This is a genomic window from Xanthomonas sp. NCPPB 1826, assembly GCF_056725285.1.
This window is the reverse complement of sequence record NZ_CM161521.1, coordinates 685,212-742,092: the sequence shown is the minus strand read 5'-3', so window position 1 is coordinate 742,092 and position 56,881 is coordinate 685,212. Positions and strand designations below refer to the sequence as shown.

At 67.5% G+C, this 56,881-nt stretch carries 49 protein-coding genes (2 of these 49 only partly in view); 18 read left to right on the top strand and 31 right to left on the bottom strand.

Translation table 11 applies throughout. The features are described 5' to 3' along the window. The 9 genes from AC1PLA_RS03225 to mdcA form a co-directional block, all read right to left on the bottom strand. A protein-coding gene (locus AC1PLA_RS03225) for a GntR family transcriptional regulator (RefSeq protein ID WP_024937864.1) crosses the window boundary here: on the bottom strand, positions 1-181 show its 5' end (the start). Its footprint begins 539 nt before the window's first position; only the first 181 of its 720 coding nucleotides appear in the window; it begins with the start codon at positions 179-181; the stop codon falls past the left edge of the window. Between the two features lie 79 nt (positions 182-260). Further along, a complete protein-coding gene (locus AC1PLA_RS03220; protein ID WP_039523211.1) occupies positions 261-1,616 on the bottom strand; it encodes an SLC13 family permease in 1,356 nt (451 codons plus the stop codon). 87 nt (positions 1,617-1,703) lie between these two features. After that, positions 1,704-2,624 carry a malonate decarboxylase subunit epsilon gene (mdcH, locus tag AC1PLA_RS03215; RefSeq protein ID WP_481105585.1) on the bottom strand — a complete coding sequence of 307 codons (921 nt, stop codon included), beginning with the start codon at positions 2,622-2,624 and terminating at the stop codon, positions 1,704-1,706. Between the two features lie 178 nt (positions 2,625-2,802). Next, positions 2,803-3,615: a triphosphoribosyl-dephospho-CoA synthase MdcB gene (gene mdcB, locus AC1PLA_RS03210; protein ID WP_481106150.1), complete on the bottom strand. Its 813-nt coding sequence runs from the start codon at positions 3,613-3,615 to the stop codon at positions 2,803-2,805. Positions 3,616-3,977: 362 nt separating this feature from the next. Beyond that, positions 3,978-4,619, bottom strand: coding sequence for a malonate decarboxylase holo-[acyl-carrier-protein] synthase (gene mdcG / locus AC1PLA_RS03205; protein ID WP_481105584.1), 642 nt, complete (start codon positions 4,617-4,619; stop codon positions 3,978-3,980). A 2-nt stretch (positions 4,620-4,621) separates the two neighbouring features. After that, entirely contained in the window at positions 4,622-5,326 is a 705-nt protein-coding gene (gene mdcE, locus AC1PLA_RS03200; RefSeq protein WP_102255571.1) for a biotin-independent malonate decarboxylase subunit gamma, read from the bottom strand. Further along, positions 5,317-6,219 (bottom strand): biotin-independent malonate decarboxylase subunit beta, encoded by a 903-nt coding sequence (locus AC1PLA_RS03195; RefSeq protein ID WP_181143293.1) that lies wholly within the window; start codon positions 6,217-6,219, stop codon positions 5,317-5,319. Before AC1PLA_RS03195 ends, mdcE begins: the two co-directional genes overlap by 10 nt. 382 nt (positions 6,220-6,601) lie before the next feature. Further along, positions 6,602-6,919, bottom strand: coding sequence for a malonate decarboxylase acyl carrier protein (mdcC, locus tag AC1PLA_RS03190; protein ID WP_016902872.1), 318 nt, complete (start codon positions 6,917-6,919; stop codon positions 6,602-6,604). A 9-nt stretch (positions 6,920-6,928) separates the two neighbouring features. Next, entirely contained in the window at positions 6,929-8,575 is a 1,647-nt protein-coding gene (mdcA, locus tag AC1PLA_RS03185) for a malonate decarboxylase subunit alpha (protein ID WP_481105583.1), read from the bottom strand. Positions 8,576-8,768: 193 nt separating this feature from the next. Here mdcA and AC1PLA_RS03180 point away from each other — a divergent pair, with 193 nt between their 5' ends. Continuing rightward, entirely contained in the window at positions 8,769-9,311 is a 543-nt protein-coding gene (locus AC1PLA_RS03180) for a PadR family transcriptional regulator (RefSeq protein ID WP_046345573.1), read from the top strand. Positions 9,312-9,665: 354 nt separating this feature from the next. Next, positions 9,666-10,454: a siderophore-interacting protein gene (locus AC1PLA_RS03175; RefSeq protein ID WP_024937873.1), complete on the top strand. Its 789-nt coding sequence runs from the start codon at positions 9,666-9,668 to the stop codon at positions 10,452-10,454. A gap of 168 nt (positions 10,455-10,622) precedes the next feature. On the opposite strand, the gene AC1PLA_RS03170 is transcribed toward AC1PLA_RS03175, so the two are convergent. Beyond that, positions 10,623-11,354 (bottom strand): YceI family protein, encoded by a 732-nt coding sequence (locus tag AC1PLA_RS03170; RefSeq protein WP_481105582.1) that lies wholly within the window; start codon positions 11,352-11,354, stop codon positions 10,623-10,625. A gap of 229 nt (positions 11,355-11,583) precedes the next feature. Beyond that, positions 11,584-12,174 carry a malonic semialdehyde reductase gene (locus tag AC1PLA_RS03165; RefSeq protein WP_039523198.1) on the bottom strand — a complete coding sequence of 197 codons (591 nt, stop codon included), beginning with the start codon at positions 12,172-12,174 and terminating at the stop codon, positions 11,584-11,586. Between the two features lie 136 nt (positions 12,175-12,310). Between AC1PLA_RS03165 and AC1PLA_RS03160 the strand changes: the two genes are divergently transcribed. From AC1PLA_RS03160 to AC1PLA_RS03150, 3 genes are read left to right on the top strand one after another with little or no spacing between them, the layout of a single operon-like run. After that, positions 12,311-13,258 carry a mitochondrial fission ELM1 family protein gene (locus AC1PLA_RS03160; protein ID WP_481105581.1) on the top strand — a complete coding sequence of 316 codons (948 nt, stop codon included), beginning with the start codon at positions 12,311-12,313 and terminating at the stop codon, positions 13,256-13,258. Positions 13,259-13,308: 50 nt separating this feature from the next. Beyond that, positions 13,309-14,172: a DUF2145 domain-containing protein gene (locus AC1PLA_RS03155; protein WP_481105580.1), complete on the top strand. Its 864-nt coding sequence runs from the start codon at positions 13,309-13,311 to the stop codon at positions 14,170-14,172. Further along, positions 14,169-14,672: a hypothetical protein gene (locus AC1PLA_RS03150; RefSeq protein ID WP_349779730.1), complete on the top strand. Its 504-nt coding sequence runs from the start codon at positions 14,169-14,171 to the stop codon at positions 14,670-14,672. Before AC1PLA_RS03155 ends, AC1PLA_RS03150 begins: the two co-directional genes overlap by 4 nt. 43 nt (positions 14,673-14,715) lie before the next feature. Here the strand turns inward: AC1PLA_RS03150 and AC1PLA_RS03145 are convergent, their stop codons facing one another. Next, positions 14,716-14,988, bottom strand: coding sequence for a hypothetical protein (locus AC1PLA_RS03145; RefSeq protein ID WP_481105579.1), 273 nt, complete (start codon positions 14,986-14,988; stop codon positions 14,716-14,718). 194 nt (positions 14,989-15,182) lie between these two features. Between AC1PLA_RS03145 and AC1PLA_RS03140 the strand changes: the two genes are divergently transcribed. Continuing rightward, positions 15,183-15,740: a VUT family protein gene (locus tag AC1PLA_RS03140; RefSeq protein WP_024937878.1), complete on the top strand. Its 558-nt coding sequence runs from the start codon at positions 15,183-15,185 to the stop codon at positions 15,738-15,740. Between the two features lie 135 nt (positions 15,741-15,875). Here AC1PLA_RS03140 and glnE read toward each other — a convergent pair whose 3' ends face one another. The 9 genes from glnE to AC1PLA_RS03095 form a co-directional block, all read right to left on the bottom strand. After that, entirely contained in the window at positions 15,876-18,707 is a 2,832-nt protein-coding gene (glnE, locus tag AC1PLA_RS03135; protein ID WP_481105578.1) for a bifunctional [glutamate--ammonia ligase]-adenylyl-L-tyrosine phosphorylase/[glutamate--ammonia-ligase] adenylyltransferase, read from the bottom strand. Between the two features lie 993 nt (positions 18,708-19,700). Continuing rightward, positions 19,701-20,051 carry a DUF3325 domain-containing protein gene (locus AC1PLA_RS03130; RefSeq protein WP_481105577.1) on the bottom strand — a complete coding sequence of 117 codons (351 nt, stop codon included), beginning with the start codon at positions 20,049-20,051 and terminating at the stop codon, positions 19,701-19,703. Next, entirely contained in the window at positions 20,039-20,362 is a 324-nt protein-coding gene (locus AC1PLA_RS03125; RefSeq protein ID WP_481105576.1) for a hypothetical protein, read from the bottom strand. The genes AC1PLA_RS03130 and AC1PLA_RS03125 overlap by 13 nt, the downstream gene beginning before the upstream one ends. Further along, positions 20,359-21,957 carry a PepSY-associated TM helix domain-containing protein gene (locus tag AC1PLA_RS03120; RefSeq protein WP_481105575.1) on the bottom strand — a complete coding sequence of 533 codons (1,599 nt, stop codon included), beginning with the start codon at positions 21,955-21,957 and terminating at the stop codon, positions 20,359-20,361. The genes AC1PLA_RS03125 and AC1PLA_RS03120 overlap by 4 nt, the downstream gene beginning before the upstream one ends. A gap of 64 nt (positions 21,958-22,021) precedes the next feature. Next, positions 22,022-24,553, bottom strand: a complete 2,532-nt coding sequence (locus AC1PLA_RS03115; RefSeq protein ID WP_481105574.1) for a TonB-dependent siderophore receptor — start codon at positions 24,551-24,553, stop codon at positions 22,022-22,024. Positions 24,554-24,671: 118 nt separating this feature from the next. After that, positions 24,672-25,721 carry a FecR domain-containing protein gene (locus AC1PLA_RS03110; RefSeq protein WP_481105573.1) on the bottom strand — a complete coding sequence of 350 codons (1,050 nt, stop codon included), beginning with the start codon at positions 25,719-25,721 and terminating at the stop codon, positions 24,672-24,674. Between the two features lie 9 nt (positions 25,722-25,730). Beyond that, positions 25,731-26,240 carry a sigma-70 family RNA polymerase sigma factor gene (locus AC1PLA_RS03105; protein WP_016902856.1) on the bottom strand — a complete coding sequence of 170 codons (510 nt, stop codon included), beginning with the start codon at positions 26,238-26,240 and terminating at the stop codon, positions 25,731-25,733. 419 nt (positions 26,241-26,659) lie between these two features. Beyond that, positions 26,660-29,074 carry a hypothetical protein gene (locus AC1PLA_RS03100; RefSeq protein WP_349779734.1) on the bottom strand — a complete coding sequence of 805 codons (2,415 nt, stop codon included), beginning with the start codon at positions 29,072-29,074 and terminating at the stop codon, positions 26,660-26,662. 204 nt (positions 29,075-29,278) lie between these two features. Further along, entirely contained in the window at positions 29,279-31,456 is a 2,178-nt protein-coding gene (locus tag AC1PLA_RS03095; protein WP_349779735.1) for a translocation/assembly module TamB domain-containing protein, read from the bottom strand. 388 nt (positions 31,457-31,844) lie between these two features. On the opposite strand from AC1PLA_RS03095, the gene AC1PLA_RS03090 reads away from it, so the two are divergent. After that, positions 31,845-33,359 carry an acetyl-CoA hydrolase/transferase family protein gene (locus AC1PLA_RS03090; RefSeq protein WP_039523179.1) on the top strand — a complete coding sequence of 505 codons (1,515 nt, stop codon included), beginning with the start codon at positions 31,845-31,847 and terminating at the stop codon, positions 33,357-33,359. A 437-nt stretch (positions 33,360-33,796) separates the two neighbouring features. Here AC1PLA_RS03090 and AC1PLA_RS03085 read toward each other — a convergent pair whose 3' ends face one another. From AC1PLA_RS03085 to AC1PLA_RS03065, 5 genes are all read right to left on the bottom strand, one after another. Next, positions 33,797-34,870, bottom strand: coding sequence for a 3-deoxy-7-phosphoheptulonate synthase (locus AC1PLA_RS03085; protein ID WP_046345560.1), 1,074 nt, complete (start codon positions 34,868-34,870; stop codon positions 33,797-33,799). A 27-nt stretch (positions 34,871-34,897) separates the two neighbouring features. Next, positions 34,898-35,107 (bottom strand): hypothetical protein, encoded by a 210-nt coding sequence (locus AC1PLA_RS03080; RefSeq protein ID WP_126750501.1) that lies wholly within the window; start codon positions 35,105-35,107, stop codon positions 34,898-34,900. 224 nt (positions 35,108-35,331) lie between these two features. Further along, a complete protein-coding gene (locus AC1PLA_RS03075) occupies positions 35,332-38,223 on the bottom strand; it encodes a TonB-dependent receptor plug domain-containing protein (protein ID WP_481105572.1) in 2,892 nt (963 codons plus the stop codon). A gap of 629 nt (positions 38,224-38,852) precedes the next feature. Then, a complete protein-coding gene (gene groL, locus AC1PLA_RS03070; protein WP_011035771.1) occupies positions 38,853-40,493 on the bottom strand; it encodes a chaperonin GroEL in 1,641 nt (546 codons plus the stop codon). Positions 40,494-40,640: 147 nt separating this feature from the next. Further along, the gene (locus AC1PLA_RS03065) at positions 40,641-40,928 is read right to left on the bottom strand and encodes a co-chaperone GroES (RefSeq protein WP_003483210.1); all 288 of its coding nucleotides are present in this window, start codon (positions 40,926-40,928) and stop codon (positions 40,641-40,643) included. 430 nt (positions 40,929-41,358) lie between these two features. Between AC1PLA_RS03065 and AC1PLA_RS03060 the strand changes: the two genes are divergently transcribed. From AC1PLA_RS03060 to AC1PLA_RS03050, 3 genes are all read left to right on the top strand, one after another. Further along, positions 41,359-43,170: an endonuclease gene (locus tag AC1PLA_RS03060; RefSeq protein ID WP_104596858.1), complete on the top strand. Its 1,812-nt coding sequence runs from the start codon at positions 41,359-41,361 to the stop codon at positions 43,168-43,170. 228 nt (positions 43,171-43,398) lie between these two features. Next, complete coding sequence (gene cutA / locus AC1PLA_RS03055) at positions 43,399-43,731, top strand: divalent-cation tolerance protein CutA (RefSeq protein ID WP_024940554.1); 333 nt, start codon at positions 43,399-43,401, stop codon at positions 43,729-43,731. A 5-nt stretch (positions 43,732-43,736) separates the two neighbouring features. Next, positions 43,737-46,061: a protein-disulfide reductase DsbD family protein gene (locus AC1PLA_RS03050; RefSeq protein WP_481105571.1), complete on the top strand. Its 2,325-nt coding sequence runs from the start codon at positions 43,737-43,739 to the stop codon at positions 46,059-46,061. Positions 46,062-46,345: 284 nt separating this feature from the next. On the opposite strand, the gene AC1PLA_RS03045 is transcribed toward AC1PLA_RS03050, so the two are convergent. Continuing rightward, complete coding sequence (locus AC1PLA_RS03045; protein ID WP_481105570.1) at positions 46,346-46,579, bottom strand: hypothetical protein; 234 nt, start codon at positions 46,577-46,579, stop codon at positions 46,346-46,348. A gap of 725 nt (positions 46,580-47,304) precedes the next feature. On the opposite strand from AC1PLA_RS03045, the gene aroQ reads away from it, so the two are divergent. From aroQ to accC, 4 genes are all read left to right on the top strand, one after another. Beyond that, positions 47,305-47,751 (top strand): type II 3-dehydroquinate dehydratase, encoded by a 447-nt coding sequence (aroQ, locus tag AC1PLA_RS03040; RefSeq protein ID WP_481105569.1) that lies wholly within the window; start codon positions 47,305-47,307, stop codon positions 47,749-47,751. A gap of 97 nt (positions 47,752-47,848) precedes the next feature. Further along, positions 47,849-48,334, top strand: coding sequence for an acetyl-CoA carboxylase biotin carboxyl carrier protein (gene accB, locus AC1PLA_RS03035; protein ID WP_104570990.1), 486 nt, complete (start codon positions 47,849-47,851; stop codon positions 48,332-48,334). A 77-nt stretch (positions 48,335-48,411) separates the two neighbouring features. Beyond that, positions 48,412-48,789 (top strand): four helix bundle protein, encoded by a 378-nt coding sequence (locus AC1PLA_RS03030; RefSeq protein WP_481105568.1) that lies wholly within the window; start codon positions 48,412-48,414, stop codon positions 48,787-48,789. Continuing rightward, complete coding sequence (accC, locus tag AC1PLA_RS03025) at positions 48,779-50,146, top strand: acetyl-CoA carboxylase biotin carboxylase subunit (RefSeq protein WP_016903366.1); 1,368 nt, start codon at positions 48,779-48,781, stop codon at positions 50,144-50,146. The genes AC1PLA_RS03030 and accC overlap by 11 nt, the downstream gene beginning before the upstream one ends. A 269-nt stretch (positions 50,147-50,415) precedes the next feature. Here the strand turns inward: accC and AC1PLA_RS03020 are convergent, their stop codons facing one another. Both AC1PLA_RS03020 and AC1PLA_RS03015 read right to left on the bottom strand, forming a co-directional pair. After that, positions 50,416-50,778, bottom strand: coding sequence for a hypothetical protein (locus AC1PLA_RS03020; protein ID WP_039531218.1), 363 nt, complete (start codon positions 50,776-50,778; stop codon positions 50,416-50,418). Then, complete coding sequence (locus AC1PLA_RS03015) at positions 50,775-51,701, bottom strand: hypothetical protein (RefSeq protein WP_481105567.1); 927 nt, start codon at positions 51,699-51,701, stop codon at positions 50,775-50,777. Before AC1PLA_RS03015 ends, AC1PLA_RS03020 begins: the two co-directional genes overlap by 4 nt. A 367-nt stretch (positions 51,702-52,068) precedes the next feature. Here AC1PLA_RS03015 and prmA point away from each other — a divergent pair, with 367 nt between their 5' ends. Beyond that, on the top strand, positions 52,069-52,989 hold the full coding sequence (gene prmA, locus AC1PLA_RS03010) for a 50S ribosomal protein L11 methyltransferase (protein WP_166767820.1): 921 nt from the start codon (positions 52,069-52,071) through the stop codon (positions 52,987-52,989). 12 nt (positions 52,990-53,001) lie between these two features. Here prmA and AC1PLA_RS03005 read toward each other — a convergent pair whose 3' ends face one another. Next, on the bottom strand, positions 53,002-53,505 hold the full coding sequence (locus tag AC1PLA_RS03005) for a hypothetical protein (protein ID WP_047126175.1): 504 nt from the start codon (positions 53,503-53,505) through the stop codon (positions 53,002-53,004). 147 nt (positions 53,506-53,652) lie between these two features. Here AC1PLA_RS03005 and AC1PLA_RS03000 point away from each other — a divergent pair, with 147 nt between their 5' ends. From AC1PLA_RS03000 to fis, 3 genes are all read left to right on the top strand, one after another. Next, positions 53,653-54,030: a helix-turn-helix domain-containing protein gene (locus tag AC1PLA_RS03000; protein ID WP_016903361.1), complete on the top strand. Its 378-nt coding sequence runs from the start codon at positions 53,653-53,655 to the stop codon at positions 54,028-54,030. A 362-nt stretch (positions 54,031-54,392) separates the two neighbouring features. Continuing rightward, complete coding sequence (locus tag AC1PLA_RS02995) at positions 54,393-55,520, top strand: DUF3426 domain-containing protein (protein WP_166772703.1); 1,128 nt, start codon at positions 54,393-54,395, stop codon at positions 55,518-55,520. A 116-nt stretch (positions 55,521-55,636) separates the two neighbouring features. Next, positions 55,637-55,909: a DNA-binding transcriptional regulator Fis gene (gene fis, locus AC1PLA_RS02990; RefSeq protein ID WP_002804983.1), complete on the top strand. Its 273-nt coding sequence runs from the start codon at positions 55,637-55,639 to the stop codon at positions 55,907-55,909. Positions 55,910-56,232: 323 nt separating this feature from the next. Here the strand turns inward: fis and AC1PLA_RS02985 are convergent, their stop codons facing one another. Beyond that, a protein-coding gene (locus AC1PLA_RS02985) for a beta strand repeat-containing protein (RefSeq protein WP_481105566.1) crosses the window boundary here: on the bottom strand, positions 56,233-56,881 show its 3' portion. 3,650 nt of this gene lie beyond the right edge of the window; 649 of the gene's 4,299 nt are visible here — the last part of the coding sequence; its start codon lies off the right edge, out of view; its stop codon occupies positions 56,233-56,235.

Genomic DNA, 56,881 nt, shown 5'->3' with positions numbered 1-56,881 from the left:
GCTTGAGGCTCTCGCGCAGCGGGGTGCGGCTGATGCCGAGTTCCTCGGCCAGCGCCGGCTCGTCGATCCATTCGCCCGGCGGCAGCGCGTAGTCGTAGATCTTCTGGCGCAGGCGCTCGGCCACTTCCTCGTACAGCGGTACGCGCTTCTTGGCGTTGCGCGAATCAGGGGCGAGGGTCATGGCAGGCGGGTCGTCGATGCTGGCGTGGGGGCGCCCATTCTACCGGGGCGCCCCAATACCCTGCCGGACGCGGGCCGGATCACAGCCAGCCCGGCACCACGAACAGCAGCCAGGCCACCAGCGGCCCCAGCAACACCACCAGCCCGCTGTAGACCAGGAAGCGGCGGAACAGCGCGTCGCGTTCTTCCTTGGCGGCCGAGGCCACCACCAACGCACCATTGGTGGAGAACGGGCTGACATCGACGATGGTGGACGACACCGCCAGCGCGCAGATCACCCCGGCCGCACCGAGCTGGCCCTGCATCAGGAACGGCACCGCCAGCGGAATGGTGGCGCCCAGCACCGCCGCCGACGAGGCGAATGCGGAGACGATGCCGCCGACATAGCAGACCAGCAGCGCCCCCAGCAGCGGCATGCCGATATGCGACACGCCGGTGCCGATGTAGTCCACCGCGCCGGCTTTTTCCAGCACCGCCACATAGGTGACCACGCCGCTGATCAACAGCACCGTGGACCAGCTGATGCCGTCCACCGCGCCCTTCTGCGCGCTGGGCGAGATCAGCGCCAGCGCCACCGCCACGGTGATCGAGACCAGGCCGACGTTGAGGTTGTAGACCAGCGCGGCGACGCCCAGACCGAGCAGGCCGACCAGCGTGATCACCCGATCGCGCGTGATGGCGACCGCCTCCAGCGCCAGCGGATTGGTCGACAGGGTGCCGCCACCGGCGGCCACTAGCGAACCATGCCCTTCGATCGCGAACGGGCGCTTGGAGGCCTGGTCGTCGGCCACCGCCACATACTGCGCATCGGCCAGCGAGACCTCCTGCCGACGCATCAGCTTGAGCCCGCCGAAGGCGCAGAAGCAGATGATCGCCATCATCAGGTTGAAGCCCAGGCTGGTGAGGAACACCGCCATCTCGGTGACATCCAGCCCGGCCTTTTCCACTACCTTGTTGGTGATGCCGCCATACACGCTGATCGGCGAAAAGCCGCCGCCCTGCGCGCCATGGATCACCAGCAGGCCCATCATCAAGGGATTGATGCGGTACTGCTTGGCAAAGCGCAGCGCCACCGGGCCGATGATGGCTACCGCCGCCGGCCCGAGCGCACCGAAGGCGGTGAGCAGGCCGGTGATGACGAACATCACCCAGGGAATGGCGACGATGCGCCCGCGCACCGCACGCACCGCCCAGTGCACCAGCAGATCGATGGTGCCGTTCTTCTGCGCGATGGCGAACAGATAGGTGATGCCGACCAGGGTCAGGAACAGGTCGCCCGGAAAGCCGGCCAGCACCTCCTTGCCGTCCAGCCCCACCCACACGCCACCGATGATGAAGGCCAGCGCGAAGGCCACCGCGCCCATGTTGATGGGCAATGCGGTGGCGACGATGAACATGATCACCAAGCCAAGAATCGTTGCAATTTGCGGGGTCATGCGCCCTCCCAGACACCTGATACGCGTACAGCACGGATGGCCACCCGCCACCCAAGGGTCACGCCGTGTGCAGCACCTGCTCAATCGTCATGCCGCGCGCTCGCATGCGGCGTTGACCCACTCGACCACCCCGTGGGTGCTCTGAAATTCGTCGACCGATCGCGCTTCGCAGCCCGGCACGCGCTCGCGCGCCATGCGCGCCAATGCGCTGCCGGGTCCCAGTTCGAGAAACACCCGCGCGCCGCGTTCGGCAGCCTGCACCAGCACCTCGGACCAGCGCACGGTCTGGGCGATCTGTGCGGCCAGCGTGTCCACCACCAGGGCCTGCGTGGTGACGGCACGCGCATCGATGCCGGCCAGCACACGCAGCCTGGGCGCCTGCACGGCCGCATTGTTCAATTCGACGGCGAAGGCGTCGGTGGCCGCCCGCAACCACGGCGTATGCGCCGGCACGCTCACCGGCAATGGCGTGACGCGTGCGCCCTGCGCCTGCGCTGCATCGCCCAGTGCCTGCAGTGCAGACTGCGGGCCACCGAGCACGGCGTGGTCGTCGCCATTGACGATGGCGATGGCCGCGCCGTGCGTCTGGCACAGCGCCTCCAGCGTGCGCAGCGGCAGGCCGAGCACCGCCATCAAGCCGGCATGGTCCGGGCTGGCCGCGTCCATCAGGCGCGCGCGGGTGGCGGCCAGCTGCAAGCAGGTGGCGATCTCCATGCTGCCGGCAACCGCATGCGCGGCCAGCTCGCCGACGCTGTAGCCCAGCACCAACACCGGCGTGGGCAGCTGCGCACGCAGCACCTGCCAGTGCGCCAGCGTGCCGGCGCAGACCAGCGGCTGTGCGATGGCATTGGTGTAGCGGGAGTTGTCAGCGGCCAGCGTTTGCGCCGAGGCGCCAAGCAGCTCGCTCGCGGCAGCGATTACCTCGGCCGCGGCAGGCGCATCGGCAACCCGCGCGAACATCGCGGCGTGCTGCCCACCCTGGCCGGGACAGAGCACGGCCAGGCTCATGCGGTGGCCTGCTTGCAGAACATGCTGTGCCTTGTGCGAGCGTCGCCTTCATTCGCACTGTGGGCATTTTGTTCCGTGACCAGGACAAGCACGCCGTTCACTGAGACAGTGCGAAGGGCCGCGCCGCCACACGCCTGGATGGACGTTGCCTTCGCAGGTGCCAGTGGTCGACACAGGCTCATGCCGTCTCCTGACAGTGCAGGAACCAGGCACAGGCCAGCAGATCGGCACTGCCGCCCGGGCTCAAGCGGCGCTCAACAAATTGCGCGCCGATCGCGTGCAGGCACGCGCACCACTGCGGATGTGTGATGCCGCCATCGTCCAGAAACGCATGCGCCTGCACCTTTGCGTAAGCCAGCCCGTCTTGCCCGCCGCGGTGCAGCAGGTTGAGATCGTCGACCTCGGCAACCAGGTGCATCAAGGTCTGCGCCAGTGCGGCCTCGCGCGTGGCGCCGCTGCGCAGTGCGCTACGCAGAGACGGCAGTGCGATCTCGCGCAGCAATGGATACCCTGCTGCGGCCTGTTCGCGCACGCCACTGATCCGGAACGCCGCGCGCACGCGCTGGCCATTGCTGCATGGATCCAGCGGCGCGGCCCGCAGCGCATCGCGCCACTCTTTTACCGCGCTGCAGACTGCTTCGCCGGTAGGGACATGCCCATGCACGGCACGCAAGCGCGCCGCCTGCGCAGTGAGCAGGCCCAGGCTGAAGATCGCACCGCGGTGGGTGTTGATGCCGCCGGTGGCGCGCAGCATCGCCGCTTCGGCCGCGATGCCGAGCTGGCGCAATTGCTCGAACGGCGCGTTGTCGATACCGGCCTGTGCAATCGCGACGAAGTAGCCGCGCAGGGCGAACAGGCTGCGCAGGAATGTCGACGCGTCCATATCGGCATGGCTGCCGCTGTCGAACGGCGTGACCAGGCCGGGTTTGGGCGCGCAGCCAAGTTCTGCATGCAGGGCGGCGACCGCCAGCCGCCCCAGCCGATGCGCCAGCGCGCTGGCAGTGCCGGCTTCAGGATGCGATGCGTCTTGTCGGGCTGCACTGTCTTGCAGCTCGCCATGCGTGCGCGCAGTGCGCGATGGCGCATGCACGCGGTTCGAACCAGCGCCTTCGAGCGCGAGGCGCAGTAGCGGCTGCGGCGGTACGTCGTGCGGTGCTGCCGGCGCCGCTGCCGGTGTCGGGGCGAGCGTCGATTGGCGATCGGCACGAATCAGGCGCGTCGATTGGCTGACCGCATCAACCAGGGATGGTGCGATGCCCATTTCCTTGGCTCCTGTCACTGGCCGCTGCCGCTCCACCGCCTTGCAAGGCGTCACGGAGCGCCTGGCATCGGCAGTGCGATCGACCAGCGTGCTCATGCCGCGCTCCATACCGCAAACAGCGCGCTGCGCGGCAGCAAGCGGCAGCCGTTGGTGGACTTCACCAAGACCTGTTGCGCGCTGCCGGCGTACTCGCGCCAGTTCACCGCGGTGTCGTCGGGCAGCAGCAGTTCGCCGTCTGTGCGCAGCCCGTGGCGCTGTTCCCAGCGCTGCAGCACTGTGACCACTGCCTGCGCCTGCTCGGGTGTGGCGATGGACCACAACAGGTCCAGATCCGATTGCGCGTGCACATACGCAAGCCCTGTCAGGGCCTGCCATGCGAAGCTGCCGAAGACGCGCGGCTGCAGGGCGTTGGCATTGCACTGGGTCAGCAAGGCCTGCAGTGCAGGCTGCATCGCGGCGGGTGCGGCTGCGATCACGGCATCCAGCGCCAATGGCGCGGTGCTGCGCGCAACCTCGTCCAGGCCGGCGCTCAATGCCAGGCGCTGCTTGCCTTCGTCTGGCGGCAATGGCACGCCCAGCCGCAGGCTGCCGGGTGCCTCGCTGCCATCGCCACGCGCCACCACTGCCGGCAGACCTGCAGCAAACCACTGCTGCAGCCGTGGCTGCGCACCCGGCGTCAGCGCTTGCCAGCGCGCGCCGGGATGCAGCCACACCAGTGCGTGGCGGCCGGGCATGCTCAGCCCTCGCCCGCGGCCACGGCGGCAGCGACATCGCGCGCCAGGGTGCGCCCGCCACGCTGCGCGCCAAGTGCCCGGCGTTGATCGCCATCGCTGGGCGCGGCCAGGGCATCGCCCAGCGCCTGCGCCAGATCGCCGTCCCAGAGCGACTCCACCGCGCCCATGCGCACGTAGTTCTCCACGCCGGGCGCAAACACCGGCGAGCTCTTGCTCAGCGCCTGCAAGGTGTCCACGCTCTGCTTGGTGACGCGCGCCATCGCGCGCAGATCCATCACGCGGATCTGCGCATCCGGCAATGCGTGGATATGGTCGGCCATCAGACCGAACGACAGAAAGCCGCCGCTGACCGATTCGCCATACACCAGCGTGACCAGCCGCGCGCCGCGCTTGCGCGCCAGATCCAGCGTGCGTGCCAGATGCGCGAAATAGCCGTTGATGCCCAGCAGTTCGTCGCGGCGCGCCAGCCGTTGCCCGGCGGTATCGGCCAGCATCACGATCGGCCGCTGCGGATGCGCGCGCGTGCTCGCCAACACGGTCGCCGCCAGTGCCAGCGCGTGGTCCACGCCGACTTCCAGCTTGTTGGCGGTGCCGATCACGGTGACCTCGCCTGCGGCCGTGGTGGCACTGCCGGTGAGCACATCGTCGTTGCGGGCGATGGCGTGGCCGAGCGGAAACAGCTGGTCCAGCAGTTGGCTCAGTTCCATGGCGTGCTCCGGTCGGCGGTGGCGGCGAGGAAGGCGTCGGTGTCCAGCAGCGGCAGGCGCTGCGCCTCGACAATGCCCTGCCGCTGCCAGATCTCCAGGCCGTCGCGGCAATCACCGTAGGCGGCGATGCGCGCGGCCAACTGCTGCTGTGCAAGTTCCAGCGCCTGCAATGCGGCCTCGCCTTCCGGCTCTGCCAGCGTGTCCAGTGCCTGCACGGCGGCATCGACGAATGCGGCGATGCGGTCGGCCACCAGCGTCTGCGCCTCGCCCAGCAGATAGCGGTGCTTGCCGCCGGTGACGCGCCACACCAGGGCGCGATCGCGCGCGTCGAACTCCTCCACACCCCGCACGGTTTCGATCACGTCCGGGCCGGACAGCGACAGGCGGCCTTCTTCGGACATGATCACCGCGCTGCAGCAGCGCGCCACGATGCCCATGCCGCCGAAAGCGCCGTTGCCGCTGCCGATCAAGGCCAGCACCGGCACGCCGGCGGCGCGCGTGTTCAAGGTGGCCCGCATGATTTCGGAGATGGCGATCAGGCCGGCGTTGGCTTCATGCAGACGCACGCCACCGGTGTCGAGCAGCAACATCACCGCCGCCGGTTGCGTAGCGGTGGCGCGTTCGAGCAGACCGGTGAGCTTGGCACCGTGCACCTCGCCGACGCCGCCGCCCATGAAGGCGCCTTGCTGCGCGGCGATCAGCACGTTACGCCCACGCAGCGTGCCTTCGCCGACAACGATGCCGTCATCGAAGGCGCCGGGCGTGTCCAACTGGGCCAGATGCGGGCTGATCAGGCGACGACGCGGACCGACGAATTCGCGGAAGCTGCCGGCATCCAGCACGCCATCGATGCGCTCGCGCGCATCGGCCTCGTAATAGCTGCGCTCGGCCATGGGAATGGTGGTGCTCATACGTATCTCCCAACAACAAGCGTAGGAGCGCACCCGGGCGCGACTGAAGCGTTACCGGGAAAGCCCGTCGCGCCCTGGTGCGCTCCTACGAGATTGCTGCGGTCGGCACTATCGACAGTGGTGCTCCCGACGACGCGCGTAGGAGCGCACCTGGGCGCGACTGCAGCGTTACCGGGAAAGCCCGTCGCGCCCTGGTGCGCTCCTACGGAATTGCTGTGGTGTGCCAGTTCGTTGTGGCAGCGCTCGGCACTATCGACAGTGGTGCTCCCAACGACGCGCGTAGGAGCGCACCCGGGCGCGACTGCGGCGTTACCGGGAATGCCCGTCGCGCCCTGGTGCGCTCCTACGGGGTGAGAGGGGTGGCTCATGCGGCGGCTCCCTGCAGGACGTCCAGCGCCTGCTCCAGGCGCAGGCTCACCACCGCTGGCGTGGCGCCGACATCGTTGATGCTGATGCGCACATCGCGCAGCGGATGGCGCGCGGCGAAATCGTCCAGCACCGCCTGCCAGATGGTGCCGAACCCGCGCGCGGCGGTGAGGATCTCGATCTCCATCGCGCCGTCCAGCGGCACGCGCTCGACCAGCACTTCCAGGTTGCCGGAGGCGACCACGCCGACCAGCGCATGGTCCAGCCCGGCGCGTGCGCCATGCTGACCATCGAAGCGATACCGCAGGGTTTCCATGCTGTGCCCCTACCAGTTGCGAAAACGTTTCGGCGGGTCGTACAACCCACCGGACCAGCGCACCAGGTCCTTGACCGTGCGCGCGGCGAGCAGGTCGCGCGTGGCATCGCGTGGACGGATGCCCAAGTCTTCCGGCCGCTTGATGACGCCGCGATCGCGCAGGTTTTCCACCGCGCGCTTGTCGCGGCCCAGGCCGACGGCGGTGTAACCGGACACGCCACGGATGGCCTGCTCGCGCTCTTCGGCGCTGCGGCACAGCAACAGGTTGGCGATGCCTTCCTCGGTCAGCACGTGGCTGACGTCGTCGCCGTAGATCATCACCGGCGGCAGCGGCATGTTGGCGCGCTCGGCCAGCTCCCAGGCATCGAGCCTGTCGACGAAGGCCGGCGCCATGTGCTCGCGGAAGGTTTCCACCATCTGCACCACCAGCTTGCGTCCGCGCGGCATCTCGCCGGGGCGCGCCGCCTCGCGCCCGGCCTTGAGCCAGGCGTCGCTGGCGTGCCGGCGGCCGCGCGCATCCGAGCCCATGTTGGGCGCGCCGCCGAAACCGGCGATGCGGTCGCGCGTGGCGGTGGAGCTGTTGCCCTGCAGATCGATCTGCAGGGTGGAGCCGATGAACATGTCGCAGGCATACAAACCAGCTGTCTGCGACAACGCCCGATTGGAGCGCATGCTGCCGTCGGCGCCGGTAAAGAAGATGTCCGGGCGCGCGGCGATATAGGCCTCCATGCCCAGTTCCGAACCGAACGAATGCACCGAGTGCACGAAGCCCGATTCGATCGCCGGGATCAGCGCCGGATGCGGATTGAGCGCCCAGTGCCGGCAGATCTTGCCCTTCAGCCCCAGCGATTCGGCATAGGTGGGCAGCAGCAATTCGATCGCGGCAGTGTCGAAGCCGATGCCGTGGTTGAGCCGGTCCACGCCGTACTCGGCGTAGATGCCCTTGATCGCCATCATCGCCATCAGCACCTGGATCTCGGAGATCTGCGCCGGGTCGCGGGTGAACAGCGGTTCGATGTAGTTGGGCCTGGGCGCCTGGGTGACGAAGTCCACCCAGTCGGCCGGGATGTCCACGCGCGGCAGCGTGTCGACGATCTCGTTGACCTGCGCAATCACGATGCCGCCCTTGAACGCGGTGGCCTCCACGATCACCGGGGTGTCTTCGGTGTTCGGGCCGGTGTAGAGATTGCCGTGGCGGTCGGCGGCCTGCGCGGTGACCAGCGCGATGCGCGGGGTCAGGTCGATGAAATAGCGGCCGAACAATTCCAGGTAGGTGTGGATGGCGCCGATCTCGATGCGGCCCTCGCCAACCAGCCCGGCCAGGCGCGCGGCCTGCGGGCCGGAGAACGAGAAATCCAGCCGCTTGGCGATGCCGCGCTCGAACACGTCCAGATGCGCGGGCAGCGACAACACCGATTGCACCATGTGCAGGTCGTGCACGCGCGCCGGGTCCACCTCGGTGAGGCAGCGCGCCAGGAAGTCGGCCTGCTTCTGGTTGTTGCCTTCCAGGCAGACGCGGTCGCCGGGTTCGATCACCGCCTCCAGCAGCGCCACCACATCGTCGGCGGCCACTACGCGCCCCTGCGGCGCCAGGGCTGCGGCGCGATGCAGGCGCTGGCGCCGGCTTTCGGCCTGGGTGTCCCACTGTCGACTCATGCGTCTGCCTCACCGGGCCGGGCCCGTAATGTCGAAGTAATTACATCGTAATTATGGAGACCAGCTGTGTCTAGCCGCGTTGCAGCATGGGCGGCAGGGATGTCCAGGCCGGTCAGCCGGGCGACAGGCAGGCGCTTGCGGACCAGCACACTTCGATATATCTTTTCGCCATACTTCGATATATCGAATGACGATGCGCTCCCACCACGACGACCTGCCGAGCGAGCTCGATCCATCTGCGGCGCCCAGTGCGACGCGCCGCGGCGGTGCCGGGCGCGCACGGCCGCTGGAACATGGCGACCTGCGCTTGCTGCTGCTGGCGCTGATCGAGCAACAGCCGCGCCACGGTTATGAGTTGATGCGGCAGATCACTGCGCTGTTCAAAGGCCTGTACACGCCCAGTGCGGGCGCCATTTATCCAGCGCTGGCGCAGCTCGAAGCCGATGGCTGGGTGCAGACCGCGCTGGACGAAGGACGCAAGCGCTATCAGGTCACAACCTCCGGCCGCACGCATGCGGCGCAGCACCGCGACGCACTGGATGCGGCGCTGGCCCGCACCCACCGCCGCGCGCGCGAGCTGATTAAGGCACAGACCCCGGCGCCGATTCGAGAGGCCATCCACCGCATCAAGCACGGCCTGTTTGCGCGGCACGGGCAATGGACGGATGCAGAAACCACACGCATTGCCGCGCTACTCAACGCCGCCGCTGACGGCATGGAGCGCGACGACGGCTGAGTACGTCTATCGCCGTGATCCGAAGCCAACCGATACCGGTTTGAATGCGCCTTGCGGCAGTGACGCGTCATCGCGGTGGTTGCGTTGCGCGGCGTCAGTGGCATGCATGAACTGCCGTCCCTGCGCTGTTCCGCGATTTGATCAGCGTGTCGCTGCAAGACATCGACCTTGCTTGTTTGGCAGATGCACGCGGCTTCGCCTGCAACTGCATCCGCCCCTGCGGGGTACCTTCTCCCGATGGGAGAAGGGTGAGCAACAACCGCTTTTTTTCGCCAGTCGGCTAGATCGTCGCATCACCGTTTGCAGTCACTCCCCCGCCGCGCATCTGCGCGCCACATCCAGGAATCGCACTACATGGCCATCCACACCCACACCCAACTCCGCCGCGATCCGCGCCTGCGCTCCGTGCAGGTGGTGCGCTGCGAATCGCTGACGCCGCAGATGCGCCGCATCGTGTTTGGCGGCAGCGAACTTGCCGGCTTTCAGAGCGAGGCACCGGACGATCACGTCAAGCTGTTCTTCCCCAATGCCGATGGCGCCTTCGTGCTGCCGACGATGACGCCGGACGGCCCGCGCTATGCCGAAGGCGCGCTGCCCTCGCCCGGCCGCGATTACACCCCGCGCGCTTTCGATCCGCAAAGCGGCGAGCTGAGCATCGACTTCGTGCTGCACGGCGACGGCGTGGCCTCCAGCTGGGCGGCGCAGGCACAGCCCGGCGACACGCTGAAGATCGGCGGCCCGCGCGGCTCGTTCCTGGTTGCCGACGACTACGACCACTACGTACTGATCGGCGATGAAACCGCGCTGCCCGCGATCGGCCGCTGGCTGGAAGCGATGCCCGCCGACATGCATGCAGAGGTCTTTATCGAAATCGCCGATGCGGCCGAGCGCCAGGAACTGCTCAGCGCCGCCGAGGTGGACGTGTACTGGCTGGAACGCAACGGCTTCGATGCCGCCAGCAGCACGTTGCTGGAAGACAGCCTGCGCGATTACGAGCCGCACGACGGCGACACGTTCTACTGGATCGGTACCGAATCCATGCGCGCGCGTGCGATGCGCAAGTTTCTGGAAGAGCACATGGGCGTGGACAAGGACTCGGTGCGCGCGAAGGGGTACTGGAAGGCGAACCCTGCTGCGGAGTGAGGCGTTGGCGTGCGCCTTGTGGCGGGCGGAGGGTGGAGCTGTCGCGGCCTGGGCCGCTCCTACAAAAGCCGGGCGGTTACGCTCAAGCAAAAGCCCGCCGATTGGCGGGCTTTTGCGTTCCGCACATCGGTGCGATCGCTCGCACCGATGCATCGACTGCGCTGCGACTTACTTGGCAGCAGCAGCGTCACTGGCCTTGGCCTGCAGGGCTTCGGTGGTGATGCGGATCTTCACTTCGTCGCTGACGTTCGGGGCGTACTGGCCCACGCCGAAGTCGGTGCGCTTGATGGTGGTGGTGGCGTCGAAACCGGCGGCCGGCACCTTCTTCATCGGGTGCTCGCCGGCACCGTTGAGGGTGACGTCCAGCACGACCGGCTTGGTCTGATCCTTGATGGTCAGGTCGCCGGTGACGGTCAGCTTGTTGGGGCCGGCCGCTTCGACCTTGGTGCTCTTGAAGGTGGCGGTCGGGAACTTGGCCGCGTCGAAGAAGTCACCGCTCTTCAGGTGCTCGTCGAACTTGGCGGTGAAGCTGTTCAGGCCCGACAGCGGCAGGGTGACCTGCACGGTCGACTTGGTCACGTCGGCCGCGTCGTACACCAGGGTGCCGTCGACATTGCCGAAATGCGCGCTCGGGTTGGAGAAGCCGAAGTGGCTCCACTGCGCGATCACGTCGGTGTGGCTCGGATCCAGCGTGTAGGTGCCGGAGGCCACTTCCACGGCCGGCGCGGTCGAGGCGGCCGGCGCGGCAGCCGGGGCCGGAGTGGTGGCAGCGGCATCGGCCGGTGCGGTGGCGGCCGGGGTGTCGGCAGCCGGTGCGGCGGCGTTGTCGGCCGGCTTGGAACAGGCGGCGATGGCCAGGGTCAGGGCGAGCGGCAGCAACAGTTTGTGGGTGGTCTTCATTGAAACTCCTTGAGATGAGGGACCGCATTGGATCAACGCGGATGGAACAGACGCAGACGGACGAGGACTGCAGGAAAATCGAAACGGGCGCCCGGGGCGGATTGCACAAGGCGCGGTCGTCAGGTGGTGCGGGTGGCGCGCCCCGAAGCCGGAGTGTACGTGGCTCCTGCGTGCCGGAGCGCCGGCTGCGCCCGCCCGACGGTGCGCGCAGCTGCGGTGCCCGCCGCTGTTACTCGATGCGTGCGGCTTCGTCGAAGCTGAGCCGCGGCAGCCGCGGGAACAGCCCGGCCGGATCGCCATAGCCCAGATTGACCAGGAAGTTGGACTTGATCGGCGTGCCGGCAAAGAACGCCGCATCCACCTTGTCATTGTCGAAGCCGGACATCGGGCCGGCATCCAGACCCAGCGCCCGTGCGGCCAGGATCAGGTAGGCGCCCTGCAGCGAGCTGTTACGGAACGCGCCGGACACGCGCATCTCGCGCGAGCCTTCGAACCAGCTCTTGGCGTCGGCATGCGGGAACAGGTACGGCAGTTTTTCGTGGAACTCCTCGTCGGAGCCGATGATCACCGTGACCGGCGCGGCCAGCGTCTTGGTGGCATTGGCCTCGGACAGTGCCGGCTTGAGCTTCTGCTTGCCCTCCGGCGTGGTCACGAACACGAAACGCGCCGGCGACCCGTTGGCGGCGGTCGGGCCCCACTTCAGCAGATCGTAGAGCTCGCGCAGCTGCGCCTCGCTGACCGGCTTGTCGAGAAAGGCGTTTTGCGTGCGGGCGGTGCGAAACAGCTGATCCAGCGCGGCAGCGTCGAGCAAGTCGGACATGGAGACTCCGGGAAGCAAGGGAATGGGCGACAGTAGGGTGCAGCACCGGCGCCAGCGTGAAGACCCGCAGTGTAGAGTGACGCGATTGCGGCAACACACGCTCAATCTGAAACAAATCTATGTCGGATCTGAAACGATGGCGCTGACCTGGGCGGTCAGCGACGGCCGCGCCGGCAATGCACGCCAGGCCGAGGCCTTGGCGCAGGCGCTGCACTCCACGCCGGTCACGGCGCTGCATCTGCAGGCCCGCGCGCCATGGCGTTGGGCCGCACCGCGCGTGTTGCCGGGCGCGCAGGCGGCGTTTGGATCCGGCTTTGCCCGGCAATTGCAGCAGCCGCCGGCGCTGGCGATCGGCTGCGGGCGCCAGGCCGCGCTGGCCACCCGGCTGCTGCGCACGCGCGGCAGCCGGGTGGTGCAACTACTGGATCCGCGCCTGGACCCGCGCCACTGGGATCTGCTGGTCGTGCCCGAGCACGATGCGCTGCGTGGCGCCAACGTGCTCACCCTGCTCGGCAGCCTGCACCCGGTGGACGATGCCTGGCTGGCCGCCGGGCGCACCGCCTTCGCCGCGCTCGGCGCGCTGCCCGGCCCGCGCGTGGCGCTGTTGATCGGTGGCCCCACCGCGCAGCTGCCCTGGACCACCGAAGCGCTTGCGGCGCTGTGCACGCACCTGCGCGCGCAGGTGCTCGCGGCCGGCGGCAGTCTGCTGGTCACCACCTCACGGCGCACGCCACCCGAGGCGATCGCAACGCTGCGCAAGCTGCATGCAGGCCTGCCAGGCCTGCTGTGGTGCGACGAGCGCGACGGGCCCAATCCGTACGCCGGCCTGCTGGGCTGGGCCGATGCGATCGTGGCCAGTGCCGACTCGGTCAACCTGCTCTCCGAAGCCTGCGCCACGCGGGTCCCGGTGGCAGCGGCGTTTGCCGAACAGGCACAAGGCCGGGTGGCGACATATGTGCGGGCACTGCAGGCGCGTGGCCGTCTGTGCGATGCCGGCGATGTTTTCGCAACGCCGCCGCAGCTGCATCCATTGCGCGAAACCCAGCGCATCGCCGCACTGGTGCGTGCGCACCTGCACGTATGATGGTGCCGCCGCCGATGCCACCGGGCAGACACAAGGACGCTGCACTCCCCATGCAACTTGCACACAAACGGCGCGGCTGGCCTGCAACGGCGCTGTTGCTCGTCTCCCTGACGTGCGCACTCCCCGCCTTCGCCGCGCCGGTGTGCACCCCGCACTATCCGACCCCCGCGACGCTGGCGGCGATGTTCGACATGGCCAGGTCCACCCAGCAGGCGCTGGACGCAGTGGACGGTGCGCAGGTCGTGCTGCTGGCACGCGGCGGCCAGGATCTGAGCCGCTATGGGCTGAAACACAGCCATCTGGCCTTCGCGCTGCGCGAGGACGACGGCACCTGGCGGGTGAAACACCTGCTCAATCACTGCAAGTCGGACAACTCCGCGCTGTATCACGAAGGTCTGAGCAACTTCATCGGCGAAACTGCCCTCACTGCCGATCTGCGCGTCGGCGTGCCGGCACCGGCGCTGCAGCAGCAACTGCGCACGTTGCTGCAGGATCCGGCCACGCTGGCACATGCGCTGCACGAGGCGCGCTACAGCATGATCGCCTACCCGTTCTCCACCGATTATCAGAATTCCAACCAGTGGGTGCTCGAAGTGCTGGCGGCGGCATTGGCGGCGACCAGCGCAGCAGAGGCGACAGCTGCACCGGTGAGCGATCGACGCAGCGCGCAAGCCTGGCTCAAACGCAATGGCTACCAACCTACCCGCCTGCACCTGGACCTGAGCAAGCGCATCGGCGCCCGTTTCTTCGTCGCCAATGCCGCAGTGACCGACCATCCCGCCAGCGAGCGCATCTCCGGCAATTATTCGGTGATCACGGTCGAGTCGGTGTTCGATTTCCTGCAGCAGCAACAGATGCTGCAGCAGGACCAGTCCATTCCACACAGCGTTGCCACGCACGGAGCATCTCCATGAACATCCCTCTTCGATCTGCCGGCCTTGGGCTGCTGCTGGCCATCTCGTTTGGCCAGCCGATGCAGGCCCATGCGGGCCTGACCACGATCACCCGTGGCGATGCCTCGGCGATGTCGGCGATCCTGGTGATCTCCGCGCCGTATTTCGTGTCGTTGGCGCTGGGCCATAGTGCGATCGCAGGCTCGGAAGCCTTGAGCGACGCATCGCACAAGGCCTCGGCCGGGCCGTTGCCGCCGATGCGGGTGAAGTCGGTGGAAAAAAAGACTGACGGCGGCTGCCAGGTGCAGTTGCAGGATCCGGCGAACGCCGAGAACACCGCGCTGCTGCGCTGGCCGGCCCGCCAGGACGACCCGACTGCGGGCTTTCGCGTTGGCGAGACGGTGACCTTCCAGCCGAGCCCGGCCGGTGCGGGCTGGACGGTGCAATCGCCACGAGGCCAGGCGCTGGCATTCGTGCCGACCGCGGAATCTGCCGCGCAGAACAGCAGCACCACCTGGTGATGCAGGGGAGCCGCTTGCAGACGCTGTCGACCAGGATGGCGCGTCACTGACGCACCGTTTGCGGATACGGTGCCACGTGCCGTGCGCGCAGAGGCATCTTCCACTGTCTGCCGAACTGCCTGCGCGATGGTTTGTTGATCCTCAACGACGCGTACGGCCACGTGCAGTTGCAGAGCCCTGGCGCGCCGATGCCTGGCACGCATGTACGCACGCAGGTAATTGCCAGCGCGCTGATCGCGCCGTAATCGGCAACGCTGTACACGCAAATTGCCTGATGACCCGCCGGCATGCGCTCGAACGGCAGCGCGGCGCTCACGCATCACGCGGTTGCGCGAGCACGAGCGATCCGCAGCGCGTCACTCACCAATGCTGGCGGCCATGCGTGACCGGCATGCTGGTTGAACCAGCAGCACGCGGCCGTGTCGTGCATACGCATTGGCGCATTGGCGCACTGGCCCGCATGCGCCAACGCGCGGATAATCCGCGCTGTTCTGTCACTACCGCACCGTCATGTCCAGCACCGCGCCGACGCCGTTCGCCCCACTCACCGCGCGCGCATTGGCGTGGGCGGTCCTGGCCATGGGCGCGGTGGTGCTGTTGTCCAATATCCTGGTGCAGTACCCGATCAACGATTGGCTGACCTGGGGTGCGTTCTCGTATCCGCTGGCGTTTCTAGTGAGCAACCTGATCAATCGGCGCTTCGGCCCGCGCGCGGCGCGCAAGGTCGCCTGGTGCGGCTTTGCACTGGCGGTGGTGTTGTCGCTCTGGCTGGCCACCCCGCGCATCGCGGCGGCCTCGTGCACCGCCTTCATCGCTGCGCAGCTGCTGGATATCAGCGTGTTCGACCGGCTGCGCAGTGGCAATTGGTGGCGCGCGCCGATCGTGGCCACCACCTGCAGCGCCACGCTGGATACCACGATCTTCTGGAGCATCGCCTTTGCCGGCGCTGGACTGCCATGGATCAGCTGGGCGGCCGGCGACCTGGCGGTGAAGCTGGGCATGGGCGTGTTCCTGCTTGGCCCGTTCCGCGCACTGCTGTGGCGCAGTGCGCCGCGACCGCAGGGCTGACCGGCTCGCCTGCGCACCGGGGATCAGGCCAACACCAGGCGCGGTGCAGGGACGCTATTCCAGCGCACCCGCGTTTCTGCCGACCCGGCCTGGGCACCGCACGCGTCTCACCTTGCAACGCCAGCTACCGGCCACTCAAGGCGGTAGCGTTGCCACGTCCTTGCCGAGCGGAAACTCCAGCCCTTGCGCGTGCGCGGTAGTGAAGATGCTGTGCCGTGCCTGCTCGATCGCGGGCGTTGGTGGGATCAGCCGCGGCCGGCGATCCAGGGTGCAACTCAGGCCCGCTTCCACCAAGGTGGCATGCGCCTGGTGCAGCGGTGCGGCACGCTCGGCCGGCAGCCACTGCGCCTGCACCAACACATCGATCAAGGCGGGCGTGGCGCAGGCCAGCAGCAACTCAGGGTGCTGTGCAGCCTGGCCGAGCACGCCGGCCTGCAGGACGAATTCTAGATCGACCAAGCCGCCGGCGCCCTGCTTGAGATCCAGCCGCCCCGCATCGCTGCGATCCAGTTCGCTGCGCATGCGCGCGCGCATCTTGCGCACGTCCTCGTGCAGCACGGCGGTGTCGCGCACGCGTGTCAGCGTGTCGGCACGCACCTGTGCGAAGGCCGCGCACAGCGCCGCATCGCCGGCCACCGCACGTGCACGCACCAGCGCCTGATGCTCCCAGGTCCAGGCGCGCTCGCGCTGGTAGTCGCGGTAACTGGCCAGCGATGACACCAACGCGCCCTTGCCACCATCCGGGCGCAGCCGCACATCGATCTCGTAGAGACGCCCGGCGCCGGTTTCGGCGGCCAGCAGTGTCATCACCTTCTGCGCCAGCCGCGCAAACCAGCGCCCGGCTTCCAGCGCTCGCTTGCCATCGGAAGCTTCCACCTCGCGTGGATGGTCGTAGAGGAACACCAGATCCAGGTCCGAGCCGAAGCCCAGCTCCAGGCCGCCCAGGCTGCCGTAACCGATGATGGCGAATGCCCCGCCCGGCACCTGCCCGTGCGCGGCGATCAGTTCGCGGCGCGCCAGCTGCAGCACCGTCTGCACCACCACTTCGGCCAGCCAAGCCAGTTGCTGGGTGCTGTCCACCGCCTGCTGGCGGCCATCGAGCGTGGCCAGCGCAATGCGAAAGCTCAAGGCGAGCCGACGCTCGTTGAGTTCGCGCAGCGCCGCTTCGGTGTCCTCGATCTGCAAGGTGTCCAGGCACGCAGCGTGCAACGCGTCGCGGTCGGGCAACGGACCGCTGATGCGGGTGTCGAGCAGTTCGTCCAGCAACAGCGGATGCGCAGCCAGGCGCTCGGCCAGCAAGGCGCTGCGCGAGAGCACATCGACCAGGCGTGCGAGCGCGCTGGGTTGTTCGTCCAGCAAGGCCAGGTAACTGGTGCGGCGCAAGGTGGATTGCAGCAGGCCGAGCATGCGGCGCACGGCGGCATCCGGCTGGCTGGCGCGGGTGGCCGCATGCAGCAGCGCCGGCATGACGCGGTCCAGCCGCGCGCTTGCGGTATCGGAGAGCGCACGCACGCCGGAGGACTGCGCAAAATCGGCCAGCACCTGATGCGCACCGGCTGGATCATGCAATCCGATGCCGGCCAGCGGCGCGGCATCGCCTTCCGGCAAGGCGCGCCAGTAGTCGGCAAGTGCGTCGGGGGCGGTGGCGCGCACGCGCGGTGCCAGCAGCTCGGCAAATTCGGCGGCAACGCGCGCGCGTTGCGGGGCGAGTGCCTGCAGCAATGTCGGCCAATCCGCATAACCCAGGCCCAGCGCGATGCGTTCGCGATCCAGCGGCGCCTGCGGCAAGGCATGGGTCTGTGCATCGCGCAACATCTGCAGACGATTTTCCAACCGGCGCAAGAAGCGATACGCCTCGGTCAATGCATGCCCGTTGTCCGCATCGATCTGGCCGGCCTCCACCAGCGCCTGCAAGGCAGGCAGCAGGCGACGCTCGCGCAGGCTCGGTTCGCGCCCACCGCGAATCAGCTGCAGCGATTGCGCCAGGAACTCGATCTCGCGAATGCCGCCTGGCCCGCGCTTGATGTCGTCCAGACGATCGTGGCGGGCGACTTCGGCAGTGATCGCCGCCTTCATCTCGCGCAGGCCGTCCAGTGCGGTGAAGTCCAGATAGCGCCGGTAGACGAAGGGGCGCAGCGTCTCGAGCCAGGCTTCGCCGGCATCGATATCGCCGGCCACCGCGCGCGCCTTGAGCCAGGCATAGCGCTCCCAGTCGCGTCCTTCGCGCTGGAAGTACTGGTCCATGCCGGTGAACGACAAGGCCACCCGCCCGGCCGTGCCGAACGGGCGCAGACGCAGATCCACGCGATGGCTGAATCCATCGGCGGTGGTTTCGTCGAGCAGCTTGGCCAGCTGCTGGCCAAGCCGCGCAAAATATTCCTCCGCTGCCAGCGGGCGGGCACCATCGGACTGGCCGCCCTGCGGATACGCATAGACCAGATCCACATCCGAGGAAAAATTCAGCTCGCCACCACCGAGCTTGCCCAGCCCGAACACCACCAGCCGCTGCACGCTGCCGTCTTCGGCAATCACCTGGCCGTGGCGGTCGCGGAATTGCTGCTCCAACGCCTGCAGCCCACATTGCAGGCAGGTTTCGGCCAGGCGGGTGGCCCCGGCCAGGGTGGCATCGACGCTGTCCAGATCGAGCACGTCGCGCCAGACCAGGCGCGTAGATTCGCCACTGCGGTAGCGCCGCAACTGCGCCGGCCAGGCCTGGGGCTGTGCGGGGTCGAGCACCGGCAGTGGCAACGGCGGTGGATCCGGCTGCGCCAGGTGCTGCAGCAATGCCGGCTGACGCGCCAAGGTATCGAGCGTAAACTCGCTGGCGAGCGCAACCTGTTCGAGTCGCCGAGCGAAGTCATCGCCCGGCCAGGGCTGGTCGGCCGGCACGGCATGACAGACACGCGCCACGGCCCGCTCAATCAGGGCGGTAAGCGCAGGAGACACGGATGAGGTAGGCAGCGACATGCGCCGATTCTGGCATCCCTGCGCGATGGCGGCATGTGTCTACGGTTGATCCAGCGGTGTCTAGGGGCAGCAATGCAACTAGTGGGTTCACCGCCGCACTGCGTGTAGTCCCATCAACATGCGGTCATGTCGACGGGCGTGATGTCCTCACTGGTTGCGGGCTCCTTGGCGGCTTGTTTGAAGTCTCGTTTTTTAGGCGTTGTGTCTGAAGGGGACTCAGCAGTGTGGATAGATCAGTTGCGGAGCGGTTGGTCTGTGGACTTGGTGCAGGGCCCTTGCCCGCCCACCCTCGCGGGACACGCCGCAAGTACGTCCATGTAGGCTCTTACGCGGCATCCATGCCGCGTAAGGTCCCGCGACGGTAGGCGGGCAAGGACCTAGCGAGATGGTCGGTGTGCATGGTTGCAAACGGTGCATGCGGTGCACGACGTGCGCTGGTTGGATCACTCGGCGTTCGCCCAACTTTTATCATTTCTCCATCGCAAGCCGAGCGGCAGGCAGGCCTCCAACACGCACCCTGTAAACGTCTCGTCTGCCACGCAGGCCGAGTTACACGCTTTCAGGAAAGCAGCCGACCAACTGTCTGGTTCGGTGGCCTCGCCGGTTGCGGGACCGTGTGGCGGCATGGATGCCGCCACCGAGCCCCCAGGGATGGGTTCACGGCGTGTCCCGCAAGCGGTGAGGCCACCGCGCACTCGACGAGATGAGCTTTTGATTCAGGCATTGGATCGCAGTTAAAGAGGTCACCGTTCTAAATCTCGATTGCTTTAGGCGTTGCTTCTTGAGCGCCTGACAATGCGGACAGATCAGTTGCGGAGCGGTTGATCTGTGGACTTGGTACAGGGCCCTTGCCCGCCCACCATCGCAGGACACGCCGCAAGTACCTCCGTGTAGGCTCTTACGCGGCATCCATGCCGCGTCAGGTCCCGCGACGGTGGGCGGGCAAGGACCAGTCAAGCTGGTCGGTGTGTGTGGCCTTCAAACAACAGCAAACTACAGCACGTGCCAACCCATCACGCCGCATGCGACGCAGCCCAGCAGCACTGCCAGCCACGCACTCCAGCGCGGCGCGTACGCCAGGCCCAGCGCTACCCACAGCGCGGCCACGCTGACAAACCCCAGCCACAACAAGGTACCCACCGTTCCGCCCCAAGCGAGTACGCACAGCAACAGCGCGGCGATCAACAGACAGACAGCCATCGCACGCAGTAACCATCGCTGCATGACCGGCGCAATGCGGCGGCCGGTGAGCTGCTCGTAATGGCGATGCATCGCCACGGCCAGGGCCATCATTGCGGCATGGCAGAGCGCGGTGTCCAGCAGCGCAGCGATCAGCCCATCCATGGCGAATGTCCCAGCAACCAGCTCGCACCGCCCAGCGCAGCGATACCCACGCCCAGCCAGCCCCACATGCGCAATGCACTGCGCGCGCGAAACATCCACAGCACGACGACGGTGTAGATGGCGAAACTCAGCAAGGTCATGCTCAGCACCGAGACCGCAGGCGACACGCCGGCAAACCGCGACAGCAGCTGCGCCAGCACGCTGCAGCAGGTGGAGGTCAGCGCATAGCCGCCGACGCTGGCAGCGAGCACGCGACCGGCAACCGACCAGCGGTAGCGCGTCACCGACGCGGTGCTCGAAGCAGGCTTCACAACACATCCATCGCGGCAGTGGCGCCGCGCCTGGCGCGTGTCGGCACCGGTCGCACCGCGCTGCGATGGGCCCGATATGCCGCGTAAGCAAATGCAATGCCGAAGACGAGCGAGACCAGCTCGACCCCGGCGCGCTGCAGGTCGCCGGCAGCCAGGTACACGCCCAGATGCTGCCCGGTGGTGACCGCATTGAGCAGCGGCAAGCCGACACACAGCAGCGCCGTCATCGCCAGTTGCTCCACCCATGCACGCGCGGGCGGGCGCAGCAGCGCATGCAGCAGCGTGGCTGCCCATACCCACAGGAATGCGTGGATTTCGATCTGGCTGCGGCCGGCCTGCGCGATCGGCACCAGGCGGTTGGCATAAAAATACGCAATGCTCGCCAAGGCGGTTCCCGCAAGCGCGGCGACATTGAGCGCTTCCACCACCCGATAGATGCCGGCGGTGGCCGCGCCGAACTCCTGCTCGCTACGCCGACGCCGCTTGATCGAAAACAGCAAGGTGCCGGTGGCCATCATCAAGGTGCCGGCCAGGCCGCAGATGAAATACAGCCATTTGCTGGTCCAGCCGCCGAACCCGGCCACGTGCAGGGTCTTGATGACTTCTTCCACATCCTGCGCGTGCAGGTCCGTGCGTGCGGCATCCGCGTGCCGCTCCAGCAGCGCGCCGCTGTTCGCGTCGAATACCACGCTGTTGGCTGAGTTGAGCAGGCGCCGCGAGCTGCCGGTCGCGGCCACGCGCGCGATCACCCGCAGCTTGCTGCCGAGTTGATCGGGCCGCTCGATCACCAGCGTTTGCGCAGGCGCAGCGTTGAGCGAGTCTGCTCGCTGCACCAGCTCCGGCAGATAGGCGGGCACGTTGTTGACTGCTGCTTTGTCTGCGCTGGCCGCAGGCATTGCCGGCGACAGAGCATCGGCGTAACGCGTGTAGGCGTCTTCGTCGCTGCCGTACAGCGCGTGCAACGGCGCGGGCATGTAGCTGGTGTAGAAATACGCCAGGCCGGTGTAGACGATCATCAGCAGGAAGGGCAGCGTCAGCACCGCCGTGGCGTTGTGCGCGTCCAGCCACGAGCGCTGGCCCTTGCCCGGGCGGAAGGTAAAGAAATCCAGAAAGATCCGCTTGTGCACGATCACCCCGGATACCAGCGCGATCAGCCCGCACAGCGACACCCAGCCCACCAGCCAATAGCCGGGAATGCCGCCATGTAAGGTGTAGTGGAAGCTCATGAAATGCCGGCCGCCTTCGGTCTGCCGGCCCCACGGAGACGGCAGCAACTCGCCGCTCCCGGGGTCCAGCGCTGCCTGATCCTGGCCCTCTGGTGTCCGCCAGAACAGCGTGAGCGCCTCACCCGGATGCGCGGGCAAGGTGATCCGCCACAGGCGCGCCTGTGGCGCAAGCTGATGCAGCTGCGCCAGTGCACGCGGCACCAGCGCTGCTTCCGGCAGGACCGTCTGCGTACTGGCACTCGGCAAGGCCGGTGTGCCCTGCATCCAACTGGTGATCGGATCGCGAAACACACTGAGCGTGCCGGTCAGGAAGATCGCGCACAGCAACCAGCCACAGCTCAGGCCGCACCAGGTGTGCAGCCAGGCCATGCTTTGGCGAAAGCCTTCTTTCATCCGGCACGCGCCATGCGCCACCGCAGCGCTTGTGCCCGCATCACAGCGCGCCGCGCAGGGTCACCATCACATTGCGCGGCTCGCCGTAATAGCGCCCGTTAACGAAGCTCGACAAGGTGTTGTAGTAGTGCTTGTCAAACACGTTGTTGAGATTGACCGCCACCGACCATTGCCGGTTGACCTGGTACCGCGCCAATGCATTCCAGACCGCACGCCCCTGGATCGGCGCGGTGGCAGTGCCGATCTGCCGATACGCCGCGCTCTGCGCGCTGACACCGCCACCAACGGTGACGTCCTGCAGCACGCCCGGCAGACGATAGGTGGTCCATACCCGCAGCAAATGCTTGGGCGTGTAGCTGTTGAAGGTCTGGCCCTGGCTGCTGACATCCTGCAGGTAGGTGGTGCGGTTGAAGGTGTAACCGGCAAACACGTTCCAGTCGCGCAGCACCTCGCCGCTGACTTCGGCATCGAACCCGCGGCTGCGCACCTTGCCGCTGTCGATGTAGCAGAAATCGTTGTTGCGGCAGGTGGGGCTGGTGGTCAGGTCGGCCTGGGCGCGGTTCTTCTGCTCGATCTGGAACAGCGCAAACGCGCTGTTGATGCGCCCGTCCAGCCACTCACCCTTGATGCCAAGCTCGTAGTTGGCACCCGTCATCGGCTTGAGCATCTCGCCGGCTTCGGTCTGCGCGTTCTGCGGCTGGAAGATGTCCGCATAACTGGCGTAGGCCGACCAGGTCGGGCTCAAGGCGTACAACAGGCCGGCATACGGCGTGACCTGCCCTGTCTCGCGGGTGTGCTCGATCGATTGCGACGGCGACAGCCCGGTGGTGGTGGTGTTCCACAGGGTGTCGTGCCAGCTCACCCGGGTGCCGACGATGGCCCTCAACGGATCAGTCAGCTGCCAGCGCAGTGCGCCGTACAAGCCGAATTCGCGCGAAGTGCCATGCCGGGCCTCGCGTGCATTGGCGAAGATTTCCGCATCGCTGATCGCCCGCACATTGCGCTGCAGATTGAACACGTTGAAGGTCTGGAAGTTGTTCTTGTTGCCGTAGACCGTATCCACGGTGGTTTCGGCGAAGTTGCTGCCGATCACCAACTCGTGCCTGCGCCCCAGTGCATTGAACTGCCCGATCACATTGGCGTCGAAGCCGAAAGCGTGCGCATCGGAAATAGTGCGCGCGGCCAGCAGCGCGCCGGTGCCGTTGGCCGGATTGATCGCGCGGCTGGAGCTGGCATATTTCAGATTGTGCAGCTCGCGCACCTGCACCGCACTGAGCTTGAACACCCAGTCGGCATTGAAGCGATGGTCCAGGTCCAGATACAACCCGCGATTGGACGAGGACTGCCGGTTCCATGCCGCACCCAGATTGGTCTGACGCGGCAGACCGATATCGCGGCCATCGCTGAAACTGGGCAGACCGCCGAAGAACGGCCGGCCTTCCACCTGTTCGTAGCTCACGCCCAGGCTGAGCTGGGTCTGCGGCGAAAACGTGTAGTCGAGCGTGCCGTAATAGGTGGGCGTGCGGCGCGTGACCCCATCGACGAACGAGCGCTGCTCCTGGTAATCGATCACCCCGCGCGCGCGCAATGCGCCATCGGCGCTGAGGTTGGCGCTGCCATCGATCAGCGCGCCGTAGCGATCCCAGCTGCCGCCCTGCACCATCACGCTGACGCCCGGCACATCCAGCGGGCGCTTGCGCACCAGGTTCACCGCGCCACCGGGATTGCCTGCGCCCTGCAGCAGGCCGGCCGCACCGCGCAGCACTTCGGCGCGATCGTAGATGCCCATGTTGGCGCTGTAGTTGCTTGCCCGGCCATACATGCCGCGATTTAGCGGCACGCCGTCGTACTGCACGGTGGTGATGTCGAACCCGCGCGAATAGATGTACTTGCCGCCCTGCGGGCTCTGCACGATGGTGATGCCGGTGGTGCTGGCCAGCGCGTCGTAGACCGAGGTGATGTTCTGCTCGTCCATCAACTGACGGGTGACCACGCTGATCGACTGCGGGATGTCCTTGAGCGCCTGCTCGCCGCGGCCGATGCTGACCGCGCGCGCGGTATAGCTGCCGGTGCCGCTGGTGGTCGCACTGCGGTTGGCCTGCGCGGTCACTTTGATGGTGGGCAGCAGCCACGCGTCCACTTCGCTATTGCTCGTACTCAGCTGCGGCGCGGCGCGCAGCACGTAGCCGCCGGTCTGCAACGGCACGGCCTGCAAGCCGCTGCCCGCCAGCAGCGCAGCCAGGGCGGCCGGTGCGGTGTAGCTGCCATCCAGCCCGGCGGTGGTCTTGCCGTCGGTCTGCGCGGCGGTGAAGCTCAGCAACAGGTTGGCCGAACCGGCCAGTTCACGCAGCGCCGGCGCCAGTGGGCCGGCGGGGATGCGGTAGGCCTGGCGTGCATCCTGCGCGGCAGGCGCGGTCTGGGCGATGGCATCGGGCATGCCCGCACACACGCCCAGGCTGCAGAGCGCAACCGCCACGGCGGCGCCGAGCGGCCGCTGCACGGCCTGCACCAGGGCGTTGCGCTGCAACGACGAAGAGGAAAGTTGGCCGCGGCGGCGGGCAGTGATCGACATGCTGTTCCCACAAAGGTTTGGTGTCGCACTGACACCGTCATTGGGGAGGTGCCACAACTGCGGCGATCGGGCAGCCCGGATGCAAACTTTTTTTGGCGACGTGCCGGCTGGCGGCGCCTCAGCCCTGCCCGGCCGCCTGCACCGTCACCCAGTAACGGCTGCGCCGGCTCACCCGCACCGGCAGCACGCTGGGCAGCATTGCCAGGATGCGGTCGGTGTCGTCCAGCGGAAACACGCCGGAGACGCGCAGGCCGCCCACCTGCGGGTCGCAGCGCAGCAGCCCGGCGCGATAACGGTCAAGTTCGGCGATGAAGGCATCCAGGCGCCACTCGTCGGCGACCAGCTGCCCGCGTACCCAGGCCGCGGCCTGTGCATCGACCGGCGCGATGGCGCCGAGCGCGTCGGCGGTAAACCGACACTGCTCCCCTGCCTGCACGCGCCCGACGGCCTGAGCGGCCGCATGTGGCCGCACCTCCACCGCGCTTTCCAGCACGCTCAGCCGGGTGTCGTGTTCGTCCTGGCGCACGCAAAAGCGCGTGCCCAATGCATGGATATCGCCCTGCGCGGTGCGCACCAGCAGCGGCCGCGCATCGTGACCCGCGCCCAGCGCGTGCGCGGTGGTCACCATGATCTCACCGGCCAGCAACTGCAGCAGCCGCTGCTGCGCGTCGAACCGCACGTCGATGGCGCTGCGCGTGTTGAGGGTGATGCGGCTGCCGTCCTGCAACTGCACCTCGCGGCGCTGGCCGGTCGCGGTGGCGTAATCGGCGGTGGCGCGCTGCCAGCGTTCGGTGCGCGAGGCCAGCACGCCGGTGGCCCCGGCCACCCCGCCCCACAGCAGCAGATTCAGCGCCTTGCGCCGGCCAGATGATGTCTGGCCGTTGCTACCCGCATACGGCGACAGGCTGCGATAGGCCGCCTGCGGGGTCAGCGTCTTCAGCCGCCCGGTCACCGCCTCGATATGCGCCCACGCCCGCGCGTGGTCCGGATGCGCATCGCGCCACTGTTGCCATCGCTGCAGCTGCGCCTCGCTCGCGGTGCCGGACATCAGCAGCGTCAGCCATTGCGCGGCCTGGTCGGCGACCTCGGCGCTGATCGGTTGCCCGCCGGCCAGCGGCGCGCGCTGGCCGGCAGCGGTGCGCGCACGAGGTGAGGCGGCATCAGCCATCCGTGCAGCTCACGCCGACAGGGCGAACAGGCAATGCCGGTTGGCACGCGTGAGGTATTGCTTGACCGAGCTGCTGGACACGCCCAGCCGCTGCGCGATCTGCGCGTAGCTCAGCTCCTGCAGATGCGCCAGCAAAAAGGCTTCCTTCACCTTGGGCGGCAGGCCATCCAGCGCCTGGTCCACCTGCTGCACCGCTTCCAGCGCCAGCAGTTGCAGCTCCGGCGACGGCGCCAATTCCTCCGGCAGCGCAGCCAGCAGTTCCAGGTAGCTGGTTTCCAGCAACTTGCGCCGCTGCCGGTGCGCCATCAGCCGGCGCGCGATGGTGGCCAGGAATGGGCGCGGCTCGCGGATCTCGTCGGCGGCGCCCGCGCTGATCACGCTGATGAAGGTGTCCTGCGCCAGGTCGGCAGCCACGAACGCATCGCCCAGCTTGCGCCGCAGCCAGCCCTGCAGCCAGCCGTGGTGGTCGGTGTACAGGCGCTCCACCTGCTGATGAAGCGCGCCTTGCGTGACCGACACGATGACCTCCTGGACGGCTGGACCCAGGCGGCAAGGCGCCCGGCGATAAATGAGAATTGATCTCATTCTAGCGGAAGCCGGCCATATATGCAGGCGCGGCCGCTGGCCCCCCCATCACGCGGATCGAAAACATGTAGGCGGTTGATGCTCAAAGCGACCCGGCAGTAGCCTGGGCAAGCCTTCAACAACTAGGCGTTTCGCGCGCTGAGCGGAGGCCAAGTGGCTTGACTGGCCAAGCTTCAGGCAATAAAAAAGCCCGCTTGCAGCGAACTGCCAGCGGGCTTTGCTCCCTCCCCCACGTCGGGATGCAGGATCATAGTGCGCGCCCCGAACGCCACTTGCACGCTGCACTGCAAAACAACACCAGGCAGTACAGAACTGGCGCTTTTTCCTTCACACCGCACTGGCGCGCGACGACCTCAGCGCAGCAGATCGGGCTGGGCCTGGTACCACTCCGGTGCACGCAGCAGATGCCATTCCGGGGTCTGGCCGCGCAACCCCACCGCCGCGCTCAACATGCCCCAGCGCGCGAGCAGACTGCCGCTGCGTTGGCTGCCCTGCAAACGCAGGCGCGCATCCACCTGGAAGCGTTGGTTGCGCGCCTGCAAGCGATCGACGATGACGGTGTCGCCCTGCCAATGCACGCGCCCGGTCACCTGCGCCTGGCCTGCATCCACCAGCCGCAGCATCCAGTTCGGAATCGAACGGTCGCGCGCGTACAGCGCCATCAGGAACGCCAGATCGCGCACCTGGATGCGCACGCGTCCATCCACGCCGACCGGCTGGTGCCATTGCATGCGGGTGTCTTCCAGCACGATGCGCGCCCACCAGCCATCGCGGCGCTGACCATCCGGCCCGGTGAATCCGATATTGCGCAGCTGGATGGTGCTGGCGTCGAGGCGAAAGTTTTCCGCACGCAGATCGCCGCGCTGCAAGCGCAGATCCGCATCCACATCGCCACGCAGTGCCAGGCCGGCAAACTGCAGCCGCGCCGCACGTGCACCGATACGCAGGCCGCCCTTACCGATACGCCCACCGGGTTCGATCTGCAGATCGCCACTGAGCACACCATTGCCGCCATCGAAACGCAGTTGCTGCTGCGGCAGATAGCGGTTGTAGGCACGCAGATCCGGCACGCGCGCATTGGCGAACACCAGATGCGCGCGCGTGGCGTCACGCAGCGTGGCCAGATTGCGTGCATCGGCGCGCGTCTGCAGATCCAGACGCAGATCCCTGCCCTGCACGAATGGACGCGTGGGCGCATCGGTGTGCGCAATGGAGAACTGCTGCATCTGCAAGGCAAGTGCCGGCAGCAGCTGCCCGTTCGCATCGGCGCTCACCCGCAGGTCGGCGCTGGCCTGCCCATCGATCGCATGCCCCATCACGCCGACATGCGCACGCACGTGCGGCACCTGCAGGCGACTGCCGGCACCGAGCTGGCCGCGATCGATGCGCAGATCCGCATCCACCAGCCCGTCGCCGTCCAGCGTCAGCCAGTCCACGTCCGGGAACAGCGCCGGAATCCAGCTCAGCGAGGACAGTTGCCAGTGCAGGCGCGCATGCCCGGAGGTACGCGGCAGCAGGCTGCGCATCGATTGCAGCGGCAGCTGCCGGCCTTGCACGCGCAGATCCGCATCCAGGGTCAGCCCGGCATCGGCCGGCTCGGGCATGCTCACCTGCAGGCGCATGTCCTGATCCACCTGCAGTTGCGCTGCAAGCTCGCCCAGCAGGGCGGCCGGCGTGCGCGTGCTGTCGTGCAGGGGTGCGCGCCATTGCAGCTGGCTGCCGGGCTGCAAGGCGCCACGTATCCAGCGCAACTGCCCATCCGCACGCCCGGTGCCGGCGCGTGTGGCGAGCGTGTGGCGCCCCTGCGCATTGCGTACGACATCCAGTGCCGCAGTGTCGCCATGCACGCTCACCTGCGCATCGGCAAGCTGCAGCATGGCCAGCCCACGTGCCTGCTCCGGCGCATGCCGCGCGATGCTGGCTTCGATGCGCAGCTGGCCGTTGCGCAGCACTTCGCTGTCACCCCAGCGCATGCGTGCGTTGTCGAAGCTCGCCTGCGAGGGAAACACTTCCATCGGCCCGCCACGCAACTGCTTGAACAGGCCGAGCTGCAGCTGACCATCGCCTTCGATCCGCAGCTGACGCAGCGTCACTGCCTGCACTTGATCGGCGACGATGCGGTCGAACTGCAGGGTCCAGGCCGGAGCGGTCGATGCGGGACCTGCGGGTGCGCCAGCGGCATTGGCGACCCCAGAGGATGGCGGCACGCGGGCGGCTGCGCCGGTCGTCCGTGCGGGCGGCTGCGTGCTCGCCGCGACGTCTGGGGTGCGTGCGGGTGGCTTGTCCTGCGCGGTCGTTGGCGGCGGCGTACCGGCTGCGTCAGCCGCTGGCGCGGCAGCCACCTGCGTGTTCGGCGCTGTCGCCGGTGCTGGCGTCGCCACGGTAACGGCTGTGGGTACAGCCGCCTGCATGCCGCCGCGCACCCCGTGCGCATGCAGCTCCGGCACCAGCAACTGCCGATGCAGCAACGGCAACAGCTGCACCTGCCCGCTCATGCGCTGCGCGCTGACGTTCCAGCGGGTGCGTGTGGAGCGGCCTTGCAACTCCACCTTCCACAGCGTCAGCCGGCCCGGCCACCAGGTCACTGCCGGGCCCCAGTGCATGGTGAACCTGTCCGGCTTGCGATTGAGCGCGGCCGGCCCGAGTGGCGTGTTGAGCAACAGGTTGCCGAGCAGCAGATAGCTTGCGTACACCACCAATAACGCCAGCAACGGCCAACGCACCAGGCGGGGCAAGGTTTGCCAGCGGGCGCGAACAGGCATCGTCATGACGGCAGGCTCCTGAAGACCGCGCACGCGGCGTGGCGCAGTGTGCCAAGGAAACCGTGAGCGCGGTGCGCAGCGGCGATTGCGGCTGGGCAACGGCAGGCTGCCCGGTGTGCAGTGGATGTCCTACACGCCAGGCAGTGCGCGCACGCCTCGTCGAAGACGGCAAAGCTGGCCGCTTTACGCAAGCCTCAGACCCCGAACCGCTTACTTCGCCTTCGATACCGCCGGCAACAACCCCGGCTGCGCGTCGTACCACTCGCGCGCGCCGGCCAGATGCCACTGGCGCTGCTTGCCATCGAGTTCGATCCCGGCGCCCAGCACGCCCCAGCGCAGATACAGATCGCCGCGCCGCTGCTCATCGTTCAAGGCCAGCCTTGCACGCAGCGACAGCCGCGCATTCTCCGCATGCAGGTCGTCGATCAGCAACTGCTGCTTGCGCCAACGCACCCTGCCGGTGGCGTCGAGCTCGCCCGAATCCAGCAAGCCCAGTACCCAGCGCGGATAATCGGCACGTTGCGCAAACACCGACAGCAGCGGCGCGACATCGCGCATGCGGATCGCCGCATCGGCATCCACCTGGAACGGTGCGCTGGCCTGGATGGTGCCGGCACCCACCTGCATCTGCCCCCACCAGTTGGCATCGCTGCTGTCGTTGCCCACACGCATATTGCGCAGGCGTATGCGCGTGCCGCTGAGGTCAAAGAACTTGTTCTTGAAATCGGCACGCTGCAGCTGCGCCTGCAATTCGGCATCGCCACGCATCTGCACGCCGGCCAGCGCCAAATGCGCGCCCTGCCCGCGCAGGTTGGCGTGACCGCTGCCCACATCGCCAGCGGCATTGAGCGCCACATCGCCGGTCAGGCTGCCGCTGCCGCCGAGCAGGCGCACGTTCTTGCCCGGCAGGTACCGGTTGTAGACGGTGAGATCGGGAACGCGCGCATCGCTGAAACGCAGCTGCGCCTTGAGCGTGTCGCGCAGGCGCGCCAGTTCGGCATCGCCATGCATGGCCAACTGCAGATCGCGGCCGTCCAGCAGGATCTGCCTGGGCGCATCGCGCGGTGCGGCCTTGAAGGTGGGGATGCTCACCTCCAGATGCGCCTGCGGCGTGGCGGCATCGTCGATGCGTCCATGCGCTTTGGCGATACCGGCCAGCCGCGTATCGAACACCTGCGCCACCGCCTCCACACGCGGAATCTCCAGGCTGCTGCCGCTGGCGAGCCGCCCCTGCGCCAAGCGCAGATCGGCCTCGACCAGGCCGCCGCCTGCGAGCTGGAACCAGGGCTTGCGCACGAACAGCTCGGCAATCCAGTTCAGCGATTCGAACTGCCAGCGCCCACGCACCTGCCCGGACAGGCGCGGCAGCACCTGCGCAGGATCCTGCAAGGGAATGCTGCGCCCGGCGATGCGCAGATCGGCCTGCAGTTCGCTGCCCGTCTTCTCGTCGCGCGGCAGGCGTGCCTGCACACGGATGTCGCGCGCCACGTCCAGCTGCAGCGCCAGCATGCCGCGGTCGGTCGCGCCGACGCCGGCCATCAACGGCAGACGCCAGACCGCATGGCTGCCCTCCTGCAGGGTGCCGCGATCCAGCGTGATGTCGGCCTCCACCCGCGCCGCGGACGGCCCGCTGCGGATGTCCACGTGCGGCGCGCCGGTGTCGATCTTCAACGCCACGGTCGCCGCCTTCAGCTGCAGGCGCGCGTGGGTGATGCCGAGCTTGCGCAGGCCCGGCGCCTGGTCGCGGTAGTGGCGCGGAAACTGGAATTGCGCATCCAGCTGCGCGCCATTGAACACCTGCACCCCGTCATAGCTGACCACCGCATCGCGAAAACCCGCTTCGGAGGGAAACAGCTCCGACGGGCCGCCCTTGAGCTGCTTGAGGAAGCCGACGCTGCCGTGGCCCTGCCCGGCGATCAGCAGCTTGCCCAGGCGCGCACTGCGGATGCTGCTGCTGGTGATCGCATCGAAACGCAGCGTCCAGCCCTGATCGCCGCGCGGCGGTGGTGGAATCGGCGTGTCGGAGGTTTCCACTTCCGCTTCCAGGCCGGTGGCATGCAGCCAGGGCAGGCGCACCTCGCGCCGCAACAGCGGCAGCAAGGCCACGCGCGCATTGGCGCGGTCGGCGTGAAACACGTACACGGTGCGGTTGGCCTGCCCGCGCATGCGCACGTTCCAGGCCATCACCTGCCCCGGAAACACGGTCAGTGCCGGGCCGGTCTGCATGGTGAATTTATGCGGCTGCCGATTGGTGACCGCATCGAACAACGGCGTGTTGAGAAACAGGTTGCCGGCCAGCAGATACAGCGCATACAGCGCCACCAGCACGACCACTGCGATACGCCATGGCCGGGGCCAGCGCTGGAAGCGGTCGCGAAGAGAGGACATGGGCGCAGGCAGAAGTCGAGTCTGCCGCCACTATCCCGGTTGCGCTGGCGGCGAGGCGTGAACATAGCCGCTGGCGCGTCACCGCATCCGCTGCGCGGGAGCTGGGGATGCGCTGACGATTAGTGCCACAGCGCAGCAGTGCACAGGGCTTGCCGGCAGGCGCTCACCAGGCAACCGCAGGCCTGCCAGCGGCAACGCCAACGCCAGGCTCCATACGCAGAAACGAAGGCGGGTGAGGCGTCAATGTATTGCCCCAACCGACCTGCCACGCAACAGTCCGCTTCGCACGCAGTTGAGGCCATCTGCACCGGTGCATTGCACCATGGTCGCAGCGCGGCCGACGCATGCAGCGGCGATAATGGCAGTCCCCTGTCCCGCTGTGCCACCCATGTCCGACGAACGCATCCTGTACGCGCCGCTGCGCGAGCGCCTGGTTTCTGCCGAGGCCGCTGCCGCATTGATCCAGCCCGGCGAGACCGTGGCGATGAGCGGCTTCACCGGCTCCGGTTACCCCAAGGCGGTGCCGATGGCGTTGGCACAGCGCATCGAAGCGGCGCATCTGCAGGGCCAGCCATTCCAGATCAAGCTGATGACCGGCGCATCCACCGCGCCGGAACTGGACGGCGCGCTGGCCAAGGCCGACGGCATCGCCATGCGCATGCCGTTCCAGTCCGACCCGGACGCGCGCCAACGCATCAACGCCGGCACGCTGGACTATATCGACATCCATCTCAGCCACGTCGCCCAGCACGTGTGGTTCGGCTTCTACGGGCAGATCGACACTGCCGTGGTGGAAGTCTCGGCGATCCGCGCCGACGGCAGCCTGGTGCCGTCCACCTCGATCGGCAACAACAAGACCTGGCTGGACCTGGCCAGCAAGGTGATCATCGAAGTCAACGACTGGCAGCCGGCCGGCCTGGATGGCATGCACGACGTGTACTACGGCACTGCGCTGCCGCCGCAGCGCAAGCCGATCCCGTTGATCCACGGCGACGACCGCATCGGCGAGCCTAGCCTGCGCTGCGATCCGGACAAGATCGTGGCAGTGGTGCGTACGCATGGCCCGGACCGCAACAGCCCGTTCGCTGCCGCCGACGACAGCAGCGAACGCATCGCCGAGCACCTGATCGCGTTCCTGCGCCATGAAGTGGACAAGGGCCGGCTGCCGGCCAGCCTGCTGCCGCTGCAATCGGGCGTGGGCAATATTCCCAATGCGGTGCTGGCGGGGCTTGCACGCAGCGGCTTCCGCGACCTGGAAGCGTTCACCGAAGTGATCCAGGACGGCATGCTCGCGCTGCTGCGCGATGGCGTGCTGCGCTACGCCTCGTGCACCGGTTTTGCGCTCAGCCCGGAGGGCAACGAGGAGTTCAAGCGCAATATCGATTTCTACCGGCAGCGCATCATCATGCGCACGCAGGAGATTTCCAATCATCCGGAGCTGGTGCGCCGGCTCGGCTGCATCGGCATGAACGGCATGATCGAGGCCGACCTGTACGGCAACGTCAATTCCACCCACGTGATGGGCAGCCGCATCATGAACGGCATCGGTGGTTCCGGCGACTTTGCCCGCAACGGCTTCCTGTCGATCTTCCTGAGCCCCAGCATCGCCAAGGCCGGCAGCATCTCGTCGATCGTGCCGATGGTCAGCCATGTCGATCACACCGAACACGATGTCTCGGTGATCGTCACCGAACAAGGCCTGGCCGATCTACGCGGCCTCACACCCAAGCAACGCGCACGCCAGTTGCTCGATCACTGCGTACACCCGCGCTACCGCGATGCGCTGGAAGATTATGTGGCGCGCGCCAATCGCGACAGCTATGGCAAGCACACCCCGCATCTGCTGACCGAGGCGCTGTCGTGGCATCAGCGCTGGTTGGAGACGGGGGATATGTTGGGGTGAGCGGGAATCGGGAATCGGGAATCGGCGGTTGTAGCGCAGCGTGACGGTGTTGCTGGAGAGATCGGAGCACGGCCGTCATGCCGGTGTTTAACGCTTCGCGAACTTCATTGCTGGCATCGACATGCTGCGACATCGCGATGTCACGGATGTGGCGGATAACGTTCCTGCCCGCTCGCATTCGGCGGCAGGACGGCTCTCTCCCCCTCCTGCCGCTGGGCGCGACGGGTCACCACTGGGTGGTGTCCAATCCGTCGGGCCGGCTCCCTGCGCCGGCCCGGCGTTCTCGTTCTGGAGCGGCCATCAGCACGCGCGCGCTTGTGTTCATTGCCAGGCTGCTCGAGAGGGGCTTCTCCCTTCTCCCGGCGAGAGAAGGTGGCGCGCAGCGCTGGATGAGGTTACGCGCGAAGCCTCGTGTTCTCACCCCACCGCCTCGCCGATCACGCAGCTTCGGCAACCCGCCTTGCGCGACGTGCGCGTACGGCCGTCGCTAGGCGCTCGAGCACCTGCACCGAGGCGTCCCACCCCAGGCAGCCGTCGGTGATGCTCTGGCCGTAGGTCAGTGCGCAACCCGGCACCAGCTCCTGGCGTCCGCCGACCAGGTGGCTCTCCACCATGACGCCGACGATGCGGGTCTCGCCGCCTTCCAGCTGCGTGGCGATGTCGTCGATGACCTTGGGCTGGTTCTCGGGGTTCTTGCCGCTGTTGGCGTGGCTGGCGTCGATCATCAGGCGCGCCGGCAAGCCGGACGTGTTGAGCACTTGGCTGGCCGCTTCCACATTGGCCGCGTCGAAGTTGGGCTGCTTGCCGCCGCGCAGGATCACGTGGCAATCCGGGTTGCCTGCGGTCGCGGCCACCGCGGTGTGGCCGTCCTTGGTCACGGCCAGGAAATGATGCGGGTGCGAGGCCGCACCCACCGCGTCCACCGCAATCTTGACGTCGCCGCCGGTGCCGTTCTTGAAGCCCACCGGGCACGACAGGCCCGAGGCCATTTCGCGATGCACCTGGCTTTCGGTGGTGCGCGCGCCGATCGCGCCCCAGGCCACCAGGTCGGCGATGTACTGCGGCGAGATGATGTCGAGGAATTCCACACCGGCCGGCAGGCCGAGGTTGTTGATGTCGCGCAGCAGACCGCGCGCCACCCGCAGGCCCTTGTTGATCTGGAAGCTGCCGTCCAGATCCGGATCGTTGATCAGGCCCTTCCAGCCGATGGTGGTGCGCGGCTTTTCGAAGTACACCCGCATGACGATCTCCAGCGCATCGCCGAATTGCTCGCGCAGCGGGCGCAGGCGGTGCGCGTAGTCCATCGCTGCGACCGGATCGTGGATCGAGCAGGGCCCGATCACCACCGCCAGGCGGTCGTCACGGCCATGCAGGATTTCGTGCAGCGCGGCACGCGAATTGGTCACGGTCTCGGAGGCGCGCTCGTCGCAGGGCAGCAGCGACAGCAGCTGCGAGGGAGGGGCAAGGGCTTCGATCTTGCGGATACGCAGGTCATCGGTCACAGGCGGCATAACAGTGTCTCGGTGGGCGGTGTTGCATCAGGGAGCCAGGCGCGGCGGCAACAAAAAAGCCGCCAGTGTGCGCTGGCGGCTTTTCGGGAATGCTGCTGAAGATTTCTTCAGGGTGAGCGCAATCCGTCCTCCGCCAGCGGCATCGGAAAACCGTAGTACCAAAAGTAAAACTGGCTGCGGGGTGCGTTCATTGAGTGCATTGATACCACGCACGTTTGGCCGTTGCCACTGTTTCATCGGCAACGGAACGTTGCAGCGGTGCTCCCGCAGGGTGCCTGCAAGCCGCATGTGTCGCGCCGACCACCGCGGCACACGACAAGCTGCGCGAACCGATACGCGGCATTACCACGCGCGCGTTGGCAGGCCGGGATCGAGCACGGCTTGCCTGCGCAGGTGCCATCGACGATGCATCGCACGCCACGGCGCTATGCCGTGACGTGCGATGCGGCCAGCACCTTCAATCAGAACGTAAACACATATTCCGCCGCCACTTCGCGGCCGATCGGGTTGAACAAGGTGGTGTTGTAGAAGCCGTAACCGTAGAAGCGCTCCTTGTTCTCGTAGCCCACTTCGTTGAACACGTTGTTGACGTAGAAGTTGACCTTGGCGTGGTCGGTGATCCTGTAGCCGGTGCTGAGGTTCCAGTAGATCGCCGGGCCGACGCGGCCGAAGTAGCGCTTGCTGCTCTCGCCCAGATGCACGTTGGCGGTGTCGGTGACCACGCATGCGTCCGAGGCACTGGGTTGGTAGCCGTCGTCGAAGCGCTCGCAGGTGCCCCAGTTGACCGCGCGCATGGAGCCGAGCCGGCGGAAGTACACCGTCCAGTCCCAGGCGCCGCCGTTGTCCCAATGCACGCTGCCCCGCACACGGCTGCGCACGCGTTCGTCGCGGCGGTTTTCATCGCTGTCGGTGCGGTAGATCTGCTCGCGATAGGCCAGCAGGTTGTTGTAGTCCAGCGACAACTGGAAGTTGCCCCAACCCGCGGTGGCAAGCCGGTATTTCAGCGAGGCATCGATGCCCGAGGTTTCCATCTGCGCCAGGTTGATCGGGCCACGCTCGATGCTGGCGATGGTGCCGTCGGCGTTGCGCAGCACGCGCGAGGTGATGGTGTCGCAGTAGCCGGCGCCGCCGGGATTGTTCCAGGCGCCGCCGCTGATGGTGGTGCCGGTGCGGCAGCCGGCTTCGGCCGACAGGATCTCGTCGCGGTCCAGATCCTTGATCATTTCCTCCAGCTCGATGCGGTAGTAATCCACGCTCAGCGACAGGCCCTGCACGATGTCCCACACCACCCCGCCAGTGAACGAGCGGCCGGTTTCCGAGCGCAGATCCGGCGTGCCGCGACGGTTCACGTCCACGGTGTAGTAGATGTTGCTGTTCTCGTCGTTGCAGCCGCCGGTGAGATACGCGCCGGTGGCGATGCAGCGGTACTGGTCGATCACGGTCTGGTTGGTGGAGCTGGGTTCGCCGAGCACGTAATGCATGTCCGGCGCGCGGAAGCTGGTGGCCAGCGTGCTGCGCAACAACAGGCTCTCGACCGGGCGCCATTCCAGACCCGCGCTCCAGGTGGTGTCGCTTTGGGTGCCGACATCGGTCGGAATCGCCGCCGAAGAACGGTAACTGCCGTAGCGATCGTAGCGGCCGGCGACATTGGCGCTCAGCGTCGACAGCAGCGGAATCTGCAATTCCAGCCCGGCCGAACTGCGCATGCGCTCGCCGCCGCCACTGTCCACCACATCGACCGGATAGCACTCGTTGGCGCAGGGGTCGGGCGACAGCTGGTAGCCCTGCTTGGCGACTTCGGCCACGGTGGCGAAGCGGATCGGCCCGGCCCAGCCCTGCACCAGATCGCCGCTCAGGCTGAAGCTGGCCTGGTTCACCCACGAATACGCTGAGTTATGCGATTTGGCGACCAGCTCGTCGTACTCGCTCGAGGACAGCGGCGCATACAGGCGCGCCTGGTTGATCGCATAGATCGGCGTGCCGTCGGCGGCGGTGCCGGTGGGGCTGCCGAGGAAATAATCGGTGGCGCGGGCGGTGTCCACGGTGCGTACGTATTCGTCCACTGTGTAGCGCGAGCGGCCCACGCTCAGCTCCCAGTCGAAGCGGTCGGCCCACACGCCACGCAAGCCGGCGCTCAGGTCCCAGGACTGCTCCTTGTTGTAGTTGGCCAGCCGGTCCCAACCACCGGCCTCGCGCCGGGTGAGCTGCCGGATCGCATACAGCGAGCGGCCGGTGTCGGCGTCCTGGAACGGGCCCAGATACACGTACGGCGGGTCGTAGGTCCAGCGGCCGATACTGCGGTTGGCCGACAGCGTGGCCCAGGCTTCGGTGTGCTCGCCGAACTTCCAGGTGCCGTAGAGATAGGCCGAGTAGTCCTCGCTGCCGGTGACCAGCCCCCAGTCACCGTAGTCGCGGGCCACGCCGCAGTAATCGCCGGCGTTGGTGACCGCCCCGGTGTTCTGGTTGTAGCTCAGCCGCTGCCCGTCGATGAATTCGCCGCCGAAGCGCGCGCAGGTGCCGGCGGGCGGTGCGAGGCGTTCGTTGGTATTGGCATCGACCAGGCTCAGGCCGGTGAACGGGTTGAAGCCGTAGCGGCGGTTCTGCCCGGTCCAGTTGGAATAGGCCATGTCGTCGGAATCGTCCATCTCGGGGCGATCGCGCCCGCTCAACGGATCGCGCCGGGTGGCCTGCAGCGCGTAGGTCAGGCTCCAGTTCTCGCCGGTGCGCCCGCCGGCCCAGGACACGTCGAAGCTGTCGCGGCCGCCTTCGGTGGCAGTGCCGCCGCGCAGCCGTACCTGGTCGCCCTGGTAATCGCGCTTGAGGATCACGTTGACCACGCCGGCCACCGCGTCCGAGCCGTAGATCGCCGAGGCGCCGCCGGTCAGGATGTCGATGCGCTCCACCGCCGCGGACGGGATGTTGCTGTAGTTGGAAAAGTTGCTCTCGCCGCCGTAGGGCAGCGGGTAGTCGGCCACGCGGTGGCCGTTGACCAGCAGCAGGGTGCGGCCCGGGCCCAGGTCGCGCAGGTTGATCGGCGAGGCGTTGGGCGTATGCGAGCCCCATTGCGTGTCGGCCTCCACCGAGCCCTGCTGGTTCATGCTGTTGAGCACGTCGTAGACGGTGGCAAAGCCCTCCTGCTGGATCTGCTGCGCGGAGATGGTGACCACCGGTTGCGCGCCCTCGACCTGCGCGCGCTTGATGCGCGAGCCAGTGACGCTGACCGCGTCCAGGGTGGAGGTGGTGCGCGGTTGCTCCGGCTCGGCCTGCTGGGCCGCCGCCGATGGTGCGATGGCGGCGGTCAGGGCGAGGGACAAGGAAATCGACAAGGCAAGGCGATGGCTGCGGCAGTTCATAAGATCCCCGGGAGAGGCCGGCATGGCCGGCATGGCGTTCCACTGCAACGACGCCTGCGAGCGATGCACCGCATCGCCGCCCCCCTGTCCGATGGCCCCCCGACCGTTCGGCGCAAGCGCCTGCCCAGCGACGCTAGGTTGGCGCTGACATCGATGTCAACACACTGTCATGCAAGTGTGATGGGGTTCGCGATCCACACGATGGCACGCACGTCGACACGGTTGGGGCCGCGAACCGATTGCGCGAACCGCCGGCATCTGCGCCGCGTAGGAGCGCACCCGGGCGCGACTGGGGCATTCCCGGTGAAGCCCCTTCGCGCCCAGGTGTGCTCCTACGGGGTCATGGGGTTTGCGTGGCCATGCAAGCGCCGAGTTCGACAAGGTCGAGGCCGCTAACCGATTGCGCGAACCGGTGGCATCTGCGCAGCGTAGGAGCGCACCCGGGCGCGACTGGGGCATTCCCGGTAAAGCCTCTTCGCGCCCAGGTGCGCTCCTACGAGGTCATGGGATTTGCGTGGATCACGCACGACCAACCGACGACCGCCTCTTGCGGCATCCATCTCATCGCCCACAAAAAAACCCCGCCTTTCGGCGGGGTCCTTTTTGCTGCAACAGCCGAGTGGCGTGGATCAGAAATCCATGCCGCCCATGCCGCCCATGCCACCGCCGGCCGGCATCGCCGGCTCGTCCTTCTTCGGTGCATCGGCCACCATGGCTTCGGTGGTGATCATCAGGCCGGCGATCGAGGCTGCGTTCTGCAGCGCCGAGCGGGTGACCTTGGTCGGATCCAGGATGCCGAACTCGACCATGTCGCCGAACTCGCCGTTGGCCGCGTTGTAGCCGTAGTTGCCGGTGCCTTCCTTGACCTTGTTCAGGATCACGGACGGCTCTTCGCCGGCATTGGCCACGATCTCGCGCAGCGGGGCTTCCATCGCGCGCAGGGCGATCTGGATGCCGTGGGTCTGGTCTTCGTTGGCACCGGTCAGGTTACCGACGGCCACCAGCGCACGCACCAGGGCCACACCGCCGCCCGGGACCACGCCTTCTTCGACGGCTGCACGGGTGGCGTGCAGGGCGTCTTCGACGCGGGCCTTCTTTTCCTTCATTTCGATTTCGGTCGACGCGCCGACCTTGATCACTGCAACGCCACCGGCCAGCTTGGCCACGCGCTCCTGCAGCTTTTCGCGGTCGTAATCGGACGAGGTGTCTTCGATCTGGGTCTTGATCTGGCCAACGCGGGCTTCGATCGTGGCCGAGTCGCCGGCGCCGTCGATGATGGTGGTGTTCTCCTTGGAGACCTGCACCTTCTTGGCACGGCCCAGGTCCTTGATCGTGGCCTTCTCCAGCGCCAGACCCACTTCCTCGGAGATCACGGTGCCGCCGGTCAGCACGGCCATGTCTTCCAGCATCGCCTTGCGACGGTCGCCGAAGCCCGGTGCCTTGACGGCCACGACCTTGACGATGCCACGGATGGTGTTGACCACCAGGGTCGCCAGCGCTTCGCCTTCGACTTCTTCAGCGACGATCAGCAACGGCTTGCCGGCCTTGGCCACGCCTTCCAGCACGGGCAGCAGGTCGCGCACGTTGGAGATCTTCTTGTCGTGCAGCAGGATGAACGGGTCGTCCAGGTCGGCCGACTGGCTCTGCTGGTTGTTGATGAAGTACGGGGACAGGTAGCCGCGATCGAACTGCATGCCCTCGACCACGTCCAGCTCGTTTTCCAGGCCCGAGCCTTCCTCAACGGTGATCACGCCTTCCTTGCCGACCTTCTGCATCGCTTCGGCAATGATGTTGCCGATCGATTCGTCCGAGTTGGCCGAGATGGTGCCGACCTGGGCAATCGCCTTGTCGTCGGTGGTGGGCTTGGAGATGTTCTTCAGCTCGATGACGGCGGCCTTGACGGCCTGGTCGATACCGCGCTTGAGGTCCATCGGGTTCATGCCGGCGGCCACAGCCTTGGCGCCTTCGCGGATCAGGGCCTGGGCCAGCACGGTGGCGGTGGTGGTGCCGTCGCCTGCGTTGTCGTTGGTCTTGGAAGCGACTTCCTTGACCATCTGCGCGCCCATGTTCTCGAACTTGTCAGCCAGTTCGATTTCCTTGGCGACGGAGACGCCGTCCTTGGTGATGGTCGGCGCGCCGAAGCTCTTCTCGAGCACGACGTTGCGGCCCTTCGGGCCCAGGGTGGCCTTGACGGCATTGGCAAGCACGTTGACGCCACGAACCATACGGGTACGTGCGTCTTCACCGAAACGAATGTCTTTAGCAGCCATTTGTATGTAACTCCGGAAATGGGGAATAGGGAATGGGGAATCGGTAGATCAACAGCGTGAATCGGGGCGGGGTGGGATGGCGAAGGGCGTTAGCCGCTTTGCCCATTCCCGATTCCCAACTCCCGATTCCCGGCGCATAGCGCCTGATCAGCCGATGACGGCCAGGATGTCGTCTTCGCGCAGCACCTTGTACTCGACGCCTTCGGACTTGTAGCTGCTGCCGGCGTACTGGCCGTAGATGACCTTGTCGCCGACCTTGACCACCGGCGCGCGCAGGCTGCCGTTGTCCAGGGGCTTGCCGGCGCCGATGGCGACGACTTCACCCTTGGTGGACTTTTCCTTGGCGGAGTCCGGGATCACGATGCCGCCGGCGGAAACTTCGTCGGCTTCGATCGGCTTGACTACAACGCGGTCGTGAAGCGGCTTGATGCTCATAGAGAAAGACCCTCTTAAGTGATTGATTGGTCTGGAAATTATCGGCGATGTTAGCACTCGTATGTGACGACTGCCAGCACAGCGCGCGGAAAAAACCCGACAGAGCGGGTGCGGGCCAGAGATTGTGCTGTGTGGCCAGCTTTCAAGGGCTGGGGGGCAAAAAATTTTCGCCGGGCAGTTCCGTCCCAGGGCCACGACGCGGCCGACACGACCTGGCGCGCATTGCCCGCTGGCGACCAACAGCTGGGGAAGAACCGGGCTGCGCAACAGCCGGCTACGCCTGAGGCCGGCTACCAGGCCACTGGCACGCCGGGCAGTGCGCACCGAGCAGTCGCCGAGCAGCCGCTCTAAAAATGGAACCAGGTTCCACCGATTGTCATGCACACGTTTTACAGTCGGCCACGCATTCCCCGATCACAAGGAGCTGTCGATGAGGTTGCCGTCCCCCGCCCGTGTTTTCCCCTTGCGCTGGTCCCCCAGCTGCACGCTTCCCCTGGCCTGTGCGCTCGCGCTGGCCGTCCCCACCGCCCACGCGGCGGTGTTCATCAACGAACTGCATTACGACGACGCAGGCGCCTCCGGTGACAGCGGCGAAGGGGTGGAAGTAGTGGCCACCGCCGGCGAATCGCTGAGCGGCTACCGCATCTATCTGTACAACGGCAGCACACCGGGCGCGGCGACGGTCTACGCCAATACGGCGGTGCCGGCCGGCAGCCTGGTCAGCTGCGGCAGCCAGGTGCGCGTGGCCACGGTGGGCTACGCCAGCAACGGCGTGCAGAACGGGCCCAACGACGGCGTGGCGCTGGTCGACCCCAACGGCCAGCTGGTGCAGTTCCTCAGTTACGAAGGCGCCATCACCGCCAGCGGCGGCCCTGCCGCCGGCATCACCAGCCAGAACCTGCCGGTCAGCGAAAGCAACAGCAGCGCGGTCGGCAGTTCGCTGCAACTGACCGGCACCGGCAGCAGCGCGGCCAACTTCAGCTGGGCCGGCTCGTCGGCGCAGACCTTTGGCGCGTGCAACCGCGGCCAGAGCTTCAACGGCAGCGGCGGTGGCGGCGAGACCGGCGCAGCACCGACGATCACCAGCACCACCCCGACCCAGGGCGCGACCGGCTTTCCCGCCGCCGGCGACCTGAGCGTGGGCTTCAGCGAGGCGGTGACGCTGAGCAGCGGCGCGTTCGCACTGAGCTGCGCCAGCTCCGGCACGGTGGCGCTGAGCTACCCGACCAGCGGCACCCGCTTCAGCCTGTCCACCAACACCGCCCTGGTCGGTGGCGAGCGCTGCACCCTGGCGATCACCGCCAGCGCCATCCGCGATGCCAGCGGGCTGAGCCCGGCCGCCAACCAGTCCATCGCCTTCACCGTGGCCACCGCCAGCGGCGGCGGCACCGGTTACTACTCGCGGGTCAACACCGCCAATGCCAGCCAGTTGCGCTGTTCGCTGCATACGGTGATCAAGGGCCACACGGTCTATCCGTACAGCGGCTCGGGCACCAGCACCTGGACCATCCTGGAAATGGCCGACGAGGATCCCAACAACAGCGGCCGGATCCTGGACGCCTACCGCAACCGCAGCTACGCCAAGGGCAGCGACCGCGCCGGCACCGGGAGCGGGCTGACCTACAACCGCGAGCACACCTGGCCCAACTCGCTGGGCTTCGGCAGCGCCAGCGGCGACAAGGGGTTGCCGTATGCGCCCTACACCGATACCCACATGCTGTATCTGACCGATACCGCCTTCAACGCCGACCGCGGCAACAAGCCCTACGCGGCCTGCACCAGCAGCTGCGGCGAGCGGGTCACCGAGGTCAACGACGGCAGTGGCGGCGGCAGCGGGCGCTATCCTGGCAATTCCAACTGGGTGCGCACCCCGGATGGCAACGGGGGCACCTTCGAGGTGTGGGGCAAGCGCAAGGGCGACATGGCGCGTGCGGTGATGTACATGGCGATCCGCTACGAAGGCGGTACCGACGCGGCCACCGGGCAGTCCGAGCCGGACCTGGAACTCACCGACGACCGCAGCAAGATCGTGCAGACCTCGGCTTCGCCGGCCTATATGGGCCTGTTGTCCACGCTGCTGGCCTGGCACCAGGCCGACCCGCCGGACGATGCCGAGCGGGCGCGCAACCAGGTGATCTTCAGCTTCCAGGGCAACCGCAACCCGTTCGTGGATCACCCCGAATGGGCGACCTCGAGCCTGTTCACCTCGGCCAAGCCGGCCAGCTGCCAGCTGGCCAATTGATCCGGCCCGGCCCGGCGCCCCAGGCGCCGGGCCGGGAGACGGCCTGCAGCGGCAATCCACATCCCCGCACTACGCCCGCTTACGCCGCTGCAGTGCCATCGCACCCTCGCATGGTCGGCCACCAAGGCGCGGTGTCGCCGGCCAGCCGCCAGGCCCAGCGAACTTAATGCCCTGTTCCGGAATCTGCGGTCGATCCCCCGCAGACAGGGGATTACACTGCGCGGTCACATGAGCGCCTCTTCCCTCCATCTGTTGTTCAGCACCTGCCCGGATGCCGACAGCGCCGAGCGCATTGCGCGCGTGCTGCTCGACGAGCGCCTGGCCGCCTGCGTCACCCAGCTGCCCGGCGTGCAGTCGCTGTACCGCTGGAACGGGGCGATCGAGCGCAGCCAGGAAGTGCAGCTGTTGATCAAGACCTGGGAAGACCGCCTGCCGGACGCCATCGCGCGGCTGCAGGCGCTGCATCCGTATGAACTGCCGGAGGCGATCGCGGTCCAAGCCAGCGCCGGGCTGCCGGCGTATCTCGATTGGGTCCGGGCCGAAACCCGCAAGGAATCCTGACGTCCATGAAGTCTCTGTCCCGCTGGATCGCCCGCTGCGCATTGCTGGCCGTACCCTTGCTCGCCGCGCCGCTGGCGCTGGTGGCGCCCCTGCCCGCGCAGGCCGCGGTCACCGAGGCCGACCTGCTGCCGGTGGATCAGGCCTTTACCCTGAGCGCAACCGCCGACAGCCGCGACAGCATCGCGCTGCGCTGGAAGATCGCGCCGGGCTATTACCTGTATCGCCACCGCATCAGCGTCAAATCCGGGCAAGGCTTTGCCGCCGGCGAGCTGACGCTGCCGGAAGGCGAGAGCAAGCACGACGAGTTCTTCGGCCAGGTGCAGACCTACCGCAAGCAGCTGCAGGCAAGGTTGGCCGGCAAGGCCGATGTCGGGTTGCAGACCGCCGTGCTGCAGGTGCAATACCAGGGCTGCGCCGACGCCGGCGTGTGCTACCCGCCGCAGCGCCGCGAGCTGCGCGTGCGCCTGCCCGATGACTCGGCTCCCGCCGCGACACCCGCCACCCCGCGCGAAAACCTGGGCGCACTGGTGCCGCGCGCACCGGCAGGCCCGCGGCTGTTCGGCAGCACCGGCCAGGCCGCCGGCGTGGACGCACTGCCGCTGCCGGCCGAGCAGGCCTTCACCTTCGAAGCCATCGTCGGCGACGGCAACAGCCTGCTGCTGCGCTTCACCCCCGCGCCCGGCTACTACATCTACCGCGACCGCACCTCGCTGGCGCTGGAAGGCGCCGGCGGCGTGCGTCCCGGGCTGCCGCGCTGGCCGCAGGGCAAGGCGCACCGCGATGAGCACTTCGGCGATGTGGTGGTGTATTTCGACCAGGCCGAAGTCACCTTGCCGCTGCTGCGCGAGCACGCCGAACCGGTCAAGGCGACCCTGGTGGCGACCTTCCAGGGCTGCCAGACCGACGGCATCTGCTACCCGCCGATGACCCGTCGGGTGGCGCTGGAGTTGCCCGCCGGCACGGTGTCGCCACAGAACCAGGCGCAGGCCGCGCCGCTGATGATCTCGCCGCTGCCGGCCGGGCAGCTGCCTGCGGAACCGGCGCCGGCACCGACGCCCGCGGCGACTGCAGCGCCGGCCGCAGATGCCTCGGCCGACAATCCGCAGCGCACCCAGCCGCCACACACCGACAAGGGCTTGCTGGCGATGCTGGTGCTGGCCCTGCTCGGCGGGCTGGTGTTGAACCTGATGCCCTGTGTGCTGCCGATCCTGTCGCTGAAGGTGCTGGGCCTGGCCCACAGCGGCGAGAGCCGCAGCCACGCGCGCAGCCATGCGATCTGGTATTCGCTGGGCGTGCTGGTGTCGTTTGCGGCAATCGGCGCGCTGGTGATCGGCCTGCGCGCGGCCGGCCAGGCGGCCGGCTGGGGCTTCCAGCTGCAGCAGCCGTGGTTTGTCGCGGCGCTGGCCTATCTGATGTTTGCGGTGGGCCTGAGCCTGTCGGGCGTGTTCACGCTGGGCAGCAATCTGGGCGGCATCGGCCAGTCGCTGGCAGCGCGCAATGGCCCACTGGGCGATTTCTTCACCGGCGTGCTGGCCTGCGTGGTGGCCAGCCCCTGCATCGCCCCGTTCATGGGCACCGCACTGGCGTATGCCTTCACCGCCCCGGCGCTGCTGGCGATGCTGGTGTTCCTGGCGCTGGGCCTGGGCCTGGCGCTTCCGTTCCTGCTGATCGGCTTCATCCCCTCGCTGGCGCGGCGCCTGCCCACGCCCGGCGCGTGGATGGAAACGCTCAAGCAGGTGCTGGCGTTCCCGATGTATCTCACTGCGATCTGGCTGCTGTGGGTGCTGGGCAAGCAGCGCGGCGTGGACGCGCTGGCGCTGATGCTGGTCGGCGCCACCCTGCTGGCGCTGGGCCTGTTCTGCTTCGAGCGCAGCCGCTGGAAGAGCCATCGCATCGGCATGGGCCTGGCCGCGGTGATGCTGGTGCTGGCGATCGTGCCGGTGGTCGGGGTCACCCGCCTGCGCCTGCCGGCCGCCACTGCCGCCGAGGGCGTGGTGGCGTTCTCGCCGCAGTTGCTGGACCGCCTGCGCGCCGACAACCGCGTGGTGTTCGTCAACATGACCGCCGACTGGTGCGTGACCTGCAAGGCCAACGAGAAGAACGTGCTGAGCAGCGCCGACTTCCGCGACGCGCTACGCCGCGTCGACGCGGTCTACATGAAAGGCGACTGGACCAACGTCGACCCCAGGATCAGCGCCTTCCTCGACCAGCACCAGGCCGTCGGCGTGCCGCTGTACGTGGTCTACGGCCCCGGCGCACCGCCGGCGGTGCTGCCGACCGTGCTGACCAACGCGATCACCGAGGATGCGTTGCTGCGCGCGGCGCGGTGAAGTGAAGCGCCGCACGTGCAAGCGCGGCGTTTTGTCTTTGGTGTGTCGATCGTGCGCGTGTGCCGCATGAGGCAATGTGTGCAAAGCCGTCGATCAGGGTTGCTCGGCGCAGGGACGGGCGTGGCCTATCCATTGCAGGAGCGACGGGACGCTCAAGTGGGCTGCATGGGCCGGGTCGGCACTGATGCGCATTGTCCGATGCAGAGCGGTCGGGATGGGCACGCAGGCGATCAACCGAAATAAGCCGGCGAAAGCACACACTCTTCAGCCAGACACCTCGGCCGTCACTTCGGCTTGAACAGCTGCCTGATTTTCAAACGGCATGGTGCGATGACGAAGGCATCGAGCATCGACCAGTGCTGACGCAGCTGGATGACGGCGAACAACACCAGCACATCGATGCCGACCATGTTGATCAACAGCACGGCGGACACCAGCTCGCGATTGGACACCAACAGGATCAGGGTGCTCGCTGCAATGAGCGCACCCCATTTCCGTGCGAACGGAGTCGTCAACATGCGACGAATGGATCGCATCTCAGCTGTCTCCACCATGATCCGAAGTCCGCCATGCTCCCGCAGCTGCTTGCGTGGCCACGTCCGCGTCCAATCCTGGACTCGGTCCAGGCGCCTGCTTCTTATCCGACGTCATCAGCGGCCGATCGCCAGAAAACGCCATGGCTGCGTTGCCGCGGCGCCAGCTGATGCATTCGTTTTTTCCACGGGCAAGTGGCTCCTGTCGCTGAAGCCGTGCAGTATTGTCGAGACAACATGCAGCCGATCTACCCAGACACAATGCTGTAGCCAACGACTGAACTGGCTTTTTCCCGGAACGTCTGCTCGCCATGACCATGCGTAGCAGGCGCATCCCCGAGGTCATCACGACCGGCAACGCATAGGTGGCAAGCAGCCGCGTTCGGTGAAGCGAGTGTACTGCCAGGCGTGTCATCCTGAGCCAGACGGCCTGCCAGGGCGAATACCTCGACAGGACCGCTGATGTGGTCGCTTGTGCCAGATTGCAGGGCATCAGGCTGCAAGTCGCGTGCATCAAGCCAGTCCCTCCCCTTCACTGGCGACTCCTGCCGCAGACGAGACACCACTGTTTTCGTACGGCGACCTACGTCACTTAAATGCCTGCGAAGCCAGATTTTCAATCAGGTGTTTAAAACAGACCTAACTTCGTCAATCTGGACAGCATCGGCGACATCGCGCAGACTTCCGGCCTTTCCGCTCTCCCGGATGTCATGGCCCACCTGCTGCTGTTGCACGGCCCCAACCTCAACCTGCTCGGCACCCGCGAGCCGGATGTCTACGGGCGCACCACGCTGGCGCAGATCGATGCGGCCCTGGTGGACCGTGCGCAGGCCGCTGGGCATACGCTGGCCTGCCTGCAGTCCAATGCCGAGCACGTGCTGGTGGAGCGCATCCACGCCGCGCGCGAGGACGGCACCGCCTACATCCTGATCAACCCGGCCGCCTTCACCCACACCTCGGTGGCGCTGCGCGATGCGCTGCTGGGCGTGGGCTTGCCGTTCGTGGAAATCCATCTGTCCAACCCGCATGCGCGCGAGCCGTTCCGTCACCACAGCTATCTCAGCGACAAGGCCGACGGCGTGATCTGCGGCTTTGGCGCCGACAGCTACCGGCTGGCGCTGGAAGCGTTGATCGCGCGGCTGGAACGCGACGCATGACATCCCGCTCACCCACGCCGGCGCCCGCGCCGACGGCCTGACCCCCTTCCGCCGGCAGCCGCCGGCAACCTCCACCGATTCACCTCATGAGGCCCGTATGGATCTCCGCAAAATCAAGAAACTGATCGACCTGCTCGAAGAATCCAATCTCGCCGAAATCGAGATCAAGGAAGGCGAAGAAAGCGTGCGTCTGGCGCGCGTGCCCAAGGGCACGACCGTGATGAGCGCGCCGGTGCAGCAGTACGCACCTGCCCCGCCCGCGCAGGCCCCGGCCGCCCCCAGCATGCCGATGCAGTCGCCCACCGAGGCCTCCACCGGCGGCGCCAAGCAGGCTGCCGCCCTGCCGGAAGGCCACGTGCTGCGCGCGCCGATGGTCGGCACCTTCTACACCTCGCCCTCGCCGGACAAGCCGGCCTTCGTCACCGTCGGCCAGCAGGTCAAGGCCGGCGAAACGCTGGCGATCATCGAGGCGATGAAGATGTTCAACCCGATCGAAGCCGACGTTTCCGGCACCATCGTGGCCATCCTCGGCGAGACCGGCCAGCCAGTGGAATTCGATCAGCCGTTGTTTGTGATTAGCTGAGCGGCGGGGATGGGAGAGTCGTGATTCGGGATTCGCAAGAGCGACCGCACGAGCGCCTGATGGTCTGGCGCGATGCGATGTCGCTTGTCGAAGCGATCTACCGCCTGAGTCACGACTTTCCTGATTCCGAACGTTTCGGACGGACGGCACAGATGCGGCGCGCTGCGATCAGCGTGCCTTCCAACATCGCCGAAGGCGCCGCGCGGCGTTCCACTGCCGAGTACCTGCGTTATCTGTCGATGGCGCGGGGTTCGCTGGCGGAACTGGATACGCAACTGCAGATTGCCGCACGGCTGCAGTTCGGTTCGCCCGATACGGCAACCCTGGATCTTTTGAATCGCACGTTTGCCAGGCTCAATGCATTGATCCGCACGCTGGACGAATCGCGCCATCTGCGCGAGCCCGGCGCCCTCTACGAATCCCCACTTTCGAATCCCCAATCCCATGCTAGATAAAGTCGTCATCGCCAACCGAGGTGAAATCGCGCTGCGCATCCTGCGCGCGTGCCACACGCTCGGCATCCGCACGGTCGCGGTGCATTCCACGGTCGACCGCAACCTCAAGCACGTGGCCATGGCCGACGAGTCGGTGTGTATCGGCCCGGCCGCGTCCAGCGACAGTTACCTCAACATCCCGGCATTGATCGCCGCGGCCGAGGTGACCGATGCGCAGGCCATCCATCCCGGCTACGGCTTCCTGTCGGAAAACGCCGACTTTGCCGAGCGCGTGGAAGAATCCGGCTTCATCTTCATCGGCCCCAAGGCCGACACCATCCGCCTGATGGGCGACAAGGTGGAGGCGATCCGCGCGATGAAGGCCGCCGGCGTGCCGTGCGTGCCCGGTTCGGGCGGCCCGCTGGGCGACGACATCGTCGCCAACACCAAGGTGGCGCGCGAAATCGGCTACCCGGTGATCATCAAGGCCGCCGGCGGCGGCGGTGGGCGCGGCATGCGCGTGGTGCATTCGGAGGCCGCGTTGAAGGCCGCCATCGAAACCACCAAGTCCGAAGCCAAGGCCGCCTTCAGCAACGATCAGGTCTACATGGAGAAGTTCCTGGAAAATCCGCGCCACGTGGAAATCCAGGTGCTTGCCGACGGCCAGGGCGGTGCGATCCATCTGGGCGAACGCGATTGCTCGATGCAGCGCCGCCACCAGAAGGTGGTGGAAGAAGCGCCGGCCCCGGGCATCACCGAAGAACTGCGCAACGAGATCGGCAAGGTCTGCGTGGATGCCTGCATCCGCATCGGCTATCGCGGCGCGGGTACCTTCGAGTTCCTGTTCGAAGACGGGCGTTTCTACTTCATCGAAATGAACACGCGCATCCAGGTGGAGCACCCGGTCACCGAGCGCATCACCGGCATCGATCTGGTCTGCGAGCAGTTGCGCATCGCCGCCGGCCGCAAGCTGACCATCAAGCAGAGCGACATCGTGCTGCGCGGGCATGCGATCGAGTGCCGCATCAATGCCGAGGACCCGGAAACCTTCATGCCCAATCCGGGCCTGATCACCGCGTTCCATCCGCCCGGCGGCCCGGGCGTGCGTGTGGATACGCACATCTACGCCGGCTACAAGGTGCCGCCGAACTACGACTCGATGATCGGCAAGCTGATCGTGCATGGCCCCGACCGCGAGACCGCGATCGCGCGCATGCGCGTGGCGCTGAGCGAGATGGTGGTGGACGGCATCAAGACCAACATCCCGCTGCAGCAGCGCATCATGCGCGACAAGGGCTTCCAGGCCGGTGGGCAGAACATCCACTATCTGGAAAAGCGCCTGGCCGAGCGCAAGAACAAGTCGATCGCGCTGGTCTGATCGCACCGGCCAGTGCACCACACAACAAGCCCGGGAAACCGGGCTTGTTGCGTTTTTTCCGGTGCATCGCGCCGGCAGTGCCTCACGCAGGCCAGCCGACCTGTGCGCAGGAGCGCACCCGGGCGCGACCGCGCTTTATCGGTGGAACCTCGTCGCGCCCAGGTGCGCTCCTACGGGATCCTGGGTGCTACCGGATCCGCGGCGCAGATCTTCAGTCGTCCGCGCGGATGCGCATCGCGCCCGCATCGGAACGCGATGCGCTGCGTCCCTCAGCGCTGAGGCGCCGGCTGCTGGCTGCCCGGCACCGGCACGATGCCGCTGGAGGAGGCCGGGTCAACCACGGTCATGGTTTCGGTGGAGCCATCCGGCCACACCACCTGGAAGGTGGAGCCGGCCGGCAATGTCGAAAACGGCATCGCGCTGCTGGCGCGGTAGACCGCGGCCACCTGGCTGGCGCCATGCCGTCGCTGCTGTTCGTCGGCGGCGACCGTGGTCGACTTGACCGACAGCGGCTGGTAGCGATGATCGGCGGTGTCGATCATCACGATGCCCACGGCCGCGGCCGAATACGCCACGAACAACGCGACCCAGAACCAGAACTTGGCGCCATGCGCCAGGCGACGGTAATTCATGACTGCGCTCCCGGCTCGGAGACCAAGCTATCGACCATCTCATCCACTCTGTCTGCTCCCTGCCGCGGCACCGCGGCATCGAATACGAACGACACGAAATCCTGTGCGCTGTTGCGCGAGCAGATGCCCGCGTTGGCGCAATAACTGGTGACCAGGGTGCTGTCTGCGCTGCAATCCAGCCCCAGCCGGCATGCAGCCACCTGCCAGGCCAGCTCGGCGAACTGATCGCCGGCCACGTAGCCGTCGAGGCTGTCATCGCCACTGGCGCGCGCACCCATCGCCGGCGCCAGCGCCAGGTAGGCCTCCGGGTCGCGCGAGGCCAGCACGCGTTGCACCAGCGCGCGCTTGTAGCTGGGCGAGCGCTGCAGTGGCTCGCCCAGCGCCAGCAACGCCGCCTCGGCAGCCAGATTGCCTGCACGCGCGGCCGCCTGCCGTTGCTGCGCCACCAGCCGCGGGCCCAGGCCATCGCTGGGCGCAAAGCCGGCGCAGCGTTGCGCCACGCGCGTGCGCGCTGCGTGCATCGCCACCACGCCGGGCGTGTGTTGCGCGGCGATCCAGGCGCTATCGGCGGCGTAACCGGCCGGGCTGGACGCATACGGCGCGCAGTAATCGTAGACGCGGCTCAGGCGCCACCCCGCCTGCGCATTGCCGGCGCGCACCTGCTGCTGCAATTGCTGCGCATAGCGGTACAGGTCAGGCTGCGCGTCCACCGCATCGCGGTACGGCAACTGCAGGGCAGTGCCGCGTTCGGCGGGCGCGTGCGCCACCGCTGCCGGCACGCCGGCACGGGCACTGCTTGCAACCGCCGGCAGCGCGGCGGTGGGCGAATCGCCCGGTTGCGCGCGCACATGCCACCAGGCCGCCGCCGCGAGCGCGACGGGAGCCAGCAACAGCCAGAGATGGCGGGCACGAGCAAGCGGCATGGACAGCGGCGACCCTGCTGCGGAAAGCCCCGCAGCGACGGCGCGGAGTCTAGCACCCGCATCCGCGCGCGCTGGCGCGCAAGCGGACGCTGCCGATGCAAACGGCGGACGATGCATTGCATGAGGACGGTGATCTGCGCGGGTGTGGCGTGGGTGGCGCGCAGCGGGCATTTGGTTGCCGGCGCGCCCGCGTGCTGCGCCGGCAGCGGCCGGCGCCACCGCGCTGCATGCGCTGAGTGCACCGATCAGGCGACGGCATCCGCGGTATCGCGTACGCGGTGCGCCTGCCTATCCGGCCCCCGTCGCGCAGGAGCCCGCTGGCATGAATGGTCTACGATGCAAGCTTTCGAATTGCCCGACCGCCACGATGCCGTTTCTTGAACTGACCCTGCCCTGCTCCGACGCCACCCAGCCCCGTTACCAGAATGCGCTGGACGACATCGGCGCGCTGGCGGTGACGCTGCTCGACGCCAATGCCGACACCAGCAACGAGCGCGCCATTCTCGAGCCCGGCGTCGGCGAAACGCCGCTGTGGAACACCATGGTGCTGAACGCGCTGTTCGACGGCGACAGCGATGCGCTGGTACTGCTCGCGGCGCTGGAAGCGTTCGACCCCGGGCTGGACTGGAGCCAGGTCGCGTTCCGCACGGTCGACGACAGCGACTGGGAACGCGCCTGGATGGATCAGTTCAAGCCGATGCAGTTCGGCGCGCGCACCTTCATCGTGCCGTGGAATCACGCGCTGCCCGAGGCCGCGCAGGCGCCCGACGCCGCGGTGATCCGTCTGGATCCGGGCCTGGCGTTCGGCTCGGGCACGCACCAGACCACCGCGCTATGCCTGCGCTGGCTGGACAGCCTGGCCGGCAGCGGCGAGCTGCAGGGCCGCAGCGTGCTGGATTTCGGCTGCGGCTCGGGCATTCTCGCCGTCGCCGCGCTGAAGCTGGGCGCCGCCAGCGCGGTGGGCGTGGACAACGACCCGCAGGCGCTGCTGGCCACTGCCGACAATGCCGAGCGCAATGCCTTGCAGGCGCAGCTGGCGGTGTACCTGCCGCAGGACGAGCCAGTGCAGACCTATCCGGTGGTGGTCGCCAACATCCTGGCCTCGGCGCTGGATGCGCTGGCCGACACCTTGTCCGCGCGCGTGGCACCGGGCGGACGGATTGCGCTGTCGGGCATCCTGCATGGTCAGGAAGAGGAACTGCTGCAGCGCTACGCGCCCTGGTTCGAGCAACTGCGCTGCGAACGCGACGAAGACTGGATGCGCATCGACGGCGTGCGCCGCCGCTGACGCCGCGTCGGGTCAGCGGTGTGGCCGGCCGGCGCGGATCTGCGCGGTGGTCACCGCATCGGCCACGCTGATGGCGCGCAGGCGGGTCACCGCCTGCCAGCCGGCACGCCGCAGCGCCGCGTTGCGCCACGGCCCGGCCTGCCGGGCCAGCTGCACGCGCAGGCCCAGCTCGGCCAGCAGCAACGCCACCCAGGCCGGCAGCGACCACGTCCGCGGGCCCAGGCTGGCCAGGCCGCCGGCCAGCGCCAGCAAACCCACACTGAACGCCAGCAGCCGCCAGTGCCGCTGGCGCAGCGCCCACCACCGCGGCGCCAGCCCGGCCGACCACTGCGTGCCGTCGGCCACCGCGGTCCACGCGTCCTGGCGCTGCCAGACCTGGTAACACGGCGCGCCCCGAAAGCGGGTGATCGCCGGATCAAGCGGCGAATGTGCCGGCCATGCGGCTGGTGGTGGCGCGGCGGGCGGCGTTGCCGACGTGGTGGAACGGGCGGATTTGGGAGCGGCTGGCTCGACCATGGATGTCCTCCTTGAGTTCGCTGTGATCCCGTCGTCATTGACGCCCGGACAGTATCGCAAACATATCGGCATATGAAAGGTATACGAACTATCCCTGATTGCTGCTAGGGCTATATCTCCCGGCCCGTTCCCCACTCACGGTGCCGTGTGAGCAAGTTGTACGAACGCGTCCGCGAAGCCCGCGCCCTGACCAAGCTGACCCAGGAAGGCCTGGCCGGCGAGCTGGGCGTGACCCGTAGCGCGGTGGCGCAATGGGAGATGGCCGAAGGCACCGCGCCCTCGGTGGACAACCTGATCGGCCTGGCCAGGCGCAGCGGCATGGCGTTCGAATACCTGGCCACCGGTCGCGGCGAGCGCACCTTCGGCCCACCGGTGCCGACGATCGCCGAAGAACCCGCGCAGTATCGCCATCTGGACGAGCAGCAACGCGTGCTGCTGAACCGCTTCGACACGCTGGCGCCGCGCCAGCGCAGCGGCCTGCTCGATCTGTTGCTGGCCGAGAGCAAGACGCGGCGTCGGCGTTGAGTTGGGGAATCGGGAATCGGGAATCGGGAATCGGGGGCAGGCTGCTTGGGGCTTCGTTTGTAAGGCAAGCTCGGAGTGGTAGCTGGCTCAGTCGGATTTGGATGACGTGGCGCCGGTCGTTGCGTTTGCTTATTGGTTGGAATGCTGCCTTTGCTGGAATGTGGCTTAGGGCTGCGGCCGGTTCGAGCTGCGGCAGGGTGGTCACAGCGGCGCGACGGTTGGCCAACCAACGGGATGCGTACCCTGCAGTCGATGGAAGCGGCATCTGCGCTTGCGGCTGCGTGCCGCACGCATGACGCGCCCGGGTTCGCCCATTGGCGTGCGCGTGGTTGAATAGGGCTCTTCCCGCTGCACGCCTGCCGATGTCCGAGACTCCGCCACCGCGCCGCCCCCTGGCCACGTTCCTGCGTGCGACGCCGGCTGCCCCGTCGCTGATCCCGACCCCGGTGGTGCGCGCGGCCGACGCGCCGCTGCACGCGCCGCCGGTGCCGGCACCATTGGCCGAGCCGGTGGCCGCCCCGGCGGCGCCGATCGTCCCGCCACCATCTGCGCCACCGGCGACTGCGCCGCACAGCGACTCCGTGCCGGTGGACATCCTGCCGCCGCCTGGCGATGCCGGCCAGACCGCGGTAGACACCGCCGAGCCGGACCGGCTGGCGTGGACCACGACGACCACGCCCCAGCTGCCCGACGATCCTGCCGAAGACACAGCGGCCGGCCGCGGCGACACCCACGCCGGGCTCGCCGGCACTGCCGCTGCACAGCCGGCCACCGTGCATCCGCGCGGCGTGGCGGCCGCCGACGTGGCAGGCACAGCCCGGCAGCGTGAGCACGGCACCGCGTCTGCCCCCGCTTCCGACCTGGCCGCCCCGCCAGCACCCGGCACCGCTCCGGACACGGACGCCGAGCCAGGCGGCAACGACGCGGACGCTGCCGGCGCAGCGGCGCCCGCCCAGTTCCAGCCACTGCCAGCCCAGGCCGCGCCTGCATTCGCACGGCGCGGGCTGGGCCGGCCACGGCTGCGCGCCAGCGGCCGCCAGTGGGCGTTGCTGGTCGGGCTGGTCGGCCTGCTGGCCTTGCAGATCGTCATCGCCGACCGTGCGCAGCTGGCCGCCGATGCGCGCTGGCGCCCGCTGGTCAGCGCCGCCTGCACGGTGGCGCGCTGCACCCTGCCGGCCTGGCGCGAGCCGGGCGCACTGACCTTGCTCAATCGCGAGGTGCGGCCGCTGCCCGGGGTGCCGGGCGTGCTGCAGATCCAGGCCAGCTTCCGCAACGAGGCACGCTGGGCGCAGGCCTGGCCGTGGCTGCAGCTGTCGCTGTCCGACGCCGACGGGCGGGTGATCGGCACGCGTGTGCTGGCGCCGCAGGAGTATCTGGGCCAGCCGCCGGCGGCGCAGGACACGCTCGCGCCGGGCCAGGCGGTCCAGGTGGCGTTTCGGGTGCGCGAACCGGCCGCGAGCACGGCCGCTTTCAGTTTCGACTTCCGCTGAGCGGACCCGACCTGCGCCCACCGCCACACGGGCGTGGCGAGCGGGGAGGTCACGCGCTAGACTCACTCCCCCTCGCCGGCCACGCGTCCCGGCTTCGTGACACTGGGAAACCTCCTTTGAACGCAGCCCCCTCTCGTCCTGACACCAGTCGTGGCGCCCCGAAGTCGCCGCTGCGCGAACACGTGGCCCAGTCCGTCCGCCGTTACCTGCGCGACCTGGACGGCAGCGACGCCGACGACGTGTACGAAATCGTGCTGCGCGAGATGGAGATCCCGTTGTTCGTGGAAGTGCTCAACCACTGCGAAGGCAACCAGAGCCGCGCGGCGGCGATGCTGGGCATTCACCGCGCCACGCTGCGCAAGAAGCTGAAAGAGTACGGGCTGACGTAAGCCGGGATTGGGGAATCGGGATTGGGGAATCGTTAGAGCGTTGGGGTGTGCTGCGGGCTGGTAATGCGCTGCGCTGGCACGCTTGGTGATGACGCGGCCGATGGACGATCTCGTTGCGTGTTGTGGAATGCGCAGCATGTTGATGTCGGGGCGGGCTGCCCAAAGTGTTCGCTCTTGATCCCACGCGTCGGCGCAATACTTCTGTCGCGCCCAGCGTGCCCTGCTCGCGCGCGCTCTTCACCTGATCGGGCCAACCGCCGGGGATCCGGCGGTTGGCTGTAGTGCTGGATCGGCGATGCCGATCGCCTGGGCAAGTTGCCTGCTCAGTTCGGCAATTGCGTCACCGCTGCATGATCCGCTGCCGGGGACGGGCCGCCGCCATGGTCCGGCACGATGGTGGCGAGCGTGTCGAACGGATCGTCGAACTTCTCCACCACGTTCTTGTCGTCATCGATCTGATAGGCGGTGTCGGCCTCGACGCCCTCTTCCCCGGTCTTGGCGATGATGTTGGTGTAGCGCTTGCCGTCCCAGCAGCGAAAGATCAGCACCGAGTCTTCGCCACCGGTCAGGGTGGAGCCCAGGCTGCCGATCAATCTGCTGTTGGCGCCCGCCGTCAGGATGCTGTTCTTGCCGGCGGTCAACTTGCTGCGGTCGCCCGCCATCAGCGTGCAGTCATCGCCGGCGGTGAGCCTGCTGCGGTCCCCGGCGGTGAGGAAGCTATTGCTGCCGGCCAGCAACTTGCTGCGATCGCCAGCGATCTGGGTGCTGTCGGCGCCGGCGATCAGCTTGCTGCGGTCGCCCGCGGTCTGCACGCTGCCCATGCCGGCGATCAACGTGCTGCGCGAGCCGGCCGTCTGCGAACTCAGCTTGCCGGCAATCAGCATGCTGCGGTGACCGGCAATCTGGGTACTTTCGTGTCCTGCGATCAGCGAGCTGCCATAGCTGGCGATCTGGTTGCTGCCGTAGCCGGCG

Bases quoted from the DNA above. Each gene is read 5' to 3' on its own strand.
- AC1PLA_RS03115 (WP_481105574.1), bottom strand. From the start codon at position 24,553: ATGTCGATCACTGCCCGCCGCCGCGGCCAACTTTCCTCTTCGTCGTTG.
- mdcH (WP_481105585.1), bottom strand. From the start codon at position 2,624: ATGAGCCTGGCCGTGCTCTGTCCCGGCCAGGGTGGGCAGCACGCCGCG.
- AC1PLA_RS03085 (WP_046345560.1), bottom strand. From the start codon at position 34,870: ATGCCGCCTGTGACCGATGACCTGCGTATCCGCAAGATCGAAGCCCTT.
- AC1PLA_RS02995 (WP_166772703.1), top strand. From the start codon at position 54,393: ATGTCCGAGACTCCGCCACCGCGCCGCCCCCTGGCCACGTTCCTGCGT.
- AC1PLA_RS03095 (WP_349779735.1), bottom strand. From the start codon at position 31,456: ATGTCCTCTCTTCGCGACCGCTTCCAGCGCTGGCCCCGGCCATGGCGT.
- AC1PLA_RS03030 (WP_481105568.1), top strand. From the start codon at position 48,412: ATGTCGCTTGTCGAAGCGATCTACCGCCTGAGTCACGACTTTCCTGAT.
- AC1PLA_RS03080 (WP_126750501.1), bottom strand. From the start codon at position 35,107: ATGAAACAGTGGCAACGGCCAAACGTGCGTGGTATCAATGCACTCAAT.
- mdcE (WP_102255571.1), bottom strand. From the start codon at position 5,326: ATGGAACTGAGCCAACTGCTGGACCAGCTGTTTCCGCTCGGCCACGCC.
- AC1PLA_RS03065 (WP_003483210.1), bottom strand. From the start codon at position 40,928: ATGAGCATCAAGCCGCTTCACGACCGCGTTGTAGTCAAGCCGATCGAA.
- AC1PLA_RS03130 (WP_481105577.1), bottom strand. From the start codon at position 20,051: ATGGATGGGCTGATCGCTGCGCTGCTGGACACCGCGCTCTGCCATGCC.
- AC1PLA_RS03110 (WP_481105573.1), bottom strand. From the start codon at position 25,721: ATGGCTGATGCCGCCTCACCTCGTGCGCGCACCGCTGCCGGCCAGCGC.
- AC1PLA_RS03140 (WP_024937878.1), top strand. From the start codon at position 15,183: ATGTCCAGCACCGCGCCGACGCCGTTCGCCCCACTCACCGCGCGCGCA.
- AC1PLA_RS03170 (WP_481105582.1), bottom strand. From the start codon at position 11,354: ATGAAGACCACCCACAAACTGTTGCTGCCGCTCGCCCTGACCCTGGCC.
- aroQ (WP_481105569.1), top strand. From the start codon at position 47,305: ATGGCCCACCTGCTGCTGTTGCACGGCCCCAACCTCAACCTGCTCGGC.
- AC1PLA_RS03075 (WP_481105572.1), bottom strand. From the start codon at position 38,223: ATGAACTGCCGCAGCCATCGCCTTGCCTTGTCGATTTCCTTGTCCCTC.
- AC1PLA_RS03015 (WP_481105567.1), bottom strand. From the start codon at position 51,701: ATGCCGCTTGCTCGTGCCCGCCATCTCTGGCTGTTGCTGGCTCCCGTC.
- AC1PLA_RS03020 (WP_039531218.1), bottom strand. From the start codon at position 50,778: ATGAATTACCGTCGCCTGGCGCATGGCGCCAAGTTCTGGTTCTGGGTC.
- mdcC (WP_016902872.1), bottom strand. From the start codon at position 6,919: ATGGAAACCCTGCGGTATCGCTTCGATGGTCAGCATGGCGCACGCGCC.
- cutA (WP_024940554.1), top strand. From the start codon at position 43,399: ATGAGCGCCTCTTCCCTCCATCTGTTGTTCAGCACCTGCCCGGATGCC.
- mdcG (WP_481105584.1), bottom strand. From the start codon at position 4,619: ATGCCCGGCCGCCACGCACTGGTGTGGCTGCATCCCGGCGCGCGCTGG.
- prmA (WP_166767820.1), top strand. From the start codon at position 52,069: ATGCCGTTTCTTGAACTGACCCTGCCCTGCTCCGACGCCACCCAGCCC.
- AC1PLA_RS03100 (WP_349779734.1), bottom strand. From the start codon at position 29,074: ATGACGATGCCTGTTCGCGCCCGCTGGCAAACCTTGCCCCGCCTGGTG.
- AC1PLA_RS03050 (WP_481105571.1), top strand. From the start codon at position 43,737: ATGAAGTCTCTGTCCCGCTGGATCGCCCGCTGCGCATTGCTGGCCGTA.
- AC1PLA_RS03165 (WP_039523198.1), bottom strand. From the start codon at position 12,174: ATGTCCGACTTGCTCGACGCTGCCGCGCTGGATCAGCTGTTTCGCACC.
- AC1PLA_RS03155 (WP_481105580.1), top strand. From the start codon at position 13,309: ATGCAACTTGCACACAAACGGCGCGGCTGGCCTGCAACGGCGCTGTTG.
- AC1PLA_RS03090 (WP_039523179.1), top strand. From the start codon at position 31,845: ATGTCCGACGAACGCATCCTGTACGCGCCGCTGCGCGAGCGCCTGGTT.
- groL (WP_011035771.1), bottom strand. From the start codon at position 40,493: ATGGCTGCTAAAGACATTCGTTTCGGTGAAGACGCACGTACCCGTATG.
- accB (WP_104570990.1), top strand. From the start codon at position 47,849: ATGGATCTCCGCAAAATCAAGAAACTGATCGACCTGCTCGAAGAATCC.
- AC1PLA_RS03005 (WP_047126175.1), bottom strand. From the start codon at position 53,505: ATGGTCGAGCCAGCCGCTCCCAAATCCGCCCGTTCCACCACGTCGGCA.
- accC (WP_016903366.1), top strand. From the start codon at position 48,779: ATGCTAGATAAAGTCGTCATCGCCAACCGAGGTGAAATCGCGCTGCGC.
- AC1PLA_RS03120 (WP_481105575.1), bottom strand. From the start codon at position 21,957: ATGGCCTGGCTGCACACCTGGTGCGGCCTGAGCTGTGGCTGGTTGCTG.
- glnE (WP_481105578.1), bottom strand. From the start codon at position 18,707: ATGTCGCTGCCTACCTCATCCGTGTCTCCTGCGCTTACCGCCCTGATT.
- AC1PLA_RS03195 (WP_181143293.1), bottom strand. From the start codon at position 6,219: ATGGCCGAGCGCAGCTATTACGAGGCCGATGCGCGCGAGCGCATCGAT.
- AC1PLA_RS03220 (WP_039523211.1), bottom strand. From the start codon at position 1,616: ATGACCCCGCAAATTGCAACGATTCTTGGCTTGGTGATCATGTTCATC.
- AC1PLA_RS03060 (WP_104596858.1), top strand. From the start codon at position 41,359: ATGAGGTTGCCGTCCCCCGCCCGTGTTTTCCCCTTGCGCTGGTCCCCC.
- AC1PLA_RS03045 (WP_481105570.1), bottom strand. From the start codon at position 46,579: ATGTTGACGACTCCGTTCGCACGGAAATGGGGTGCGCTCATTGCAGCG.
- mdcA (WP_481105583.1), bottom strand. From the start codon at position 8,575: ATGAGTCGACAGTGGGACACCCAGGCCGAAAGCCGGCGCCAGCGCCTG.
- AC1PLA_RS03180 (WP_046345573.1), top strand. From the start codon at position 8,769: ATGCGCTCCCACCACGACGACCTGCCGAGCGAGCTCGATCCATCTGCG.
- AC1PLA_RS03150 (WP_349779730.1), top strand. From the start codon at position 14,169: ATGAACATCCCTCTTCGATCTGCCGGCCTTGGGCTGCTGCTGGCCATC.
- AC1PLA_RS03175 (WP_024937873.1), top strand. From the start codon at position 9,666: ATGGCCATCCACACCCACACCCAACTCCGCCGCGATCCGCGCCTGCGC.
- AC1PLA_RS03160 (WP_481105581.1), top strand. From the start codon at position 12,311: ATGGCGCTGACCTGGGCGGTCAGCGACGGCCGCGCCGGCAATGCACGC.